The organism is Streptomyces sp. NPDC015130, assembly GCF_043080005.1.
In the GTDB taxonomy this organism is placed as follows: Bacteria; Actinomycetota; Actinomycetes; order Streptomycetales; family Streptomycetaceae; genus Streptomyces.
Genome location: NZ_JBIBVC010000015.1, coordinates 113,682 through 171,352, shown reverse-complemented (window position 1 = coordinate 171,352; position 57,671 = coordinate 113,682). Strand labels below are relative to the sequence as shown.

The 57,671-nt window shown below is 72.0% G+C and carries 42 protein-coding genes (2 of these 42 cut by a window edge); 27 read left to right on the top strand and 15 right to left on the bottom strand.

The window, feature by feature from the left end; translation table 11 throughout:
• The 4 genes from ACF08F_RS28010 to argF all read left to right on the top strand — a co-directional run.
• On the top strand, window positions 1-2,225 hold the 3' portion of the coding sequence (locus tag ACF08F_RS28010) for a hypothetical protein (RefSeq protein WP_392301284.1). Its footprint begins 133 nt before the window's first position; 2,225 of the gene's 2,358 nt are visible here — the last part of the coding sequence; its start codon lies beyond the left edge, outside the window; the stop codon is at window positions 2,223-2,225.
• A complete protein-coding gene (locus ACF08F_RS28005; protein ID WP_392301283.1) occupies window positions 2,222-5,203 on the top strand; it encodes a hypothetical protein in 2,982 nt (993 codons plus the stop codon). The genes ACF08F_RS28010 and ACF08F_RS28005 overlap by 4 nt, the downstream gene beginning before the upstream one ends.
• 129 nt (window positions 5,204-5,332) lie before the next feature.
• Window positions 5,333-6,565 (top strand): arginine deiminase, encoded by a 1,233-nt coding sequence (locus ACF08F_RS28000; RefSeq protein ID WP_392301282.1) that lies wholly within the window; start codon window positions 5,333-5,335, stop codon window positions 6,563-6,565.
• A gap of 107 nt (window positions 6,566-6,672) precedes the next feature.
• Complete coding sequence (argF, locus tag ACF08F_RS27995) at window positions 6,673-7,680, top strand: ornithine carbamoyltransferase (RefSeq protein WP_392301281.1); 1,008 nt, start codon at window positions 6,673-6,675, stop codon at window positions 7,678-7,680.
• A gap of 7 nt (window positions 7,681-7,687) precedes the next feature.
• Here the strand turns inward: argF and ACF08F_RS27990 are convergent, their stop codons facing one another.
• The gene (locus tag ACF08F_RS27990) at window positions 7,688-8,209 is read right to left on the bottom strand and encodes an ATP-binding protein (protein WP_392301280.1); all 522 of its coding nucleotides are present in this window, start codon (window positions 8,207-8,209) and stop codon (window positions 7,688-7,690) included.
• Window positions 8,210-8,462: 253 nt separating this feature from the next.
• Here ACF08F_RS27990 and ACF08F_RS27985 point away from each other — a divergent pair, with 253 nt between their 5' ends.
• The 3 genes from ACF08F_RS27985 (at window position 8,463) to ACF08F_RS27975 (ending at window position 12,228) form a co-directional block, all read left to right on the top strand.
• Window positions 8,463-9,290: an enoyl-CoA hydratase family protein gene (locus ACF08F_RS27985; protein WP_392301279.1), complete on the top strand. Its 828-nt coding sequence runs from the start codon at window positions 8,463-8,465 to the stop codon at window positions 9,288-9,290.
• On the top strand, window positions 9,275-11,635 hold the full coding sequence (locus ACF08F_RS27980) for a bifunctional salicylyl-CoA 5-hydroxylase/oxidoreductase (RefSeq protein WP_392301278.1): 2,361 nt from the start codon (window positions 9,275-9,277) through the stop codon (window positions 11,633-11,635). Before ACF08F_RS27985 ends, ACF08F_RS27980 begins: the two co-directional genes overlap by 16 nt.
• Before the next feature lie 92 nt (window positions 11,636-11,727).
• Window positions 11,728-12,228 (top strand): DUF1772 domain-containing protein, encoded by a 501-nt coding sequence (locus tag ACF08F_RS27975; protein WP_392301277.1) that lies wholly within the window; start codon window positions 11,728-11,730, stop codon window positions 12,226-12,228.
• On the opposite strand, the gene ACF08F_RS27970 is transcribed toward ACF08F_RS27975, so the two are convergent.
• Both ACF08F_RS27970 and ACF08F_RS27965 read right to left on the bottom strand, forming a co-directional pair.
• Window positions 12,209-13,048 (bottom strand): PaaX family transcriptional regulator C-terminal domain-containing protein, encoded by an 840-nt coding sequence (locus ACF08F_RS27970; RefSeq protein WP_392301276.1) that lies wholly within the window; start codon window positions 13,046-13,048, stop codon window positions 12,209-12,211. The two genes, ACF08F_RS27975 and ACF08F_RS27970, sit on opposite strands and share 20 nt — an antisense overlap.
• Window positions 13,049-13,090: 42 nt before the next feature.
• Window positions 13,091-14,713 (bottom strand): AMP-binding protein, encoded by a 1,623-nt coding sequence (locus tag ACF08F_RS27965; protein WP_392301275.1) that lies wholly within the window; start codon window positions 14,711-14,713, stop codon window positions 13,091-13,093.
• Window positions 14,714-14,902: 189 nt separating this feature from the next.
• Here ACF08F_RS27965 and ACF08F_RS27960 point away from each other — a divergent pair, with 189 nt between their 5' ends.
• The 3 genes from ACF08F_RS27960 (at window position 14,903) to ACF08F_RS27950 (ending at window position 18,268) form a co-directional block, all read left to right on the top strand.
• The gene (locus tag ACF08F_RS27960; RefSeq protein WP_392301274.1) at window positions 14,903-16,210 is read left to right on the top strand and encodes an acyl-CoA dehydrogenase family protein; all 1,308 of its coding nucleotides are present in this window, start codon (window positions 14,903-14,905) and stop codon (window positions 16,208-16,210) included.
• Window positions 16,207-16,620: a RidA family protein gene (locus tag ACF08F_RS27955; RefSeq protein ID WP_392301273.1), complete on the top strand. Its 414-nt coding sequence runs from the start codon at window positions 16,207-16,209 to the stop codon at window positions 16,618-16,620. The genes ACF08F_RS27960 and ACF08F_RS27955 overlap by 4 nt, the downstream gene beginning before the upstream one ends.
• Before the next feature lie 97 nt (window positions 16,621-16,717).
• The gene (locus ACF08F_RS27950) at window positions 16,718-18,268 is read left to right on the top strand and encodes an MFS transporter (protein WP_392301272.1); all 1,551 of its coding nucleotides are present in this window, start codon (window positions 16,718-16,720) and stop codon (window positions 18,266-18,268) included.
• A 187-nt stretch (window positions 18,269-18,455) separates the two neighbouring features.
• Here ACF08F_RS27950 and ACF08F_RS27945 read toward each other — a convergent pair whose 3' ends face one another.
• On the bottom strand, window positions 18,456-19,463 hold the full coding sequence (locus tag ACF08F_RS27945) for an Lrp/AsnC family transcriptional regulator (RefSeq protein ID WP_392301271.1): 1,008 nt from the start codon (window positions 19,461-19,463) through the stop codon (window positions 18,456-18,458).
• 411 nt (window positions 19,464-19,874) lie between these two features.
• Here ACF08F_RS27945 and ACF08F_RS27940 point away from each other — a divergent pair, with 411 nt between their 5' ends.
• Together ACF08F_RS27940 and ACF08F_RS27935 are read left to right on the top strand one after the other, a co-directional pair.
• Complete coding sequence (locus ACF08F_RS27940) at window positions 19,875-21,341, top strand: MFS transporter (RefSeq protein ID WP_392301270.1); 1,467 nt, start codon at window positions 19,875-19,877, stop codon at window positions 21,339-21,341.
• Window positions 21,341-22,561 (top strand): M20 family metallopeptidase, encoded by a 1,221-nt coding sequence (locus ACF08F_RS27935; RefSeq protein ID WP_392301269.1) that lies wholly within the window; start codon window positions 21,341-21,343, stop codon window positions 22,559-22,561. Before ACF08F_RS27940 ends, ACF08F_RS27935 begins: the two co-directional genes overlap by 1 nt.
• A gap of 129 nt (window positions 22,562-22,690) precedes the next feature.
• On the opposite strand, the gene ACF08F_RS27930 is transcribed toward ACF08F_RS27935, so the two are convergent.
• Window positions 22,691-24,220, bottom strand: coding sequence for a helix-turn-helix domain-containing protein (locus tag ACF08F_RS27930; RefSeq protein WP_392301268.1), 1,530 nt, complete (start codon window positions 24,218-24,220; stop codon window positions 22,691-22,693).
• Between the two features lie 51 nt (window positions 24,221-24,271).
• Complete coding sequence (locus ACF08F_RS27925) at window positions 24,272-24,628, bottom strand: VOC family protein (RefSeq protein WP_392301267.1); 357 nt, start codon at window positions 24,626-24,628, stop codon at window positions 24,272-24,274.
• A 374-nt stretch (window positions 24,629-25,002) separates the two neighbouring features.
• Here ACF08F_RS27925 and acnA point away from each other — a divergent pair, with 374 nt between their 5' ends.
• Entirely contained in the window at window positions 25,003-27,717 is a 2,715-nt protein-coding gene (acnA, locus tag ACF08F_RS27920; protein ID WP_392301266.1) for an aconitate hydratase AcnA, read from the top strand.
• A 91-nt stretch (window positions 27,718-27,808) separates the two neighbouring features.
• Here acnA and ACF08F_RS27915 read toward each other — a convergent pair whose 3' ends face one another.
• Complete coding sequence (locus ACF08F_RS27915) at window positions 27,809-28,726, bottom strand: FG-GAP repeat domain-containing protein (RefSeq protein ID WP_392301265.1); 918 nt, start codon at window positions 28,724-28,726, stop codon at window positions 27,809-27,811.
• 551 nt (window positions 28,727-29,277) lie between these two features.
• Here ACF08F_RS27915 and ngcE point away from each other — a divergent pair.
• The 10 genes from ngcE to ACF08F_RS27865 all read left to right on the top strand — a co-directional run bounded on the left by ngcE (window position 29,278) and on the right by ACF08F_RS27865 (window position 42,757).
• Entirely contained in the window at window positions 29,278-30,723 is a 1,446-nt protein-coding gene (gene ngcE, locus ACF08F_RS27910; RefSeq protein WP_392301264.1) for an N-acetylglucosamine/diacetylchitobiose ABC transporter substrate-binding protein, read from the top strand.
• Between the two features lie 100 nt (window positions 30,724-30,823).
• Complete coding sequence (locus tag ACF08F_RS27905) at window positions 30,824-31,753, top strand: carbohydrate ABC transporter permease (protein ID WP_392301263.1); 930 nt, start codon at window positions 30,824-30,826, stop codon at window positions 31,751-31,753.
• Entirely contained in the window at window positions 31,753-32,691 is a 939-nt protein-coding gene (locus tag ACF08F_RS27900; RefSeq protein ID WP_392301262.1) for a carbohydrate ABC transporter permease, read from the top strand. The genes ACF08F_RS27905 and ACF08F_RS27900 overlap by 1 nt, the downstream gene beginning before the upstream one ends.
• Before the next feature lie 193 nt (window positions 32,692-32,884).
• Window positions 32,885-34,096 carry an ROK family protein gene (locus tag ACF08F_RS27895; protein WP_392301261.1) on the top strand — a complete coding sequence of 404 codons (1,212 nt, stop codon included), beginning with the start codon at window positions 32,885-32,887 and terminating at the stop codon, window positions 34,094-34,096.
• Window positions 34,097-34,218: 122 nt separating this feature from the next.
• Window positions 34,219-35,283, top strand: coding sequence for a sugar ABC transporter substrate-binding protein (locus ACF08F_RS27890; protein WP_392301260.1), 1,065 nt, complete (start codon window positions 34,219-34,221; stop codon window positions 35,281-35,283).
• A gap of 351 nt (window positions 35,284-35,634) precedes the next feature.
• Window positions 35,635-36,423, top strand: coding sequence for an ATP-binding cassette domain-containing protein (locus ACF08F_RS27885; RefSeq protein WP_392301328.1), 789 nt, complete (start codon window positions 35,635-35,637; stop codon window positions 36,421-36,423).
• Window positions 36,420-37,721: a sugar ABC transporter permease gene (locus ACF08F_RS27880; protein WP_392301259.1), complete on the top strand. Its 1,302-nt coding sequence runs from the start codon at window positions 36,420-36,422 to the stop codon at window positions 37,719-37,721. The genes ACF08F_RS27885 and ACF08F_RS27880 overlap by 4 nt, the downstream gene beginning before the upstream one ends.
• Before the next feature lie 310 nt (window positions 37,722-38,031).
• Window positions 38,032-39,951 carry a 1-deoxy-D-xylulose-5-phosphate synthase gene (gene dxs / locus ACF08F_RS27875; protein ID WP_392301258.1) on the top strand — a complete coding sequence of 640 codons (1,920 nt, stop codon included), beginning with the start codon at window positions 38,032-38,034 and terminating at the stop codon, window positions 39,949-39,951.
• A 120-nt stretch (window positions 39,952-40,071) separates the two neighbouring features.
• Window positions 40,072-41,586 (top strand): amino acid permease, encoded by a 1,515-nt coding sequence (locus tag ACF08F_RS27870; RefSeq protein ID WP_392301257.1) that lies wholly within the window; start codon window positions 40,072-40,074, stop codon window positions 41,584-41,586.
• Between the two features lie 88 nt (window positions 41,587-41,674).
• Window positions 41,675-42,757: a hypothetical protein gene (locus ACF08F_RS27865; protein ID WP_392301256.1), complete on the top strand. Its 1,083-nt coding sequence runs from the start codon at window positions 41,675-41,677 to the stop codon at window positions 42,755-42,757.
• A gap of 118 nt (window positions 42,758-42,875) precedes the next feature.
• Here ACF08F_RS27865 and ACF08F_RS27860 read toward each other — a convergent pair whose 3' ends face one another.
• Together ACF08F_RS27860 and ACF08F_RS27855 are read right to left on the bottom strand one after the other, a co-directional pair.
• Window positions 42,876-45,014, bottom strand: a complete 2,139-nt coding sequence (locus ACF08F_RS27860; RefSeq protein ID WP_392301255.1) for a 3-hydroxyacyl-CoA dehydrogenase NAD-binding domain-containing protein — start codon at window positions 45,012-45,014, stop codon at window positions 42,876-42,878.
• Window positions 45,011-46,225, bottom strand: coding sequence for a thiolase family protein (locus ACF08F_RS27855; protein ID WP_392301254.1), 1,215 nt, complete (start codon window positions 46,223-46,225; stop codon window positions 45,011-45,013). Before ACF08F_RS27855 ends, ACF08F_RS27860 begins: the two co-directional genes overlap by 4 nt.
• A gap of 323 nt (window positions 46,226-46,548) precedes the next feature.
• On the opposite strand from ACF08F_RS27855, the gene ACF08F_RS27850 reads away from it, so the two are divergent.
• The gene (locus ACF08F_RS27850) at window positions 46,549-47,754 is read left to right on the top strand and encodes an alpha/beta fold hydrolase (RefSeq protein ID WP_392301253.1); all 1,206 of its coding nucleotides are present in this window, start codon (window positions 46,549-46,551) and stop codon (window positions 47,752-47,754) included.
• Between the two features lie 60 nt (window positions 47,755-47,814).
• Here the strand turns inward: ACF08F_RS27850 and ACF08F_RS27845 are convergent, their stop codons facing one another.
• The 3 genes from ACF08F_RS27845 to ACF08F_RS27835 form a co-directional block, all read right to left on the bottom strand.
• Complete coding sequence (locus ACF08F_RS27845) at window positions 47,815-49,098, bottom strand: HRDC domain-containing protein (RefSeq protein ID WP_392301252.1); 1,284 nt, start codon at window positions 49,096-49,098, stop codon at window positions 47,815-47,817.
• A gap of 81 nt (window positions 49,099-49,179) precedes the next feature.
• Window positions 49,180-49,845 carry a response regulator transcription factor gene (locus ACF08F_RS27840; protein WP_017242457.1) on the bottom strand — a complete coding sequence of 222 codons (666 nt, stop codon included), beginning with the start codon at window positions 49,843-49,845 and terminating at the stop codon, window positions 49,180-49,182.
• A 229-nt stretch (window positions 49,846-50,074) separates the two neighbouring features.
• A complete protein-coding gene (locus ACF08F_RS27835; RefSeq protein ID WP_392301251.1) occupies window positions 50,075-50,776 on the bottom strand; it encodes a DUF3000 domain-containing protein in 702 nt (233 codons plus the stop codon).
• 91 nt (window positions 50,777-50,867) lie between these two features.
• Here ACF08F_RS27835 and hemE point away from each other — a divergent pair, with 91 nt between their 5' ends.
• A complete protein-coding gene (gene hemE / locus ACF08F_RS27830; RefSeq protein WP_392301250.1) occupies window positions 50,868-51,944 on the top strand; it encodes a uroporphyrinogen decarboxylase in 1,077 nt (358 codons plus the stop codon).
• A 288-nt stretch (window positions 51,945-52,232) separates the two neighbouring features.
• Here the strand turns inward: hemE and ACF08F_RS27825 are convergent, their stop codons facing one another.
• Both ACF08F_RS27825 and ACF08F_RS27820 read right to left on the bottom strand, forming a co-directional pair.
• On the bottom strand, window positions 52,233-53,606 hold the full coding sequence (locus ACF08F_RS27825; RefSeq protein WP_392301249.1) for an FAD-dependent oxidoreductase: 1,374 nt from the start codon (window positions 53,604-53,606) through the stop codon (window positions 52,233-52,235).
• A gap of 9 nt (window positions 53,607-53,615) precedes the next feature.
• Window positions 53,616-54,674 (bottom strand): DUF4349 domain-containing protein, encoded by a 1,059-nt coding sequence (locus ACF08F_RS27820; RefSeq protein ID WP_392301248.1) that lies wholly within the window; start codon window positions 54,672-54,674, stop codon window positions 53,616-53,618.
• A gap of 142 nt (window positions 54,675-54,816) precedes the next feature.
• On the opposite strand from ACF08F_RS27820, the gene hemG reads away from it, so the two are divergent.
• Together hemG and hemQ are read left to right on the top strand one after the other, a co-directional pair.
• A complete protein-coding gene (gene hemG, locus ACF08F_RS27815) occupies window positions 54,817-56,280 on the top strand; it encodes a protoporphyrinogen oxidase (RefSeq protein ID WP_392301247.1) in 1,464 nt (487 codons plus the stop codon).
• Window positions 56,281-56,297: 17 nt separating this feature from the next.
• On the top strand, window positions 56,298-57,011 hold the full coding sequence (hemQ, locus tag ACF08F_RS27810) for a hydrogen peroxide-dependent heme synthase (protein ID WP_392301246.1): 714 nt from the start codon (window positions 56,298-56,300) through the stop codon (window positions 57,009-57,011).
• Window positions 57,012-57,077: 66 nt separating this feature from the next.
• On the opposite strand, the gene ACF08F_RS27805 is transcribed toward hemQ, so the two are convergent.
• Window positions 57,078-57,671 carry the final stretch of an alpha/beta hydrolase gene (locus ACF08F_RS27805; RefSeq protein WP_392301245.1) on the bottom strand. It continues 1,050 nt past the right edge of the window, so 594 of the gene's 1,644 nt are visible here — the last part of the coding sequence; the start codon falls outside the window, past its right edge — the gene reads right to left on this strand; the stop codon is at window positions 57,078-57,080.

The window sequence follows — 57,671 nt, the reverse complement described above, 5'->3', positions numbered from 1 at the left end:
CCCAGGCACACCCGCTCGATCCCCACCACCCCGACCACCTGAGCGAGCCCATGACCCCTCCGCACCCGTACTACGAGGAGCTGGAGTTCTCCACCCACCGCGAGGAGCCGGTCCGCTTCACCGTCCGGTACGGCGACGACCGCAGACCGCCCGGCCGGCCCGGGATCCTCGCACGCCGGGCCACACTCGGCGCGGGATGGCCGGTCCTGCAGTTCCGGCTGGCGGCCTCCGCGCAGACCGACCCCCACGCCTACGCCCTCCTGGAGCGCGAGGTGGCGGCCGCCGTCTCGCTCGAACGCCGTTACGGGGAGGAGAAGTTCGGGGCCGTCTTCGCCAGGGTCGTCGGCTTCGACCTCACCGCGCCCGAACCCTTCGTGCTGTACCGGATGCCCGGCGGCCGGCCGCTCGCCGACTGGGCGGGCCGCCTCGGCCCCGAGGAGCAGGAGCGGATCATCGGGCAACTCGCCCTCGCCGTACGCCTCCTGGAACACGCCGAGCTCGTCCACCGGGCCGTCGCGCCCGACACCGTGCGGTGGGACGGCGCCCACGTACGCCTCTGCGAGCCGTTCGCCGCGCTGCGCGCCGGCGAGGCGCGCGAGCCGTTCGGCGGCACGCCCTGGGCTTCGCCCGAGCAGCGCGAGGGGCTCGGCGCGGCCGACCCGCGCGACGACCTGTGGTCCGTCGCCCGGCTCGGCTACTACCTCCTGTCCGGTCGCCCCGGGCGGGGCGAGGGCCCGCCCGGGGACCTCGCCGACTACCGTCGGCTCGCCGCGCTGGCCCAGAGCGGCCTCTTCTCCCCGAGGACGGCCGACCGGCCGCGCCCCGCCGAGCTCATGCGGCTCCTGAACGTCCCCGATCCGCTCGCCACCGTCGCCGGAGCGGCCGACCGGTTCGCCCGGGGGCGCGCCGAGTACGAGCGCAGACTCGCCCGGAAGAAAGCCGCGTTCGAAGGGGGCGCGCCGCCGGGATCGGAGCCGTACGCGCACTCCGACACCCCCACCGACGTGGACGCCGAGTTCGACGACGCGGCGGACCCCACACGGGATCCCCGCTCGTCGCGCACCACCCTGATCGACCGGATCTTCGGCGGCGGGGAGGGCCCCGGCCGCCCCCTCGCCCCGCCGTCGCCGCTCGATCCGCAGACGGCCCCGCTCCCGCGGAGCAGGATGTGCCCGCACTGCCTGCTGCCCGTCGAGTACGACGAACGCCGGCTCGTCACCATCGACACCAAGGGCAACCGGATCCCGCTCGACCTCAGCGGCGAACGGCGGCCCGCCCACATCACCGACGCCCTGCGCAAGGCCTACCACCTGTGCCCGCACACCAGGGAGGGCGACGAGGAGCACGAACTCCCCGTCCCCTACCTCACCAACGGCGAGCCGCTCTCCGTCGCCCTCGTCGGCAGCTCGTCCGTCGGCAAGACCCACCTCCTCGCCGCGATGCTCGGCGAGATCGAACTCGGCGGCCTCGCCCCGTACGGGCTGCGGAGCCGCCCGCTCAACCCCGAGACGCACCGCACCTATCTGCGCGAGCGCGTCCAGAACCTCCAGCAGGGGCGGCAGCTGGGCCGCACGGGCCAGCAGACCTTCGCCCGCTTCGCCGACGGTCTGCTCGTCTCCGCGGGCGGCGGGACGCCGCGGCCCGTCGTCTTCTTCGACCTCGCGGGCGAGGACCTCGCGCAGGACGGCGAGGTGGCCCGCTTCCTCATGGGGGTCGACGCCTTCGTCTTCGTCCTCGACCCGCTGCGCGCGCTCCGCCTCGGCTCCCTCGACCCCGTGCGGGAGCAGAGCGGGCTGCGCCGCCGCGACCTCGGCGACGAGGCGTTCACCACGGTGCTCGACCGCATCCCGAGGCAGCGCGGCGGGCTCGTCGGGGCGCCGGCGGCGCTCGCCGTCAACAAGAGCGACCTCGTGCGCTTCGAGCCGTCCGTCGACCGGTGGCTCGGCCGGTCCCTGCCCGGCCGCTACGACCCCGCCGAGGCGCGGGACGAGAGCCGGGACGCGTACGCCTTCCTCACCCAGCACGCCAGCGCCGCCTGGCTCAAGCCCTTCGACGACTGCGCGAACTGCTCCCTGCACTTCGTCGCCGCCACCGGCGGGCAGGCGCGCGGCGACCGCTTTCCGCACGGGGTCCGGCCGCGCCGGGTCCTGGCACCCCTGCTGTCCCTGTTCGCCATGTGCGGGCTGCTGCCCGGGGTGGAGCCCACGGAGGGAGTCGTCCGATGACACGGTCGGAGAACGAGGTCGACCAGATCGTCTTCCGCTGGGACAGCGAGAACGCCTCGGGCAGCACAGGCTTCGGCCCGGTGGCCTGGTCCGGGCCCCGGGACGAGACGGAGGCCCTCTTCCGGATCTCCGGTCCCGTGCTGCGCGCGAGCGGCGACGAGACCCGGCCCGCCCTGATCCGGCTCCACGGACGCCCCGGTGTGATGCTGGTCAGGCGCACCCCGTTCACGGACGCCGACGGCTCGTCGTCCGTGCTCTGCCACGCGCTCGTCGGCTCGCCCGCCCTCCTCGAGCCCGCCGTCTGCCTCGGCCTCCACGCCTGGAACTGGGACGGTGCCGACACCCCGTACCTCGCGAGGGTGCGCGGCCGGCTGCCGGTGGTCCCCGAGGAGGTCCTCATACCGTCGACCGGCCGCGGGCAGGGGGAGCTCGACGGGACCCTCCCGTACGTCGCGGAGGAACTCGGCGGGACGGTCGCGGAGTTGCTGCGCCACCCCGACGACCGCTTCACGGTCCTGGACGAACGGGGCGACACCGCCTTCTCCGTGCTGTGGGGGCTGAACAGCATGTTCGGCGGGCTCGTCGACCGCCGCTGGACCTTCGCCAGTCACGACACGGCCGAACTGCCCGCCCTGCGCTTCGTGTTCGTCGGCCGCTGGTCGGGCGCGGCGAGCCCCAACACGGGCCGCCGCCGCGTCGACCCGCGCGAGCGGTCCGGCGACCGGGCTGAGGAGATCGCGGACCGGCTCGTCCGGCACCACCTGCGGGGGGTCGAGGAGGGAGAGGGCCGCTTGTACGCGGTCGGCAGCGCCCTCCACGCGGCGGCCTCCCCCCGCCGGTCCCTCCTCGACACGGCGGTCCGAGCCCTGGACACCCTCGACACCCGGTCCCGCCGAGGCGCCCGCCCGTCCCGCGAACCGCGCTTCCCACCCGGAGGAAGAACGGGACACGGACCCGAGCCGTCCCCGAGGTACGGGGAAGGGCCGACGCCGGGATACGGACCCGAGTCGACCCCGAGGCACGGACCCGAGTCGACCCCGAGGCACGAGGAAGGGCCGATGCCGGGGTACGGGGAAGAGCCGACCCCGGGCTACGGGGACAAACCTTCGCCGAGGTACGGGGGCGAGCCGGAGCCCCGGCGTGGGGCCGAGCCCGAGCGGCGGTACGGGTCCGCTCCGGAGCCGGGGTACGGGGCGGATCCCGACCCGTGGGCGGAAGCGGCACCGGAGCCCCGGCGCGGACGTGAGCCGGAGCGGCGGAACCGGTGCGAGCAGGACCCCTGGTCGGAATCGGGGCCGGATCCGCGCCGCGGATCCGGGCCGCAGCGGCGTCACGAACCCGAGCCGGACCCGTGGTTCGAGGAGGCGCCGGAGCCCCGGCGCGGGCCGGGTCAGGACGAGCGGTACGGGCCGACGCCCGAGGTGCGGTCGGGACCGGCGCCGGACCCCCGGTACGAGCCGGGACCGGAGCCCGGGCGGGCGCCGACGCCGGATCCGCGGCGCGGGCCGGAGCCGGGCGAGTGGTCGGGGCCGGACCCCCGATCCGGGCCTGACCCCCGGTCCGGGGCGGCGGCCACGGACCCGCGGTCCCGGGCCGTACCGGAACAGGGGCCCCGCGCCGCACCCGAAGCGGGCCGCCCGGCCGCACCCGGGCCACGACGATCCGCCGAGCCGGAGGACGGCCACCCGGCCGTGCCGGACCCGCGGCGTTCCCCGGTCGCCGGCCGGGACTCCGGTGGCCGCGCGCAGGGTTCCGCCGAACGTGCCCGGCCCTCCGACGGCCCCGACACGGGGCACCCTCCGGCCCCTCCGGAGTCCTGGAGCGGCGGCGAGGTCCCGTCCCGCCAGGCCCGTCCCCGTCAGGACCCGCCCCGGCATCCGAAGGAGCCGTACACCGACACGTCCCCCGGGGAGACCCCCGGAGGGTCCGACCCCTGGGCCACGGACACGCCGAAGCGTCAGGGCGGGCCGGCCCCGGATCGCGTACGCGACCCCTATCCCGACGCCGGCCGGGGACCCGACTCCGGCCCCCGGCCGGAACCCGCACCGGAGACCGCACCCGCACCGGAGCCCGCCCCTGCTCCCGCACCCGCCCGGGCCCGTCCCGCCCCGGACCGGGCGGACGACCCGTACCCCCGCCCCGTCCTCCCGTTCGTCGGCGCCCAGTGGACGGGGCCGGGCAGCGGCGGCGGGCGGTGGGCGTGGGCCAGGAAACCGTGGGGGAGGGGGCGGGAGAAGGAGGCCGAGACCGGCCTCGTCCACCGGCTGCCGACCGCCCGTGACGTGGAGGAGGCCCGCGGCTTCGTCGAGCGGGCGGGCAGCCGTGAGCTGCTCGACGCCCTGCGGCGTCCGCAGTTGTACGTGGTCGTCACCCTGCTCCTCCGGGAGATCGCCCGGCGCCTGCCGTCCTGGGAGCATCCGGCGCGCCGCGAGCTCTGCGAGGTGGTTCTCGGCCGCGAGCTCTGGGCGGCCGCGCCGCCCGGCGCCGAGCAGGACCGCTCCGAGCCGCCCGAGGAGCAGCGCGCGGCCAACGCCGCCGAGCTGCACCGCTGGGCCGTCCGGCCCCTCCTCGGCGGCGGTGACGCCCCGGTCGGCACGGTCGCGGCCCTGCTCGTCCGGCTCCGGACGAGTCCCGTGCCGTCGGCCCGCGAGGCCTTCTGGCAGATCGTCGACGGGGACCGTCCCGGCCTGCCCGACGCGGTCTGGCTCACGCTCCTCAAGGACGCGTACGGCGGCAGGCGCGCCCCGCAGCCCGGGCATGCCCCGCAACCCGGCCACCCCCCGCCACCCGGCCCCCCGGCGCGGCCGGCGCCGGCCGCGCCGGGCGTGCCGGCCCACCCGAGCCCACCCCGGGCCACCCCGTACACGGCGCAGGACGACGAGTCGGTCAACGGCTACACCCGGCGGTTCCTGAGCCGTTCCGCCGTCGTGCTCGCGCTCCTCCTCGCCGCGATCCTCGTCGCCACCGTGATGAAGTAGGGCCCCCGACCGCCCCGAGGCCCGCGCCCCCCGACCCCCCGGCCCCCGCGCTGGGACACGTCCCCGCAACCCCAGGCCCGAAGGCCCGAAAGACGGGCCCGGGCCGCTCGGCTCCGTCAGGATGGGCCCATGGGATTCCACGTCGATTCCGAGACCGGGCGGCTGCGCCGCGTCATCCTCCACCGCCCCGACCTGGAGCTGAAGCGGCTCACGCCGTCGAACAAGGACGCCCTCCTCTTCGACGACGTGCTCTGGGTGCGCCGGGCCCGCCAGGAGCACGACGGCTTCGCCGACGTGCTGCGCGACCGCGGGGTCGAGGTGCATCTCTTCGGCGACCTGCTGCGGGAGTCCCTGGAGGTGCCGGCCGCCCGCGCGCTGGTCCTGGACCGGGTCTTCGACGAGAAGGAGTACGGTCCGCTGGCCGCCGACCACCTGCGCGCCGCGTTCGACTCGCTGGACGCGGGGGCGCTCGGCGAGGCGCTCGTCGGCGGCATGACGAAGCGTGAGTTCCTGGCGGCGCACCGGGAGCCGACGTCGGTGCGGTTCCACGCCCTGGACCTCGACGACTTCGTGCTCGGGCCGCTGCCGAACCACCTCTTCACCCGGGACACCTCGGCGTGGATCTACGACGGCGTCTCGATCAACGCGATGCGCTGGCCGGCCCGGCAGCGCGAGACCGTGCACTTCGAGGCGATCTACAAGCACCACCCGCTCTTCACGGGCCCCGAGGCGGGCGGCTTCCACCACTGGTCGGAGGGGCAGGCCGACTACCCGTCGACGATCGAGGGCGGGGACGTCCTGGTCATCGGGAACGGCGCGGTGCTCATCGGGATGAGCGAGCGCACCACCCCGCAGGCGGTGGAGATGCTGGCGCGCGGTCTCTTCGCGACCGGTTCCGCTCGGACGATCGTCGCGCTCGACATGCCGAAGCGGCGGGCGTTCATGCACCTGGACACGGTGATGACGATGGTCGACCAGGACACGTTCACGCAGTACGCGGGGCTCGGCATGCTCCGCTCGTACACGATCGAACCCGGTGACGCGGGACAGTCCCTGCGGGTGACCGACCGTGCGCCGGACCAGATGCACAGCGCCATCGCCGCGGCCCTGGGGCTCCAGGACATCCGGGTCCTGACGGCGACGCAGGACGTGCACGCGGCAGAGCGCGAGCAGTGGGACGACGGGTGCAACGTCCTCGCCGTGGAGCCGGGGGTGGTCGTGGCGTACGAGCGGAACGTCACGACCAACACCCATCTGCGGAAGCAGGGCATCGAGGTGATCGAGATCCCGGGGAGCGAGCTGGGCCGGGGGCGGGGCGGTCCGCGCTGCATGAGCTGTCCGGTGGAGCGGGACGCGACCTGAGTCGTTCCCCACAGGCGGGGAGGGCGCCGGGGCTGTATATAAATGCTGATGTACGTATAGACTTCCACGGTCCCCTCGTCCCGACCCGTACCCCAGGAGCGCGTCCCATGGCCACTGACCTCATCGGCCGCCACTTCCTCAAGGAGCTGGACTTCACCGCCGAGGAGTTCCGCGGCCTGATCGCGCTCTCCGCCGAGCTCAAGGCCGCCAAGAAGGCGGGCGCCGAGGTCCAGCGGCTGCGCGGCAGGAACATCGCGCTCATCTTCGAGAAGACCTCGACCCGCACCCGCTGCGCCTTCGAGGTCGCCGCCGCCGACCAGGGCGCCTCCACCACCTACCTGGACCCCTCGGGCTCCCAGATGGGCCACAAGGAGTCGGTCAAGGACACCGCCCGTGTCCTCGGCCGGATGTTCGACGGCATCGAGTACCGGGGTGACAGCCAGGCCGCCGTCGAGGAGCTCGCCGAGTTCTCCGGGGTCCCCGTCTTCAACGGTCTCACGGACGACTGGCACCCCACCCAGATGCTCGCCGACGTGCTCACCATGACCGAGCACACCGACAAGCCGCTCGACACGATCGCCTTCGCCTACCTCGGCGACGCCCGGTTCAACATGGGCAACTCCTACCTCGTCACCGGAGCCCTGCTCGGCATGGACGTGCGGATCGTCGCCCCGCGGGCGTACTGGCCGGCCGAGGAGATCGTCGCCTCCGCCCGCAAGCTCGCCGAGGCGAGCGGCGCCACGATCACGCTCACGGAGTCGGTGACGGAGGGCGTCCGGGGTGCCGACTTCGTCGCCACCGACGTCTGGGTGTCGATGGGCGAGCCCAAGGAGGTCTGGGACGAGCGGATCGCCGCCCTCGCCCCGTACTCCGTGACCATGGACGTGCTGCGGGCCACCGGGAACCCGGACGTCAAGTTCCTGCACTGCCTGCCGGCCTTCCATGACCTGGGCACGGCCGTCGGCCGCGACATCCACGCCCGGCACGGTCTCACCGAGCTGGAGGTCTCCGACGAGGTCTTCGAGTCGGCGCACTCCGTCGTCTTCGACGAGGCCGAGAACCGTATGCACACCATCAAGGCGGTCCTGGTGGCCACCCTGGCGAACCCCGCCTGAGCCGCGCTCAGGGCTCCCGGCGGCGGCGCTGGGCCGGAATCCCGGGGAGCGTGAACCACACCGCCTTGCCGTGCGCGGTGGGGCGATGGCCGCAGTCGCTGCTGAGCGCGCGGATCAGCAGGAGGCCCCGCCCGTGCTCCTGCCAGGGATCGACCACGGTGTCGGGGGCGGGGCAGGTGAGCGCGCCGGGGCCGGCCGGCTCGGAGTCGTGGACCTCTATCTGACAGCCGCCCGGCGCGGCGAGCAGCTCGACGACCAGCTCGATCGGGCCCCGGCCCGCGGTGTGCTCGACCGCGTTGGCGACGAGCTCGGCCGTGAGCAGCTCCGCGGTGTCCCCGTCCGGGAGGGCGGCCGGGCCGGGGTCGATGTCGTCGAGGGCGGCACGGATCAGGGCGCGGGCGATCGGCACGGCGGCGGTCGTGTGCGGCAGACGGACGCGCCAGGAGGCGGGGGCTCCGGCCTCCGCGGGTCCGGCGTCGTGGTCGGCGGCTCCGGCGGGGTGGTCGGCGGGTGCGGTGGCTTCGGGCATGGCCGGCAGGGCTCCCTTCTGCGAGGGGCGGCGGGTGGGCGAGTGGGGTGGGGGCATCCCGAGACGTCCTGGTTTCAACCTTACGAGGCACAAGATCCCGTCCCCAGGGCCCCCTTCCCTCGGCGCCGGGGACTTCGGTCATCTCCCTCCCGGGACCTTGTGGGGCCTGGGCACACGCCCCCTTTATCGCGTACTCGTGACGGTGGTCACAGTTCAGTGATACCCTCCGGGTGGAGGAAGGAGGCCGTTCCGGATGAGCCCCTTTACCGGATCCGCGACCCGCACCGAACGCTGGCGGCATCTGCGTCTGGACCTCGACGAGGGCGTCGCCACGGTGACCCTCGCACGCCCCGCGAAGCTCAACGCCCTCACCTTCGGCGCCTACGCCGACCTGCGCGACCTGCTCGCCGAACTGTCCCGTGAGAGGGCCGTGCGCGCCCTCGTGCTGGGCGGCGAGGGGCGGGGCTTCTGCTCGGGCGGCGACGTCGACGAGATCATCGGCGCCACGCTCTCCCTCGACACCGCCCGGCTCCTCGACTTCAACCGGATGACCGGACAGGTCGTCCGGGCGCTCCGCGAGTGCCCCTTCCCGGTCGTCGCCGCGCTGCACGGCGTCGCGGCGGGCGCGGGGGCGGTCCTCGCCCTCGCCGCCGACTTCCGGGTCGCCGACCCCACCACCCGCTTCGCCTTCCTCTTCACCCGGGTCGGCCTCTCCGGCGGGGACATGGGCGCGGCCTACCTGCTGCCCCGGGTCGTCGGGCTCGGCCACGCGACCCGGCTCCTCATGCTCGGCGAACCGGTCCTGGCGGCCGAGGCCGAGCGCATCGGGCTGCTGAGCGAGCTGACGGAGGAGGGCGCCGCCGGCGCCCGGGCCGCCGCGCTCGCCCGCCGGCTCGCGGACGGCCCGGCACTGGCGCTCGCCCAGACGAAGGCCCTGCTCTCGGCGGAGCTGGACATGCCGCTCGCCGCCTCGATCGAGATGGACGCGGCGACGCAGGCCCTCCTGATGCACGGCGAGGACTACGCGGAGTTCCACGCGGCCTTCACGGAGAAGCGCCCCCCGAAATGGCAGGGGCGCTGACCATGACGCCCACCCCCGAAGCGACCCCCGCGACGGCCCGCCCGCCGACGCCGGCCTCCACCCCCCGTCCCGACCCCGGGCCTGCCGGGTCGCCCGGCCCGTCGCTGCGGATCGCCGTCATCGGAGGCGGTCCCGGCGGGCTCTACGCCGCCGCACTCCTCAAACGGCTCGACCCCGCCCGCGAGGTGACCGTCTGGGAGCGGAACGCACCCTCCGACACCTTCGGCTTCGGCGTCGTCCTCTCCGACGAGACCCTCGGCGGCATCCGGGACGCCGACCCCGCCGTGTACGAGGCCCTCGGCCGCGAGATGGTCCGCTGGGACGACATCGACGTCGTCCACCGGGGCCACCGCACGACCTCCACCGGCCACGGCTTCGCCGCCCTCGGCCGCCGCCGGCTCCTGGAGCTCCTCCACGCCCGCTGCGCCGAGCTCGGCGTACGGCTCCGCTTCCGCGCCGAGGCCCCGCCCGCCGCCGAACTCGCCGCCGCCCACGACCTCGTCATCGCCGCCGACGGCGTGCACAGCCGCACCCGAGAGGCCCATGACGAGCACTTCCGCCCCACCGTCACCACCCACCGCTGCCGCTACATCTGGCTCGCCGCGGACTTCCCCTTCGAGGCCTTCCGCTTCGAGATCGCCGAGACCGAGCACGGCGTGATGCAGCTCCACGCCTACCCCTTCTCCGCCGACTCCTCCACGGTCATCGTGGAGATGCGCGAGGAGGTCTGGCGGGCCGCCGGCTTCGACGAACTCGACGAGGCCGAGTCCACCGCCCGCTGCGCCAAGATCTTCGCCGAGGCGCTCGGCGGCCGGGAGCTCCGCGCGAACAACTCCGCCTGGACCGCGTTCCGTACGGTCGTCAACGCACGCTGGTCGCACGGCAACACCGTCCTCATCGGCGACGCCGCCCACACCGCGCACTTCTCCATCGGATCCGGCACCAAGCTCGCCGTCGAGGACGCCCTCGCGCTCGCCCGGAGCATCGGCGAACACCCCACCCTCGCCGAGGCGTTGGCCGCCTACGAGACCGAGCGCCGTCCTGTCGTCGAGTCCACCCAGCGCGCCGCCGCGGCCAGCCTCCGCTGGTTCGAGGAGATCGCCGGCCGCGTCGACCGGCCGCCCCGCCGCTTCGCCTTCGACCTCCTCACCCGCAGCCGCCGCGTCACCCACGCGAACCTGCGGCTGCGCGACCCGGCCTTCACCGGCACCGTCGAGAAGGACTTCGGCTGCCCGCCCGGGACCCCGCCCATGTTCACCCCCTTCCGCCTGCGCGGCCTCACCCTCCGCAACCGGATCGTGGTCTCGCCCATGGACGTGTACGTCGCCGAGGACGGCGTCCCGGGCGACTTCCACCTCGTCCATCTGGGAGCCAGGGCCCTCGGCGGCCCCGGACTCGTCATGACCGAGATGGTGTGCGTCAGCCCCGAGGGCCGCATCACCCCCGGCTGCTCCGGCCTGTGGACCGACGAACAGGCCGACGCCTGGGCCCGGATCACCGCCTTCGTCCACACCCGGGCGCCCGGCACGGCACTCGGCGTCCAGCTCGGCCACTCCGGCCGCAAGGGCTCCACCAGGCGCATGTGGGAGGGCATCGACCAGCCGCTACCGGAGGGCAACTGGCCCCTCGTCGCCGCCTCCCCCCTCCCGTACAGGGCGGGCGTCAACCAGACCCCGCGCGCCCTCGACCGCGCCGGACTCGCCGCCGTACGCGAGGAGTTCACCGCCGCCGCCCGGCGGGCCGCCCGCTGCGACTTCGACCTCCTCGAACTCCACTGCGCCCACGGCTACCTGCTCTCCGGCTTCCTCTCCCCGCTCACCAACCACCGCACCGACGCCTACGGCGGCACCCTCGAAGGCCGGCTGCGCTTCCCGCTCGAAGTCTTCGACGCCGTCAGGGAGGTGTGGCCCGAGGACCGCCCAATGACGGTGCGCGTGTCGGCGACCGACTGGGCCGAGGGCGGCACGGACGCCGAGGACGCCGTCGCGATCGCCCGCGCCTTCGCCGCGCACGGAGCCGACGCCATCGACGTCTCCACCGGCCAGGTCGTCCCCGAGGAACGCCCCGAGTACGGCCGCTCGTACCAGACCCCGTACGCCGACCGGATCCGCGGCGCGGTCGGCGTCCCCGTCGTCGCCGTCGGGGCGATCTCCTCCTGGGACGACGTCAACTCCCTGCTCCTGGCCGGCCGCGCCGACCTCTGCGCCCTCGCCCGGCCCCACCTCTACGACCCGCACTGGACCCTCCACGCGGCGGCCGAACAGGGCTACGAGGGCCCGGCCGCGCCCTGGCCGGCCCCGTACCGCGCGGGCAGCCGCCCGCCTCCGACGGGCCGCCGCGAGTAGCAGGGGGCCGTCCGGCCGGCCGTGGACGCGCGCGCATGCGCGTGCGACGCGCGACCATGGTCCGCACGCCCCCGCTGTCCTTGAATGGGGACATGACACAAAACAGGGGTGGGAAGGGTGCCGGGGCGGTCCTCGGCGCGGCGACGGTGGCGACCGGACTGGTCGCGGGGCTCTTGTTCGCGTACGCGTGCTCGGTGATGCCGGCGCTCGCGCGCAGCGACGACCGGGTCTTCGTGGAGGTCATGCGGAACATCAACGAGGTGATCCAGAACCCGGTCTTCCTCACCGCGTTCCTCGGGGCGCCGGTCCTCACGGGAGCGGCCGCCTGGCTGCACCGCGCCACCCGGGCCCGGGCCTGGACGCTCGCCGGCTTCGTCCTGTGCGTGGCGGTCCTGCTGGTCACCACGGCGGGGAACGTCCCCCTCAACGAGGCCCTGGCGACCACGAGCGACCCGGCGGCGGCCCGGTCCGCCTTCGAGGACACCTGGGTGGCCTGGAACACGGTCCGCACGGTCCTGTCGGCGGCGGCACTCGTCTGCCTGCTCCGGGCGACGGCCGTCCGGAAGACGGGCCCTACGCCGGTTCCCCGCTGACCGAAGGCCGGACGAACGGGCGGACGAACTCCGCGCCCCGGTCCCACAGCAGTTCGTGCAGGGCCGCGAAGACCTCCGCCGAGCGGCGGCCCGGCCAGTCGTCGGGGAGCAGCTCCGCCGGCAGGACCGGGTCGGCGTACGGCAGGCGGCGCCAGGAGTCCAGGACGAGGAGGTACGCCCGGAAGGCTTCCTCCGGGCCGCCCGGCGCCGAGCGCCAGGACCGCAGGACCGGCTCGTGGACCGCGAGGAACTCCTCGTGCAGCCCCGCGATCGCCGGGAGGTCCCACCAGCGGGCCACGGACTCGGCCGTCGCGGCGTATCCCAGGTGCTCGGCCCGGAAGAGGTCCACGTACGTCGAGAGCTCCAGCCTCTCCAGGGCGTTCCGCGTCTCCTCGTACAGCCGGGCGGGCGCGACCCAGACGCCCGGCGCGGCCGTGCCGAAGCCCAGCCGGGCGAGCCGGGAGCGCAGCAGGTGCCGCTTGTGCCGCTCCGCCTCGGGCACCGAGAAGACCGCCAGGACCCAGCCGTCGGACAGCTTCGGCTCCGTACGGGCGTAGATCCGGCGGTCGCCGTCGTCGAGGAGCCGCCGGGCGTCCTCCGACAGGGCGTACCCGGCGGCGCCGTCCGCCGTGCGGCGCGGCAGCAGCAGTCCGCGCCGCTTCAGCCGGGAGACCGAGGAGCGCACCGAGGGCGCGTCCACGCCGAGCCCGCCGAGCAGCCGGATCAGCGCGGCCACCGGCATGGGGGACTCGTCGGTCCCACGGCCGTAGGCGCCGTAGAGGGAGACGATCAGGGATCGGGGAGTGTGCTGCTCGGCCACGTGATCACTTTAGGGGGTCGGTCGGAGGTGCCCGGCGCGGGATCAGACCGGATCGCGCAGCCGGAACCGCTGCAGTTTGCCGGTCGCGGTGCGGGGCAGCGCGTCGAGGAAGACGATCCGGCGGGGCGACTTGTACGGGGCGAGGCGGGCGCGGACGAAGGCCCGCAGCGCGGCGGCCGTGCCGGAGTCGCGCGGCACCCCGTCCCGTACCACCGTGTACGCGACGACGATCTGGCCGCGCAGCTCGTCGGGGCGGCCCACGACCGCCGTCTCGACCACGTCGGGATGGTCGAGGAGCACCTCCTCGACCTGCGGCCCGGCGATGTTGTACCCCGCCGATATGATCATGTCGTCGGCCCGTGACACGTACCGGAACCAGCCGTCGGGCCGGCGGACGTACGTGTCGCCCGTGACGTTCCAGCCGTCCCTCACGTACTCCGCCTGACGCGGGTCGGCCAGATAGCGGCAGCCCACCGGGCCGCGCACGGCGAGCAGTCCCTCCTCCCCGTCCGGGAGCTCCCTGCCCTCCCGGTCCACGATCCTGGCCTGCCAGCCGGGCACCGGGCGGCCCGTGGTGCCGGGGCGGATGTCGCCGTCGGCGGCCGAGATGAAGATGTGCAGGAGCTCGGTCGCGCCGATGCCGTTGATCAGCCGCAGGCCCGTACGGCCGTACCAGGCGCTCCAGGTCGCCTCGGGGAGGTTCTCGCCGGCGGAGACGCAGCGGCGCAGCGAGCCGATGTCGGGGGCGCCGTCGCCGGCCAGCTCGCCGAGCATGACGCGGTAGGCGGTCGGGGCGGTGAAGAGCACCGAGACCCGGTGCCGCTCGATCGCCCCGAGCAGTTGCCGGGGGCCCGCCTGTTCGAGCAGGACCGCGCTCGCCCCGGCCCGCAGGGGGAAGACGACGAGACCGCCGAGGCCGAAGGTGAAGGCGAGCGGCGGCGAACCGGCGAAGACGTCGTCGGGCCGCGGGCGCAGGACGTGCGCGGAGAACGTGTCGGCGACGGCGAGGACGTCCCGGTGGAAGTGGACGCAGCCCTTCGGCTGCCCGGTGGTGCCGGAGGTGAAGGCGATCAGCGCCACGTCGTCGGCCGCGGTCGCCACCGCCTCGTACGGGCCGTCGCGGCGGGCGGCGAGGGCCAGCAGGTCGTCCGGGCCGTCCCCGCCGAAGGGGGTGACGCGCAGGTCCGGGATCCGGGCCGCGAGGAGCTCGTCGAGGGAGTGGACGTCGCAGAGCGCGTGGGTGCAGCGGGCCGCCTCGGCCATCACGGCCAGCTCGGGTGCGCGCTGCTGGGCCAGGACGGTGACGGCGACGCCGCCGGCCTTCATCACGGCGAGCCAGCAGGCGGCGAGCCAGGGGGTGGTGGGGCCGCGCAGGAGCACGCGGTTGCCCGGGCGGACCTTCAGGTCGGAGGTGAGGACGTGCGCGAGGCGGTCGACCCGGTCGAGGAGGTCCCCGTAGCTCCATGTCCGGCCCTCGGCGTCGTGGAACGCGGGCCGGTCCGCGCCGAATCGTTCCACCGTGCGGTCGAGGAGCTCTGCCCCGCAGTTGAGCCGGTCGGGGTACGCGAGCTCCGGCAGCTCGAAGAGAAGGTGCGGCCAGCGCTCGGGCGGAGGCAGTCCGTCGCGGGCGAAGGTGTCGAGATGGGCCGAGGGTGTCAGCTCCATGAGTCCGTCCCCTTGTCGTGGTGGGGTCGCTCAACGCCACACGAGCGTATCGTGTTGGTGACGGCAGTCAACGGTTCGCGACAAGAGCGTCGGGCGGCACGGGTACGAACGCGCCGAGCGGCGGTGCACGGACAGGGGCGCCCCAGGGCGCAGCGACAAGGGCGCCGCAGGGCGTCGGAGAGGGCCCACATGCCCGCATTCTCGCTCGATCCGGGACAGATCACCTGGTGTGCGGAGCTCCGCACCCTCGCCGCCGAGCACCTCGCGCCGCTCGCCGCGAAGGGCGAGCCCGGCCGCGTCAACCGCCCGCTCGTCGCCGCCCTCGGCGAACTCGGCCTGATCGCCCGCCTCTTCGACGCCGGCGCCCTCGACCTGTGCCTCCTGCGCGAATCCCTCGCCCAGGCCTGCACGGAGGCCGAGACCGCCCTCGCCCTCCAGGGCCTCGGCACTCACCCGGTCGCCGCCTTCGGCACCACAGCGCAGCGGGCCCGCTGGCTGCCCGAGGCCGCCGCGGGGCGGGCCGTCGCGGCCTTCGCGCTCTCCGAGCCCGGCGCCGGCTCGGACGCCGCCGCCCTCGCCCTCGACGCCGTCCCCGACGGCCGCGGCGGCTGGCGCCTGCACGGCGAGAAACGCTGGATCTCGAACGCCCCCGAGGCCGACTTCGCCACCGTCTTCGCCCGCACCACCCGGGGCGCCGGCGCCCGCGGCGTCACCGCGTTCCTCGTCCCCGCCGACCGCCCGGGGCTCGGCGGCGAGCACCTCGACATGCTCTCCCCGCACGCCCTCGGCACCCTCACCTTCGACGCCGTGCCCGTCGGCCCCGAGGACCTCCTCGGCGAACCGGACCGGGGCTTCCGGGTCGCGATGCACACCCTCAACCTCTTCCGGCCCAGCGTCGGGGCCTTCGCCGTCGGCATGGCCCAGGCGGCCCTCGACGCCGCCGTCGCGCACACCGCCGCCCGCCCCGCCTTCGGCGGCGTCCTCGCGGACCTCCAGGCGGTCTCGCACCGCATCGCCGAGATGGCCACCCGCACGGAGGCCGCCCGCCTCCTCGTGTACGCGGCGGCCACGGCGTACGACAGCGGCGACCCGGACGTGCCGAGGCGCTCCGCCATGGCGAAGCTGCTCGCCACCGAGACCGCGCAGTTCGTCGTCGACGCCGCCGTCCAGGTGCACGGAGCCGCCGCCCTGCAACGCGGCCACCTGCTGGAGCACCTCTACCGCGAGGTGCGGGCACCCAGGATCTACGAGGGGGCCACGGAGGTCCAACGTGCGATCATCGCCAAGGAGCTGTACGCGGCCCACGCGAGCCGCGCGCCCCGGGCAGCCGATGCGGTCGATGCGAGCCGTCCGGCCGATGCGAGCCAAGCGACCGATGCGGGCCGTCCGGCCGATGCGAGCCACGCGGCCGATGCGGACCAAGCGACCGATGTGACCCGTGCGAGCCGCCGCGCCGACGGCACGGACCCCCGTCCCGAGAGCAAGGTGTCCGCATGAGCCTCCACCGCCACAACCCGGCCGAACTCTCCCCGCCCACCGGCTTCTCCCACGCCGTCACCGCCACCGGAACCCGCTTCGTCTTCCTCGCCGGACAGACCGCGCTCGACAGCGAGGGCAAGGTCGTGGGGGAGACCCTCCGCGAGCAGTTCACCACCGCGCTCGCCAACCTCCTCACCGCACTCCGCCACGCCGGCGGCACCCCGGCCGACCTCGCGCGCGTCACCGTCTACACCACGGACGTCGAGGAGTACCGCGCCCACGCCGCCGAACTCGGCGGCGTCTGGCGCAGATTGGCGGGCCGTGACTATCCGGCGATGGCCGTCATCGGAGTCGTACGGCTCTGGGACGAACAGGCGCGGGTGGAACTGGACGGCTTCGCCGTCCTGGAGGAACCCGGTCCCGCTTGATCAACTGGTCACCCGAACAGCCCTGGCTTAGTGTCGAAAGGTGGACTGACCGGCCCACGGCTCCCCACGGTGAGGGCGCGATGCGCCATGAGAAGCCATGACGAGTGACCCGAAGCCGACGACCCCGACGGCGACCACCCCGCACAAGAGCGACGGCGACGGCAAGGGCATCGCCCTCTTCGTGATCGCCTCCTGTCAGCTGATGGTGGTCCTCGACATCACCATCGTGAACATCGCCCTGCCGGACATCCAGCAGGCCCTGGACTTCTCGACCACCAGCCTCTCCTGGGTCGTGAACGCCTACACGCTGACCTTCGGCGGACTGCTGCTCCTCGGCGGACGCGCGGGCGACATCCTCGGGCGCCGCAGGGTTTTCATCTTCGGCGTCCTGCTCTTCGGACTCGCCTCCCTGCTCGCCGGCTTCGCCCAGACCGAATGGCAACTCCTCGCGGCCCGGGCCCTCCAGGGCGTCGGCGGCGCGATCGCCTCGCCGACCTCCCTCTCCCTGATCACCACGACCTTCGACGAAGGCCCCGAACGCAACCGTGCCTTCGGCGTGTTCGCGGGCGTCTCGGCGGGCGGCGGCGCCATCGGCCTCCTCGCCGGCGGCATCCTCGTCGAGTGGCTCGACTGGCGCTGGATCTTCTTCGTGAACGTGCCGATCGCCCTGATGATCGCCTTCCTGACCCCCCGTCACGTCAAGGAGTCCGCGCGCCAGCCAGGACACTTCGACGTGACCGGGGCACTGACCTCGACGCTCGGCATGGTCGCGCTGGTCTACGGATTCATCCGCGCCGCCCAGGAAGGCTGGCGGGACCCGCTGACGCTCGGCTCCTTCGCCGCCGCGGTCGTCCTGCTCGTCACCTTCATCCTGGTGGAACGGCGCTCGCGGCAGCCGATCACCCCGCTGCACATGTTCGCCGACCGCAACCGCGCGGGCACCTACGGCATCATGCTCTGCCTCGCCGCGGCGATCTTCGGCATGTTCTTCTTCCTCACGCTCTTCGTGCAGCAGGTCCTGGACTTCAGCCCGCTCGAAGCCGGCCTCGCCTTCCTCCCGGTGAGCGCGGTCATCGCGGTCGCCGCCGGCATCACCTCCCAACTCCTGCCCAAGTTCGGCCCGAAGCCCTTCATGGTGGTGGGCTCGCTCTGCCTCGCGGTCGGCCTCTCCTGGCTCACCCTGACCGACGTCGACTCGACCTACCTGGGTTCGATCCTCGGTCCGATGCTGGTCTTCAGCTTCGGCATGGGGTTCATGTTCGTCTCGCTGACCCTGATGGCCCTCTCCAACGTCGCCCTCAAGGACACCGGCGCCGCCTCCGGCCTGCTCAACGCGACCCAGCAGGTGGGCGGTTCGCTCGGCCTCTCGATCCTGGTCACGGTCTTCGGCACGGTCAGCCGCAACGAGGCCGACACCCAGGTCCCGGCCTTCCTCGCCCAGGCGACCCCGCTGGAGAAGGCCCGCTTCGCCGAGACCGGCCAACTCCCGCCGCCCTGGGGCGACGAGGTCCTCACCGCCGGTGTCTCGGCCGGCTTCATCGTGGCGGCGGCCTTCGCGATCCTCTCCCTGGTGATCGCCATCTTCGCCATCCAGGTCCGCCCCTCGGACCTCGAACGCCTCAAGGGCGGCATGGTCCCGGGCGCCTAGGACCTGTCCGGTCGATCATGGCCGGGGCCGCGGCGGTCGGCACGGCACCTCGCCGCGTTGCCGAAACGGCCCGATAGCTCCGCTATCGCGCCGCTCCGGCGCCTTGCGATGCACCGCGCCGACCGCCGCGGCCTTGCCGACCCTGATCGACCCAACACGCCCTAGGGGGTGTTGTCCTGGATCCTGCTCACCTCTGCGCCTCACGCCGCTCGGGGCCCGGACCCGACTCGAATCCTGCGCGCTTGTAGGTGCGCATCAGCACGGCGACCTCCGTCGACGCGACACCGTCCAGCGCGCCGAAGACCCGCGCGGTGAAGTCGCGCAGATCCCGCGTGGAGCGGTGGCTGGAGTAGCCGAGAAGGGCCGTCGTGCCGGTCGTGACCACCAGGTGTCGGACGGCCGGCTCCTCGGCCAGGCGACGGATCGCGGCGTCGAGACGGGCATGGGCGACGGCCAGCCGGAACCGCGCCTCGACGGGGTAGCCGAGGACCTCGGGCTCCGCGTGCAGCCGCAGGTGGAGGACGTGGGAGTCCATCAGGCGGCTCAGCCGGCGGCGCGCGGTGGTCTCGCCGACCCGGAGCTCGCGGGCCAGCCGGGTGGTGGACATCCGGGCGTCACGGCGGAGGAGGGCGACCAGGCGCCGGTCGAGCTCGTCCACCACCGGCGGCTCGGGCAGCGGCCGGCCCTCGACGGCGTGCCGCCGTACGTCCGTCGGCTCGTCGTCGTACGGGGCCCAGTCGCTGGCGGTGAGGAGCAGCCGCAGGACCACCGAGGTGTGGATGTCGACGACGCCGTCGAGCCTGCCGATCCCCGCGTCGACGAGGGTGAGCAGCGCGTCGTGGTCGGCCACGTTCAGCTCGGCGAACACGTCGAGCGCGCCGGTGGCGACCTCCACGGACCGGGCCTCGGGCCGCCGGGCGAGGGCCAGCGCGGTGTCGTGCACGCGGCCGGGGGCGCAGCGCACGGCCACCTCGGCGGTGACCCCCTCGCCGAGGTACTCGGGGACGAGGGCCGCGGTGAAGCCCACCGCCCCGGTCGCGGTCATGCGGTCGAGGCGCCGCGCGGCGGTCCGCTCGTGCACCCCGGCCGTGGCGGCCACCTCGGAGAACGGCGCGCGGGGATCGCGGTGCAGCGCCCGCAGCACCGCGTGGTCCAGGGCGTCGAGCGCACCGTGCGGTGAGGGCTCGGTCGTCATCGAGGGACCTCCTGGGGGAGTGGCGGGGTGCGGGCAGGAGAGGACCGTACGGTGCGGCCCCGGCGTCCCGCGGGGGCGTGTCGGAGGAGCGCCATCGGAGGGCGGGCCGTGCCCGAATCCGCCGATCGGACCCGGGCGCATGACGCCTTCACCCGATTGTGAGGCGCACTATTGCCCGAATGCCCGTCGGCTGGCGACATTGTGGTGCGGATTCCGCCACGCAGGTCGGCGGACGACGGCGGCCGGTGACCGGTCGGCGGCGGGTACGACCGCCCGGTGCCCCTCCAGGGCTCCCGGCACCGCCGCGTACCCGTGCCTCCCTCGCGCCTGCGCACGCCCCGCACCCCCCAGCACCGCCCTGGCCCGGCCTCCCGGCCGGCCGCGGCCCTTCCCTCCGAACAGGTGGTACGTATGACGGCTACGGACACGGATACGGACACCCTGCGGGCGCCCTCGGCTGCGCGGGCTGTCCGCGCGACCCCCGGCGTCGCGGTGATCGCCTCCGTCGCGCTCGTCGAGCTGTCCAGCGGCATCACGCAGGGCTTCCTCTCCCCGCTGCTGAAGGGCCTCACGGAGACCCTCCGGGTCACCGCCGCGGAGCTGAACTGGATCAGCATCGCCAACCTGCTCGCGTCCGTGGCGTTCACCCCGGTCCTCTCCCGCATGGGCGACCTCTACGGTCACCGGCGCGTCCTGCGCTGGAACCTCGCGATCGTCCTGCTCGGCTCCGTCCTGGTGGGCTTCAGCCGCTCCTTCGGCGTGCTGCTCGCCGGGCAGATCCTCCAGGGCGCGTTCGCGGGCTTCTTCCCGCTGCTCGTCGGCATCCTCCGCAACCGCGGCGGCAAGGACGGTGGCGACGGGGAGTCCCGCCGCGGCATCAGCTACATGGTCGCCGCGCTCGTCGCCGGCATCGCGGTCGGTCTGGTCGCCAGCGGCTTCGTGGCCCGTACCGTCGACAGCCCCACCGCCGCCCTCTGGGTCCCCACGGCGGCGGTCGGCCTGGCTCTCGCCGTGACGTGGCCGCTGCTCCCGGAGTCCCCGGCGCGCCCGGGCGGCCGGATCGACTGGGCGGGTGGAATCCTCCTGTCCGTCGGCCTCGTCGCGATCATGCTGGGCCTGGGCATGGGCGGAATGCCCGACTGGGAGTGGACCTCGGCGCGTACCCTCGGCTGCCTCGTCGGCGGCGCGCTCGTCACCGCTTTGTGGGTCCTCGTGGAGCTGCGTACCGCCGAACCGATGATCGACGTCCGGATGTTCCGGCACCGGAACGTCGTCGCCGTCTCCCTCGTGACCGTGACCTTCACGATCCCGATGATCGGCCTCCAGGTCGCCAACCCGGTCTTCATGGGCACCGGCCCGGCCGAGCACGGCTACGGCCTGGGGCTCGACCCCTTCGCCATCGGTCTCGCCATGCTGCCGAACCTCCTCGCCATGGCGGCGGGAGCCCTGGCCGCGCCGGCCGTCGCCGCCGCGATCTCCGACCGGCTGACGCTCTGCGTCGGGTCCCTGCTCATGGCCGCCGGCTACTTCGCCTCGCTGACCTGGCACGACTCGATGCCGCTGTTCCTCGCGGCCACCGCCTTGGCAGGCCTGGGCATCGGCTTCCTCCAGCACTCCACCCGCACTCTCGCCGTCGAATCCGTCCCCCACGACCGGACCTCGGTCGGCTCGGGGATCAACGAACTCCTCATCAACGTCGGCGGCTCCGTCGGCGCCGCGATCGTCCTCACCGTCTTCGCCGCCCGCACCCCGGCCGGCGAGACCCTGCCCGAGATCGGCGCGTACACCACCTCCTGGACGATCTGCGCGGTCGTCTCCCTGGCCGGCGCCGCGATCGCCCTGCTATACCGCACGTCGAAGGACCGCGAGGCCCACTGATGACCACGACCGCACCCCTCGAACTCCTCCGCACCCGCACCCGCGACCTCGTGGCCCGGCGCCAGGACGACGTCCTCGCCCTCAGCCACCAGCTGCACGCCGACCCCGAACTCGCCTACGAGGAACACCGGGCCGCCCGCCGCATCACCGACCTGGTCGAATCGGCCGGTTTCGACGTCACCCGCGGGGTCTGCGACCTGCCGACGGCGTTCACCGCCACCGCCGGAAGCGGCGACCTCGTCATCGGGATCTGCGCCGAGTACGACGCCCTGCCGGGCATCGGCCACGCCTGCGGCCACAACGTGAACGGCGCCGCCTCCGTCACCGCGGCCCTCGCGCTCGCGCCGCTGGCCGACGAACTCGGCATCACCGTCAAACTCCTGGGCACCCCGGCCGAGGAGTCCGGCGGCGGCAAGGTCGACATGCTGCGCGCGGGCGCCTTCGACGACCTCGCCGCCGCCATGATGGTGCACGCCGCGCCCTCCGACTCCGTCGGCATGAGCTCGCTCGCCATCAGCAGCTGGAAGGTCGGCTACACGGGCCGCTCCGCGCACGCCGCGGCGATGCCCGAGCGCGGCGTCAACGCCGCCGACGCGATGATGATCGCGCAGGTCGCCATCGCCGCGTACCGCCAGCAGATGCGGCCAGGAGCGGTCGTCTCCGGCTTTGTCACCCAGGGCGGCGAAGCGGCCAACGTCATCCCGGCCCGCACCACCGCCGACTACGACTGCCGCGCCGGCACCAGCGAGGAGCTCCGCGAGCTCCAGGCCCGCGTCCGCGCCTGCTTCGAGGCCGGCGCGCTCGCCACCGGAGCCGAACTGGCTCTGGAGGCCGTCGGCAACGACTACGCCGACCTCCGCCAGGACCTCGCGATGAGCCGGAGCTACCTCGCCGCGGCCCGCGCACTCGGCCGCGACGCCAAGGCCGAGGACCCCTCGATCCGCGGCGGCTCCACCGACATGGGCAACGTCTCGCACCACGTCCCGACCATCCACCCCATGATCGGCTACGACTGCGGCGACACGATCATGCACAACCCCGATTTCACCCGCTACGGCACGACCCCGCAGGCCGACCGCGCGGTCCTCGACGGCGGCCTCGCGATGGCCTGGACGGCCCTCGACCTCGCCACGGACCCCACCCACCGCCAGACCCTCCTCACCCACCTCGCGACCCGATCCCCCTACCGGGACCCGACGACCACACCATCGGCCCGCTGACACCTGACACCCGGCACGCGAAGAAGGCCCCCTCACCCGCGCAGGGTGAGGGGGCCTCAGCAATTCGGAGAAGGACGCCCGAGAAGGACGCCCGAGAAGGACGACCCGAGAAGGGCTGTCCGAGAAGAGCTAGATGTCCCGGAAGATCTCGATCTGTGCGCCGACCGAGTTGAGGCGTTCCGCGAGTTCCTCGTAGCCGCGGTTGATGACGTACACGTTCCGGAGGACCGACGTGCCCTCGGCGGCCATCATCGCCAGGAGGACGACCACCGCGGGTCGCAGGGCCGGCGGGCACATCATCTCGGCGGCGCGCCAGCGGGTGGGGCCCTCGACCAGGACGCGGTGGGGGTCGAGGAGCTGGAGGCGGCCGCCGAGGCGGTTGAGGTCGGTGAGGTAGATGGCGCGGTTGTCGTAGACCCAGTCGTGGATGAGGGTCTTGCCCTGGGCCGTCGCCGCGATCGCCGCGAAGAACGGGACGTTGTCGATGTTGAGGCCCGGGAAGGGCATCGGGTGGATCTTGTCGATCGGCGCCTCCAGCTTGGAGGGGCGGACCGTCAGGTCGACCAGGCGCGTGCGGCCGTTGTCGGCGGCGTACTCGGCCGAGCGGTCGTGGTCGAGGCCCATCTCCTCCAGGACCGCGAGCTCGATCTCCATGAACTCGATGGGGACCCGGCGGATGGTCAGCTCGGACTCCGTCACGACCGCCGCGGCGAGCAGGCTCATCGCCTCGACCGGGTCCTCGGAGGGGGAGTAGTCGACGTCGACGTCGATCTGGGCGATGCCGTGCACCGTGAGGGTGGTGGTGCCGATGCCGTCGACCCGGACGCCCAGCGCCTCCAGGAAGAAGCAGAGGTCCTGGACCATGTAGTTGGAGGAGGCGTTGCGGATGACCGTCACGCCGTCGTGGCGGGCCGCGGCCAACAGCGCGTTCTCGGTGACCGTGTCGCCGCGCTCGGTCAGGACGATCGGGCGGTCGGGGGAGACCGAGCGCTCGACCTGGGCGTGGTAGATCCCCTCGGTGGCCGTGATGTCCAGGCCGAAGCGGCGCAGCGCGATCATGTGCGGCTCGATCGTGCGCGTACCGAGGTCGCAGCCGCCGGCGTACGGCAGCTTGAAGCGGTCCATACGGTGCAGCAGCGGGCCGAGGAACATGATGATCGAGCGGGTGCGGATCGCGGCCTCGGCGTCGATGGACTCCATGTCCAGTTCGGCGGGCGGCACGATCTCCAGGTCGACCCCGTCGTTGATCCAGCGGGTGCGCACGCCGATGGAGTTGAGGACCTCCAGGAGCCGGAAGACCTCCTCGATGCGGGCGACGCGGCGCAGGACCGTGCGGCCCTTGTTGAGGAGCGAGGCGCAGAGCAGCGCGACACAGGCGTTCTTGCTGGTCTTGACGTCGATGGCGCCGGAGAGCCGGCGGCGTCCGACGACGCGGAGGTGCATCGGTCCCGCGTAACCCAGGGACACGATCTCGCTGTCGAGAGCCTCGCCGATCCTGGCGATCATCTCAAGGCTGATGTTCTGGTTGCCGCGCTCGATCCGGTTGACGGCGCTCTGGCTTGTGGCCAGCGCCTCGGCGAGCTGCGTCTGTGTCCAGCCACGGTGCTGACGGGCGTCACGGATGAGCTTGCCGATGCGTACGAGGTAGTCGTCTGCCATGGCGTCACGTTATCTCAGATATGAGATGGAGATCGCCATTGGGGTAGGCCGTCAGGATGACAGGGTGTGCGCGGTCGGGTGACGCGGTTCGTAGAGGGGGAGTTCGGCGCCGCTCGGCAGCCGGACGGCCGCGAGCAGGCCCCAGCCCTGGTCGGTGATGGGGCGTGAGATCTCGGCGCCCCGGTCCTCCAGGGTCGTCAGGGTCTCCGTGATGTCCTCGCACATCAGGTAGACCTCGTGCCTCGGCTCGCCCTCGGTGGGGTGCACGGCGATCTCTGCGGGCGGCAGCCCGAAGATGAGCCAGCCCCGGCCGGCGTCCACGTGGTCGAAGCCGACGACGTCCTTGAGGAAGTCACGGTCGGCCTCCGCGTCCCGGGTGTAGAGAATCACGTGCGCGCCGCTGAACATGACTCGATCCTCGGCCCGCCGACCGCCCCCGGCCATCCCTGCGCCGCCATCCGGGTGCGGGCCGGGTGTGGGGTGGAAGCGGGCCGGATCCGGGCAGGGTGCCGCTTGTCCCGGCTCGCCGCGCGGCGCGGCGACCCCGCCCCCGGCCGCCGGGCGGGCGGAGGGGGCGCCGCCACGGAACTGGCGGGGCGGCCGGGCATGACCGAGCGGCGGGGATGCACTAGAGTTATCTCGACATCGAGATAACTGCTTACGGCGCACCGCAGCCGCCCACCTGGTAAGGGTTGCCTAACTAAGTCTTACCTTAGCGGATCGGCGTGGAGCCGTGGCGGCAGCATGGCGGTAGTACGCGCACATTGATGAAGGAGACTGTCGTGTCGGCGAACAGCTTCGACGCCCGCAGCACGCTGCGCGTGGGCGACGAGTCGTACGAGATCTTCAAGCTGGACAAGGTCGAGGGCTCCGCGCGCCTCCCTTACAGCCTGAAGGTGCTCCTGGAGAACCTGCTCCGCACCGAGGACGGCGCGAACATCACCGCCGACCACATCCGGGCGCTCGGCAACTGGGACTCGCAGGCCCAGCCGAGCCAGGAGATCCAGTTCACGCCGGCGCGCGTGATCATGCAGGACTTCACCGGTGTCCCCTGCGTCGTCGACCTCGCCACCATGCGTGAGGCCGTCGCCGCGCTCGGCGGCGACCCGGCGAAGATCAACCCGCTCTCCCCGGCCGAGATGGTCATCGACCACTCCGTCATCGCCGACAAGTTCGGCACCAACGACGCGTTCGCGCAGAACGTCGAGCTGGAGTACGGCCGCAACAAGGAGCGCTACCAGTTCCTGCGCTGGGGCCAGACCGCCTTCGACGACTTCAAGGTCGTCCCGCCGGGCACCGGCATCGTCCACCAGGTGAACATCGAGCACCTGGCGCGCACGGTCATGGTCCGCAACGGCCAGGCGTACCCCGACACCCTCGTCGGCACCGACTCGCACACCACCATGGTCAACGGCCTGGGCGTGCTGGGCTGGGGCGTCGGCGGCATCGAGGCCGAGGCCGCGATGCTCGGCCAGCCGGTCTCCATGCTCATCCCGCGCGTCGTCGGCTTCAAGCTGACCGGCGAGCTCCCGGCCGGCACCACCGCCACCGACCTGGTCCTCACGATCACCGAGATGCTGCGCAAGCACGGCGTCGTCGGCAAGTTCGTCGAGTTCTACGGTGAGGGCGTCGCCGCCACCTCCCTCGCTAACCGCGCCACCATCGGCAACATGTCGCCGGAGTTCGGCTCCACCGCCGCGGTCTTCCCGATCGACGGCGAGACCCTGAACTACCTCAAGCTCACCGGCCGCTCCGCGCAGCAGGTCGCGCTCGTCGAGGCGTACGCCAAGGAGCAGGGCCTCTGGCTGGACCCGGCCGCCGAGCCCGACTTCTCCGAGAAGCTGGAGCTCGACCTCTCCACGGTCGTCCCCTCCATCGCCGGCCCGAAGCGCCCGCAGGACCGCATCGTCCTGGCGAACGCCGCCGAGCAGTTCGCCCTGGACGTCCGCAACTACGTCGACAGCGTCGACGAGGCGGGCCAGGAGTCCTTCCCGGCCTCCGACGCCCCGGCCGTCAGCAGCACGGTCCCGTCGAACCCGGTCCAGGTGACCGCCCCCGACGGCTCCACCTACACGATCGACCACGGCGCCGTCACCGTCGCCGCGATCACCTCCTGCACCAACACGTCGAACCCGTACGTGATGGTCGCGGCCGCGCTCGTCGCGAAGAAGGCCACCGAGAAGGGCCTGACCCGCAAGCCGTGGGTCAAGACCACCCTCGCCCCGGGCTCGAAGGTCGTCACCGACTACTTCGACAAGGCGGGCCTCACCCCGTACCTCGACAAGGTCGGCTTCAACCTCGTCGGCTACGGCTGCACCACCTGCATCGGCAACTCCGGCCCGCTGCCGGAGGAGGTCTCCAAGGCCGTCAACGAGCACGACCTGGCCGTTACCTCGGTGCTCTCGGGCAACCGCAACTTCGAGGGTCGCATCAACCCCGACGTCAAGATGAACTACCTGGCCTCCCCGCCGCTGGTCGTCGCGTACGCCATCGCGGGCTCCATGAAGGTGGACATCACCAAGGACGCCCTCGGCGTCGACCAGGACGGCAAGCCCGTCTACCTGGCCGACATCTGGCCGACGGAGGCCGAGGTCAACGACGTCGTCGCCAACGCCATCGGCGAGGACATGTTCAACAAGTCCTACCAGGACGTTTTCGCGGGCGACGCCCAGTGGCAGGCCCTGTCGATCCCGACCGGCAACACCTTCGAGTGGGACAACGAGTCCACCTACGTGCGGAAGCCCCCGTACTTCGAGGGCATGACGATGGAGACCACCCCGGTCACCGACATCGTCGGCGCCCGCGTCCTGGCGAAGCTGGGCGACTCGGTCACCACCGACCACATCTCCCCGGCCGGCGCCATCAAGGCCGACACCCCGGCCGGCAAGTACCTCACCGAGCACGGTGTGGAGCGTCGTGACTTCAACTCCTACGGCTCGCGCCGTGGCAACCACGAGGTCATGATCCGCGGTACCTTCGCCAACATCCGCCTGCGCAACCAGATCGCGCCGGGCACCGAGGGCGGCTTCACCCGCGACTTCACGCAGGCGGACGCGCCGGTGTCGTTCATCTACGACGCCTCGCAGAACTACCAGGCCGCCGGCGTCCCGCTGGTCATCCTGGGCGGCAAGGAGTACGGCTCCGGCTCGTCCCGCGACTGGGCCGCCAAGGGCACCGCGCTCCTCGGCGTCAAGGCCGTCATCACCGAGTCGTACGAGCGCATCCACCGCTCGAACCTCATCGGCATGGGCGTCCTGCCGCTCCAGTTCCCGGCCGGCCAGTCGGCCGACTCGCTCGGCCTGACCGGCGAGGAGACCTTCTCCATCGCGGGCGTCACCGAGCTGAACGAGGGCACCACGCCGAGCACGGTCAAGGTCACGACCGACACCGGTGTCGAGTTCGACGCGGTCGTCCGCATCGACACCCCCGGCGAGGCGGACTACTACCGCAACGGCGGCATCATGCAGTACGTGCTCCGTAACCTGATCCGCGGCTGACACCAGCACCGGCTCCGGTAACGGAAAGGGCCCCGCTCCTCGGAAGAGGAGCGGGGCCCTTTCGCTCGTTCACCCGGAGGCGGACGAAGGATCAGAACATGAGGCGGAAGCCGTTCCAGCCGGCCGTGCCGATCTTCACCTTGGTGTGGAACGGGGAGGACGCGTTGCCCGTGCCCTTGTACAGCCACAGCGCACCGGCGCTGTCGCGGGCGGTGAGGTCCGCGATGCCGTCGTAGTTGATGTCACCGACGGAGAGCAGGTTGTTGAAGCCGCCCCAGCCGCCGCCGATGCGGCTGCGGGTGGTGAAGGGCGCCTTGTAGTTGCCGGTGCCCTTGTACAGCCACAGCACGCCCGAACCGTCACGCGCGACGATGTCGGCCTTGCCGTCGTTGGTCAGGTCGCCCTTGCCGGTGATCTGGTTGTAGGCGTTCCAGCCGGTGCCGACCTTGTAGCGCGGGGTCAGCTTGCCGGTGCCGTAGCCCAGGTAGTGCCAGAGCACGCCCGAGGTGTCCCGCGCGAACAGGTCGTCGGCGGTGCCGCCGCCGGTGTTGCTCGCCGAGAACACCTTGGTGTAGCTGCCCCAGCCGCCACCGATGTCGGTGGGGGCGGAGTCGAAGCGCATGTGGGCGAGACGGCCGTTCTCGACGAACCACAGGGCGTCCGAGCGACCGTCGGAGTTGTGGTCCGTCTGCGTGATGAACTTGCTGTACTGCCAGCCGCTGCCGCTGCTCACGGAGGCCTTCAGGCCACCGGTGCCGTTGAGGTCGTAGCGGTAGAGCGCGCCGCTGCTGACGGCGCCGTAGAGGGAGTTCCTCGGCGTCACCGTGGCCGCGGCGGCGAACGCGCCGGCACGCTGCGACGACTCCGCGACGTTGGTCACGGAACGGTCGGACTGCGGCGCGTCCGCAGCGACCGCGGCGGTCGTCGTACCCACGAGGGCCGCCGTTATCGCCGCGACCGTGACACGGGACAGGACGCCCGTGCGGTTCAGGCCAGAAGAGTTGGCCACGTAATACTCCAAATGCGTAGGGAATCAGACAGTCTCGCCGTGCCTCCGCCACGAGGACGGGCGTCGGCGAGACCTCTATGATCCCGGATCCTCCTTATGGAATCTTCACCTGGTGGGGGGTCTGTGACAGAACTGTTTCGGTCACGGCCGTATGCCCCCTTTGCCCTGACATCACCCTGGTCGACACGGTTCGGTCCCACCAAAGGCACAGACCGGCCTCCAATATGTGGAGGTCTGATGTGCTGTCAAGGGTGTTACAGGGCCAACGGTTGGACGAAACGCCGCAGATTCGGCGCGCTTATCGCGCAGGTCTCAACTCGGGAAAGATGGTTGCTGAAACCTGCTTTCGATCTTGCTCAGGTGAAGGGAAGTGGACTATACCTGTCGGCGTCCAGCCAGTCGGAGCACTCCTCGGAACGCTCCGGCGACGGCCCGACGCGTGCACGACCCGGCTGCAATTGACCGCGGTGGCGGGGCCCTTCGCCTGTGGCGAGTGAGTTACGGGCGACCGGTACACCGCCTGAGTCCTGAATGAAGGCGAGGACTTGAGCATGGGATCCACCTCCGCACACACCGATGAGGGCCTCGGCCGTCGCGACCTGATCAAGCGTTCCGCTGCGATCGGCCTGATCTCGGTGCCCACGATGGGCTTCCTCTCCGCCTGCGCGAGCAGCGGCGGCGAAGGGAACGGAAAGGTCGAGAAGGGCACGAAGTCCGAAAAGAACCCCCTCGCGGTGAACGAGTCGGCACCGCTCGACTTCGTCCTCTTCGACGGTGGATTCGGCCAGCAGTACGCCAAGGACGCGGTCAAGATCTACGAGACCAATTATCCCAAGGCGAAGGTCAAGTTCACCCCCACCCAGAAGATCACCACCACGCTGCAGCCGCGCTTCAACGGCGGCAACCCGCCGGACCTCATCGACAACTCGGGCGCCGAGCAGATGGACATGGGTGTCCTCGTCGGCCAGAAGCAGCTCGCGGACCTCACCCCGCTCCTCGACGCGCCGTCCATCGACGACCCGAGCAAGAAGGTCCGGGACACCCTGCGTCCCGGCATCATCGAGATGGGCCAGTTCGACGGCGAGCCCTGCTGGATCCTGAACTACGCCTACACGGTCTACGGCGTCTGGTACTCGCAGAAGCTCCTCGACTCGCTCGACGCGAAGTACCCCGAGACCTGGGACGAGATGATCGCCGTCTGCGAGAAGGCGAAGAAGAAGGGCATCGCCGCCTGGACGTACGCGGGCAAGCACCCGTACTACGTCCCCTTCTCGCTCTACCCGATGATCGCCAAGGTCGGCGGCCGCGAGGTCCTGGACGCCATCGACAACCTGGAGCCGAAGGCCTGGGAGCACCCCGCGGTCAAGGCCTGTTTCGAGGCGTACTACGAGCTCGTCAAGAAGGGCTACATCCTCAAGGGCACCCCCGGCCTCGACCACATCCAGTCGCAGACCGCCTGGACCGAGGGCAAGGCGCTGTTCATCCCGAACGGCTCCTGGGTCGAGAACGAGGCCGCGAAGACCATGCCGGCCGACTTCGGCCTCGCCGTCTCCGGTCCGACCGGCCTGGACGCCTCGGACAAGATGCCGTCCGGCACCATCTGGGCCGCGGGCGGCGAGCCCTTCATCGTCCCGGCGAAGGCAGCCAACCCCGCGGGCGGCATGGAGCAGCTGCGCATCATGCTCAGCGAGGCCTCCTCCAAGAACTTCACCCAGTCGGTGAAGTCCCTGACCGCCCTGAACGGCGGCACCGACGGCATCGAGCTCTCCCCGGGCCTGAAGTCCGGCGTCGCGGCCCTGGAGAAGGCCGGCCAGAACGTCGTCAACCCTCGCCTCCAGGACTGGTACGTCGCCCTCCAGAAGGAGAAGATCGGTGTCGCCGGCATCGGCGAGCTGATGGCGGGCCGCGCGACCCCGGCCGAGACGATCAAGAAGATCCAGAAGTACGCCGACGAGGCGGCCCAGGACTCGTCGATCAAGCACTACAAGCACCAGTGAGCAGCGCCGGGGCCCCTTCCCGCCGACCGGGAGCGGGCCCCGGGCCCTTCGCGCGTCACAGCAGGGGCGCGCCTCCGCGGGAAGATCGGGGTCGGTAGGAATGCAACACGGAAAGTACCGTTTCATCGTGGGGTTCCTGGCGGCCCCCCTCGCGCTCTACGCGCTCTTCGTCATCTGGCCGTTCATCCAGTCCATCTACTACTCGTTCACGGACTGGACCGGACTGAGTCCCGAATTCGGGATGGTCGGATTCGACAACTACAGCAGAATGCTGGACGACGAGGTCTTCTGGAAGTCGGTCCAGCACAGCCTCACGTTCGCGGTGGTGCTGCCGCTGGTGACCGTCGGACTCGCCCTGTTCTTCGCGTTCATGCTCAATGTCGGCGGTCGGCGCCGTAAAGGCGCGGCCATCGCGGGTGTGCGCGGATCGTCCTTCTACAAGATCGTCTATTTCTTCCCGCAGGTGCTCTCGATCGCGATCGTGGCGCTCCTCTTCCAGTTCGCGTACAACCCGAACAGCGGAGCGATCAATTCCGTACTGAAGGGGGTCGGTCTCGGCAGTTTCCAGCCCGACTGGCTCGGAGACCCGGATCTCGCCCTCATCTGCGTGATGGTCGTACTCGTCTGGTCCACCGTCGGATTCTTCGTCGTCCTCTTCTCGGCCGGCATGGCGTCCATTCCGAGGGACTTCTACGAGGCGGCACTGCTCGACGGCGCGAACCGCTTCACCACGTTCTTCAAGATCACCCTGCCGCTGCTCTGGGACACCGTGCAGTCGGGCTGGATCTACATGGGCATCCTCGCGCTCGGCGCGGAGTCCTTCGCCGTCGTCCAGATCATGACCGTCGGCCCCAACGGCGGCGGGCCCGACTACTCGACGATCGTCCTTCCGCTGTACGTGTACCAGAAGGCGTTCCGGGACGGTCAGGCCGCCTACGCCACGACCATCGGCGTCGCCCTCCTCCTCGTCACGCTGGCCTTCGCGGCCCTCGTGATGAAGGTGGGCCGGCGCGAGCGGCTGGAGTTCTGATGAAGACGACCGACACTGCGACCACCGGCGTCGAGACCCCCGGCTCCCCGGGCGGCTCCGGGCCCGTGATCACCAAGGCGGTGGCCCCCGCGCCCGGCAGGCCGGCCAAGAAGGAGGGCGCGACCCTCAACGTCTTCTCGCACGGCGTCCTGATCATCTGGGCGATCATGGTGGTCATGCCGCTGCTCTGGGCGGTCATGACCTCCTTCAAGACCGACAAGGCGATCTTCACCTCGCCGTGGTCGCTGCCGGACACGCTGCACTTCGAGAACTGGTCGCGCGCCTGGACCGAGGCGCACATGAGCGACTACTTCCTGAACACGATCCTGGTGGTCGGCGGCTCGCTCGTCGGCACCCTGCTGTTCGGTTCGATGGCGGCCTACGTCCTGGCCCGCTTCGACTTCCCGGGCAACCGGTTCATCTACTTCCTCTTCATCGGAGGGATGAGCTTCCCGATCATCCTGGCGCTCGTGCCGCTGTTCTACGTGATGCAGAACATGGCCCTGCTGAACACGCTGCACGGCCTGATCCTCGTGTACATCGCGTACTCCCTGCCGTTCACCGTCTTCTTCCTCACCGCCTTCTTCCGCACCCTGCCGACCTCGGTGGCGGAGGCGGCCTTCGTCGACGGCGCCTCGCACACCCGGACCTTCTTCCAGGTGATGCTGCCGATGGCGAAGCCGGGCCTGATCAGCGTCGGCATCTTCAACTTCCTCGGCCAGTGGAACCAGTACCTGCTGCCGACCGTGCTCAACACCGAGCCGGAGAAGAAGGTGCTCTCCCAGGGCCTCGTCCAGCTCGCCGTCAGCCAGGGCTACAAGGGCGACTGGTCCGGCCTCTTCGCCGGCCTCGTGATGGCGATGCTGCCGGTCCTGGCCGCGTACATCATCTTCCAGCGGCAGGTGGTGGCCGGTCTGACCGCCGGCGCCGTGAAGTAGCCGCCCTCCCGTCCCCGAAGGGTTCCGAACCCCCCGTTCCACCACTCAGAAGGGCCCCCGGCGCCGCCGCGCCGGGGGCCCTTCGTGTGCCGTGACACCCGTCGCCCACCGCTCAAGGTCTTGACGGGGAGCAAGCCGAAAGCGTCCCCTTAGAGTTCACATGTTGGAGAAAACGGTGGGAGTGAGTGAGTCGATGGAGACTCCGGGGTCGCAGACGTCGCTGCACAGGGCCAATCTCGAACGGGTCGTCCGGGCGGTACGCATGGCCGGTTCGCTCACCCAGGCGGAGATCGCCCGGACGACGGGCCTGTCCGCCGCCACGGTCTCCAACATCGTGCGGGAGCTGAAGGACGGCGGGACGGTCGAGGTCACCCCGACCTCCTCGGGGGGCCGCAGGGCCCGCAGCGTCTCGCTCTCCGGAGACGCGGGCATCGTCATCGGCGTCGACTTCGGCCACACCCACCTGCGGGTCGCCGTCGGCAACCTCGCCCACCAGGTGCTCGCCGAGGAGGCCGAGCCGCTCGACGTGGACGCCTCCGCCGCCGAGGGCTTCGACCGGGCGGAACAGCTGGTCACCCGCCTGATCGCGGCCACCGGGATCGGCCGCGACAAGGTCATCGGCGTCGGTCTCGGCGTACCCGGCCCCATCGACGTCTCCTCCGGCCTGCTCGGCTCGACCTCGATCCTCCCGGGCTGGAGCGGCATCAACCCCGCCGAGGAGCTCTCCCGCCGCCTCGGCGTCCCCGTGCACGTCGACAACGACGCCAACCTCGGAGCGCTCGGCGAGCTGGTCTGGGGGAGCGGGCGGGGCGTCAAGGACCTCGCGTACATCAAGGTGGCCAGCGGTGTCGGCGCCGGCCTCGTCATCGACGGACGGGTCTACCGGGGTCCCGGCGGCACCGCGGGCGAGATCGGGCACATCACCCTCGACGAGTCGGGCCCGGTCTGCCGCTGCGGCAACCGCGGCTGCCTGGAGACCTTCACCGCCGCCCGCTACGTCCTGCCGCTGCTCCAGCCCAGCCACGGCCCGGACCTGACCATGGAGCGGGTCGTCCAGCTGGCCAGGGCGGGCGACCCCGGCTGCCGCCGGGTCGTCGCCGACGTCGGACGGCACATCGGCAGCGGCATCGCCAACCTCTGCAACCTCCTCAACCCCAGCCGGGTCGTGCTCGGCGGCGACCTCGCCGAGGCCGGCGAGCTGGTCCTCGCGCCCATCAGGGACTCCGTCTCGCGGTACGCGATCCCCAGCGCCGCCCGCCAGCTCTCGCTGGCCCAGGGGGCGCTCGGCGGCCGCGCCGAGGTGCTCGGCGCCCTCGCTCTCGTCCTGAGCGAAATGGGCGATTCGACCCTGTTGGAGAGTCCCCTGCCGACAGCGGCCCCGGCCTCCACTCCTGCCTTCACTTAGATAACGAAAGCCACCGTTGTCATCTCGTTAAGAATTTACTTCTTGACGACGGTGTTGCGGCCGAGTTGACTTCGGGCATCCTCGGCCGCAACGTCGCGGCCTCGTCAGGGAGGCAACCCCAAATGAACGCAGTGACGCGTCGCGCCGTCATAGCCACGGCCGCGGTCTCGATGGCCCTCTCCCTCGCCGCCTGTGGTCAGGCCGGCGGCGGAGACGGTGAAGACAAGGGCAGCTCGACCAAGATCGGTCTGCTCCTTCCCGAGAACAAGACCGCGCGGTACGAGGCCCTGGACAAGCCGCAGTTCGAGAAGGCCGTCAAGGCGGCCTGCTCCGACTGCGAGGTCGTCTACAACAACGCCGTCTCCGACGTCGTCAAGCAGAAGCAGCAGTTCGACCAGCTGATCGCCGACGGCGTGAAGGTCATCGCGCTCGGCTCGGTCGACGCCGCGAAGGCCGCCGGCTGGGTCAAGGACGCGAAGGCGAAGGGCGTCAAGGTCGTCGCGTACGACCGCGCCGTCCCGGGTGCCGACGCCTACGTCAGCCACGACAACAACAAGGTCGGCGAGCTCCAGGGCCAGGCGCTCCTCGCCGCCCTCGGCTCCAAGGCGGCCACCGCCAACGTCGTGATGATCAACGGCGACGAGAAGGACCCGAACGCCGCCCTGTTCAAGAAGGGCGCCCACACCGCGCTCGACGGCAAGGTCGGCAAGATCGCCTACGAGGCCTCCGGCGAGTGGGACCCGAAGGTCGCCGGCGAGAAGATGTCCGCCGCGATCTCCTCGGTCGGCAAGGACAAGATCGGCGCCGTCTACTCGGCCAACGACGGCATGGCCGGTGGCATCGTCACCTCCCTGGAGAACGCCGGCGTGAAGAACGTCCCGGTCGGCGGCCAGGACGCCGAGGTCGCGGGCGTCCAGCGCATCGTCGCCGGCTCGCAGACCTTCACGATCTACAAGTCCCCGCTCCAGCTGGCCCCCGAGGCCGCCAAGTTCGCGGTGAACCTGCTCCAGGGCAAGGAGCTCGGCGCGCAGGGCGCGACCGACGGCGTGCCCTCCACGCTCTTCCCGCCGGTCGTGGTCGACAAGACCAACATCCAGACCACGGTGATCGCGGACGGCATCTACAAGGCCGCGGACATCTGCACCGCGGACCTCGCCGCCAAGTGCACCGAGCTGGGCATCAAGTAACCCCCCCCGGGCCCTCGCGGGCCCGGCCGGGCCCGCGAGGGCCCGGCACCCCGGCGACGGACCCCGTGACCCCCGTGGTTCCGTGACCCCCGTGGTCCCGTGATCCGCGTCCGACCGCCCCGTCCCGCCTCCCGCACGTACGACCGGCCCCCGCCGGGCGCCATGTGCAAGAGGTGAAGGATCGCGCGGCGGCGACGCACCACGAACGGGCTCCGTCCCCACCCACCCGTCCGGTTCCCGGCCGACCCAGACCCCGCTGTCGGTCCGGGAGCCGGACGCGCAAGCCCCCCTCAGATCACGGCGCCGCCCGGGCGGCGCGCCTTGCCCGCCGCCGCACCGGTGGCGAAGGAGTTGGTTCACGTGTCCCAGACGCCCGTGCTGGCGTTGCGAGGGATCTTCAAGCGGTTCGGAGCGGTTCAGGTCCTCTCCGGTGTCGATCTCGAAGTCCACGCAGGAGAGGTCGTCGCGCTCGTCGGCGACAACGGAGCGGGCAAGTCCACGCTCGTCAAGACGATCGCCGGTGTCCACCCCATCGACGAGGGCGTCATCGAGTGGGAGGGCGAGGCGGTCGAGATCAACCGCCCGCACGACTCCCAGAACCTCGGCGTCGCGACCGTCTACCAGGACCTCGCCCTCTGCGACAACCTCGACGTCGTCGCCAACCTGTTCCTCGGCCGGGAGATCAAGAAGGGTGGCGTCCTCGACGAGGTCGCCATGGAGAAGCGGGCGAAGGACCTCCTCTCGACCCTCTCCATCCGCATCCCCAGCGTCCGCATCCCCGTCGCCGCCCTCTCCGGCGGCCAGCGCCAGGTCGTCGCCATCGCGCGCGCCCTCGTCGGCAACCCCAAGATCGTGATCCTGGACGAGCCGACCGCCGCCCTCGGCGTCGAGCAGACCGCCCAGGTCCTCGACCTCGTCGAGCGCCTGCGCGAGCAGGGCCTCGGCGTCATCCTCATCAGCCACAACATGGCCGACGTCAAGGCCGTGGCCGACACCGTCGCCGTGCTGCGCCTGGGCCGCAACAACGGCACCTTCCCGGTCGCCTCCACCACGCACGAAGAGATCATCGCCGCGATCACGGGAGCCACGGACAACGCCGTGACCCGCCGTCAGGCCCGCAACGCGGAGGTAGCGAAGTGAGCAAGACCCCTCCCACCGCGAGCGACGAGACCGCCGTGCCCGAGCCCCGTACGGGCGAGGACGCCCCCGCCGCCGCGGCGATCCCCGCCGTCGACCCCCGCCTCCTCGTCCGCCAGCAGGGCCTCAAAGGCTACGTCGACGAGTTCAAGCGCAAGATCCGCTCCGGCGAGATCGGCTCGCTGCCCGTCGTCGTCGGTCTGATCGTCATCGGCATCGTCTTTCAGGCGCTCACCGGCAACTTCATCACCTCGTACAACCTCGACCAGATCACGCTGTACGCGGTCGGCCCCGGCATCATGGCCGTCGGCATCGTCTTCGTCCTGCTGCTCGGCGAGATCGACCTCGCCGTCGGCTCCGTGGCCGGTCTCGCCGGCGCGGTCTGGGGCGTCCTCGGCACCGACATGCCCGACGGTCTCGCGATCCTCCTCGGCATCCTCTCCGGCACCCTGATCGGCGCCTTCCACGGTCTGGTCTTCGCCAAGATCGGCGTGCCCGCGTTCGTCGTCACCCTCGCCGGCTTCCTCGGCTGGGCCGGCCTGCAGACCTGGGTGATGGGCGACCGGTCCACCATCCCCACCCCGATCGGCAGCTTCGTCGGCGACCTCACGAAGTACTACTTCTCCGACGTCGCCGCCGCCTACGGCCTCGCCGTGGTCGTCGTCGCCGCCTTCTACCTCGCCCAGCTGCGCGACTCCCGCCGCCGCAAGGCCGCAGAGCTGCCGCACCGCCCGCAGAGCGAGATCATCCTGCGCACCGCCGTCCTGGCGGTCCTGGTCCTCGTCGCCGCGTACGGCTTCAACCAGGAGCAGGGCCTCCCGCTCTCCCTGGTGATCTTCCTGCTGATCCTGCTCGTCACCGACTTCGTGCTGCGCCGCACCACCTACGGCCGCCAGGTCTTCGCGGTCGGCGGCGGCATCGAGGCGGCCCGCCGGGCCGGCATCAACGTCTCGTGGATCCGGATCTCGGTCTTCATGATCTCCGGCACCATGGGCGCGATCGGCGGCCTTTTCCTGGCCTCCGCGACCGGCGGAGCCGACCGCTCCCTCGGCGGCGGCAACCAGCTGATGATGTGCATCGCCGCCGCGGTCATCGGCGGTACGTCCCTCTTCGGCGGACGCGGCAAGGTCTGGTCGGCGCTCCTGGGCATCCTGGTCATCCAGTCGATCGTCCAGGGCCTCAACCAGATGAACCTGTCCTCGAACGCGATCCAGTACATGATCACCGGAGCGGTCCTGCTCATCGCCGTGATCATCGACTCGGTCTCCCGCAAGACGCAGAAGTCGGCAGGACGCGCCTAGGGCGTATAGGGACCCGTCCCGCGCGCGTAACGCTCGCCACACCGCCCGGCGCCGCGAAACCGGCGCCGGGCACTGCTGCGTCCGGAGCAGTGCACGAGGGCGTGGGCGCGCGGCGCACGAAGGCGTACGCGAGCAGCGCACAAAGGCGTACGGGAGCGGTGTGCGCGCGGCGCACAGAGCCGTACAGATCAGCGGCATGTCGGCCATGAGGGTGACGCCTCACCCCCCGGCCCGATGCCCACGATCCAAGACGGAACATTAGACTCGACAAATCGGCAAGCTCGACCAGCTCAAACGCAAGGAGGCACGGGTGGCTCTGCTGACCCGTATCAGGGGACCGCGAGATCTGGACCGGCTTTCCCCGGAACAGCTGGATCAGCTGGCCGACGAGATCAGGACGTTCCTCGTGGACGCCGTCTCCAAGACCGGCGGGCACCTCGGCCCCAACCTCGGCGTGGTCGAGCTGACCATCGCCCTGCACCGCGTGTTCGACTCCCCGAAGGACAAGGTCCTCTGGGACACCGGACACCAGAGCTACGTCCACAAGCTGCTCACGGGCCGCCAGGACTTCTCCAAGCTCAAGATGAAGGGCGGCCTCTCCGGCTACCCCTCGCAGGCGGAGTCCGAGCACGACGTGATCGAGAACTCGCACGCCTCGACGGTCCTCGGCTGGGCCGACGGCCTCGCCAAGGCCAACGAGGTCCTGCGCAAGGACGACCACGTCGTCGCCGTCATCGGCGACGGAGCCCTCACGGGCGGCATGGCCTGGGAGGCGCTGAACAACATCGCCGCCGCCAAGGACCGCCCGCTCGTCATCGTCGTCAACGACAACGAGCGCTCCTACGCGCCCACCATCGGCGGCCTCGCCAACCACCTGGCGACCCTGCGCACCACCGACGGCTACGAGCGCTTCCTCGCGCGCGGCAAGGACATCCTGGAGCGCACCCCCGTCGTCGGGAAGCCGCTCTACGAGACCCTGCACGGCGCCAAGAAGGGCCTCAAGGACTTCATCGCGCCCCAGGGCATGTTCGAGGACCTCGGCCTCAAGTACGTCGGCCCCATCGACGGCCACGACATCGAGGCCCTGGAGTCCGCGCTGACCCGCGCCAAGCGCTTCGGCGGCCCGGTCATCGTCCACTGCCTCACCGAGAAGGGCCGCGGCTACCAGCCGGCCCTCCAGGACGAGGCCGACCGCTTCCACGCCGTCGGCAAGATCCACCCCGACACCGGGCTGCCGATCTCCTCGTCCGGCGCGGACTGGACCGGCGTCTTCGCCGACGAGATGGTCGCGCTCGGCAAGGAGCGCGCGGACATCGTCGCCATCACGGCGGCCATGCTCCAGCCCGTCGGCCTCGACAAGTTCGCCAAGGCGTTCCCCGAGCGCGTCTTCGACGTCGGCATCGCCGAGCAGCACGCCGCCGTCTCCGCGGCCGGCCTCGCCACCGGCGGCCTCCACCCGGTCTTCGCGGTCTACGCGACCTTCCTCAACCGCGCCTTCGACCAGGTCCTGATGGACGTGGCCCTGCACAAGTGCGGCGTCACCTTCGTCCTCGACCGGGCCGGCGTCACCGGCACGGACGGCGCCTCCCACAACGGCATGTGGGACATGTCGATCCTCCAGGTCGTCCCCGGCCTCCGGCTCGCCGCCCCGCGCGACGCCGACCAGGTCCGCGCGCAGCTCCGCGAGGCCGTCGAGGTCACCGACGCCCCGACCGTGGTCCGCTTCTCCAAGGGCGCCGTCGGCCCCGCCGTCCCGGCCCTGCGCCGCGTCGGCGGCATGGACGTGCTGCGCGAGCCCGGCAGCGACCGGCCCGACGTCCTCCTGGTCTCCGTGGGCGCCCTCGCGCCCATGTGCCTGGAGATCGCCGACCTCCTCGACCGCCAGGGCATCTCCACGACCGTCGTCGACCCCCGCTGGGTCAAGCCCGTCGACGAGGCCCTCGCCCCGCTCGCCGAGCAGCACCGGGTCGTCGTCACGGTCGAGGACAACAGCCGCGTCGGCGGCGTCGGCTCGGCCGTCGCCCAGGCGCTGCGCGACGCCGGTGTGGACGTGCCGCTGCGTGACTTCGGCATTCCGCCGCGCTTCCTCGACCACGCCTCGCGCGGTGAGGTCCTGGCCGAGATCGGTCTGACCGCCCCGGACATCGCCCGCCAGGTCACCGGTCTGGTCTCACGCCTCGACGGCAGGTTCGAGTCCAGCACGCAGGCCGTGGAGCCCGCGCGCGACTGACGAAATCGCTCACCCCGCGTCACCATTGGGCCGGTCGGATCACTCTTCGGAGTGCCGACCGGCCCATTCGCGTGCATTCTGTCCTGAGGGCGGGCAGCCCCATGGCAGGGAGGTACGACCGTGAGTACGGACCAACAGCCACGCGCGAACTCCGGAGTGTTCCGGACCAAGTCGGTCGAGCAGTCGATCCGCGACACCGAGGAACCCGAGCACGCGCTCAAAAAGTCCCTGTCCGCCTGGGACCTGACCGTCTTCGGTGTCGGCGTCATCATCGGCACGGGCATCTTCGTCCTCACGGGCAAGGTCGCCAAGGAGAACGCGGGGCCGGCCACGGCCCTCGCCTTCGTCGCGGCCGGCATCGTCTGCGCCCTCGCGGCCCTGTGCTACGCGGAGTTCGCCTCGACGGTGCCGGTGGCGGGATCGGCGTACACCTTCGCGTACGCCTCGATCGGCGAGCTGCCCGCGTGGATCATCGGCTGGGACCTCGTCCTGGAGTTCGCCCTCGGTACGGCGGTGGTGGCCGTCGGCTGGTCCGGCTACGTCCGCTCGCTGATGGACAACGTCGACTGGCATCTACCGAGAGCCCTGGAAGGCCCGGACGCGGCGGGCGGCACCTTCGACATCCTGGCCTTCCTGCTGGTCCTGGTGCTGACCGTCGTCCTCGTCCTGGGCATGAAGCTCTCCGCCCGGATCACCGCGGTCGTCGTGGCCATCAAGGTGACCGTGGTGATGATCGTGATCATCGCCGGCCTTTTCTTCATCGTCGGTGACAACTACGACCCGTTCATCCCGCCGGCGGTCACCCCGGAGGGCGGCGGCTCCAACTGGGACTCCCCGCTCGTCCAGACGATCTTCGGCTACGAGCCCACCAACTTCGGCGTGATGGGCATCTTCACCGCCGCCTCGGTCGTCTTCTTCGCCTTCATCGGCTTCGACGTGGTCGCCACCGCGGCCGAGGAGACCAAGCTGCCGCAGCGGGACATGCCCCGGGGCATCCTCGGCTCGCTCTTCATCTGCACCGTGCTGTACGTGGCGGTGGCCCTGGTCGTCACCGGTATGCAGCACTACACGGAGCTGTCCGTGAGCGCGCCGCTCGCCGACGCCTTCAAGGCCGCCGGGCATCCGTTCTACGCGGGTGTGATCAGCTTCGGCGCCGCCGTCGGCCTCACCACGGTCTGCCTGATCCTGCTCCTCGGCCAGACCCGCGTGTTCTTCGCGATGAGCCGCGACGGCCTGCTGCCGCGCTTCTTCTCCGTCACGCACCCGAAGTTCAAGACCCCGTACCGCCCGACGATCCTGCTCGGCGTGGTCATCGCCATCGTCGCCGGCTTCACCAGCATCAACGAACTCGCGACCCTGGTGAACATCGGCACCCTCTTCGCCTTCGTCATGGTGGCCGTCGGTGTCATGGTGCTCCGCAGGACCCGCCCCGACCTGCACCGCGCCTTCCGCACCCCGTGGGTGCCCGTGCTGCCGTGCCTCTCCATCGCGGCCTCGCTGTGGCTGATGCTCAACCTGCCGGGAGAGACCTGGTTCCGCTTCGCCGTGTGGATGGTGCTCGGCATCCTCGTGTACTTCCTGTACGGGCGCGCACACAGCCGGTTGGGCCGGGAGGGCCGGGACGCGAAGTACTGAGTACCGGGCCGACGGAGGGGTTCGGGCGGGCGACTACAGTCGGTTCGTACCCGAACTCCTCCCGACGACCGGAGCGCTGGATCCCCCCATGGCGAATCGATCCGAGGCCCCCACAGCCTCTGCCCACGGCTCCCCTTCCGCCCCTCTCCTCCAGGGCAGCTGGCTGACCAGAGGGGAGGAGGGACGGTTCAGCGTCTATCTGCCCCGGGACGGCGAGGTGGTGCGCTGGACCGAGGAGCCCGGCGGCGGCTGGAGCGGCCCGGTCTCGCTCGGCGGCGACGGTCTGACGCCGTTCCTGGCGGTCGGCCAGGGCGCCGACCGCTACGTCCACCTGGTCGGCCTGCGGCCCACCGCCGGGGACGAGGGACACGTCGAGCTGGTGCACAGCGTCCAGTTCCAGACGGGCCGTCCGGCCGTGGCGTGGCGCTCCGTGGGGCACTCGAACGGCAAGGGGCCGTGGACCGGCAACCCGGCCGTCGCGGTGGACGCCCAGGGCCGTGCGTACGCCTTCGTGCGGAACGGCGGCGGCGGGCTGAGCGTCCGGGCGCAGAAGGACGCGGGCGGCTGGCACCCCTGGTGGGACCTGCACGGCTCGGGCACCGATCCGTCCCCGGTCGCGGCGGTCAACGGCGAGGGGCGCGTCGAGCTCCTCACGGCGACCGCGAAGGGCCTCCTCCGCTACGTCCAGGAGGAGTCGGGCGCCAAGCCCGTGCGCCAGGACGTCGTGCCCGCCGAGGTCACCTTCGGCACGCTCGCCGCGGTGACCGGCCCGTCCGGGCACGTGACGCTCTACTACTGCGACAAGGACGGCGGGGTCCGCGCCTGGTCCCCGGGCCGCGGTCTGGCGCCGACGCGCCTCGCCGACGCGGTCGGTTCGGGACGGCTCTCGGCGACCCGCTGCCTGATCGACGGCTTCGACTGCACGGTCCTCGCCCAGCAGACGGCGGACGGCCGGCTCGCCCTCGCCGCCTACCCGAGCGAGCAGGAGGAGGTGGGCGCCCGCTGGTCGGAGACCGGCGAGCCGCGCGGGCAGCTGACCACGGTCCTCACCCGGGGCCTCGACGGCCGTCTGGTCGCGATGGCCCTGGCCGGCGGGGGGACGCTGGTGACGACGCGCCAGAAGGCGGCGGCCGACGGCCTCCTGCTGGAGGGCTGGCGCCCCGTGCGCTGAGCCGGCGCCGAGCCCACCGGCGCCCCTCGCGGTACCTTTCGAGGCACACGGAACGGCCCCGGCACCTTCTTCAGGTGCCGGGGCCGTTCACCTACGCCCTGCGGGGGTGGCTCCGGTGTTACGCCGGGATGCTCGCCACGCCCTGCGCCAGGAAACGCTTGCCGTTGACGCGCTCGGAGACGCCCTCACGGTCCAGGTACGGCGTGATGCCGCCCAGGTGGAAGGGCCAGCCCGCGCCCGTGATGAGGCAGAGGTCGATGTCCTGCGCCTCGGCGACGACACCCTCCTCCAGCATCAGGCCGATCTCCTGCGCCACCGCGTCGAGGACGCGGTCGCGGACCTGCTGCTCGGTCAGGACGGAGTCGCCCTGGACGAGGAGCGCGGCGACCTCGGGGTCGAGCTCCGGCTTGAAGCCGTTCTCCGGCTTGTAGACGTAGAAGCCGCGCTTGCCGGCCTCGACGACCGCCTTCAGGTTGGGGGAGACGACGAAGCGCTCCGGGAAGGCGCGGTTCAGGGTCTCGGAGACGTGCAGACCGATCGCCGGGCCGACGAGCTCCAGGAGGACCAGCGGGGACATCGGCAGGCCGAGCGGCTCGATCGCCTTCTCGGCGGTCTCGACCGACGTGCCCTCGTCGATGACGTTCTGGATCTCGCCCATGAAGCGGGTCAGGATGCGGTTCACGACGAACGCCGGGGCGTCCTTCGTCAGGACCGCGGTCTTCTTCAGCTTCTTGGCGACACCGAACGCGGTGGCCAGCGAGGCGTCGTCCGTCTGCTCGCCGCGGACGATCTCCAGGAGCGGGAGGATCGCGACCGGGTTGAAGAAGTGGAAGCCGACCACGCGCTCCGGGTGCTGGAGCTTCGACGCCATCTCGGAGACCGACAGCGAGGAGGTGTTGGTGGCGAGGATCGCGTGCGCCGGGGCGACCGCCTCGACCTCCGCGAACACCTTCTGCTTGACGGACATCTCCTCGAACACGGCCTCGATGATGAAGTCCGCGTCGGCGAAGCCCTCGGCCTTGTCCAGGACACCGGAGACCAGGCCCTTGAGACGGTTGGCCTTGTCCTGGTTGATGCGGCCCTTGCCGAGCAGCTTCTCGATCTCGGCGTGGACGTAGCCCACACCCTTGTCGACGCGCTCCTGGTCGATGTCGGTCAGGACGACCGGCACCTCGAGGCGGCGCAGGAAGAGCAGGGCGAGCTGGGAGGCCATCAGACCGGCGCCGACGACACCGACCTTGGTGACCGGGCGGGCCAGCGACTTGTCCGGGGCACCGGCGGGGCGCTTGCCGCGCTTCTGCACCAGGTTGAAGGCGTAGATGCCGGAGCGGAGCTCGCCGCCCATGATCAGGTCCGCGAGGGCCTGGTCCTCGGCGTCGAAGCCCTTCTGCAGGTCCCCGTCCTTGGCGGCCTCGATGATGTCGAGGGCGCGGTAGGCGGCCGGGGCGGCGCCGTGCACCTTGGAGTCGGCGATGGCGCGGCCCTTGGCGACGGCCTGGTCCCAGCCCTCGCCGCGGTCGATCTCGGGGCGCTCTACGGTGACGGAGCCGTTCAGGACGGAGGCCGTCCAGATGAGCGACTGCTCCAGGAAGTCGGCACCCTCGAACAGCGCGTCGGCGATGCCGAGCTCGAAGACCTGCTTGCCCTTGAGCTGGCGGTTCTGGTTCAGCGAGTTCTCGATGATGACCGAGACGGCCTTCTCGGCGCCGATGAGGTTCGGCAGGATCGCGCAGCCGCCCCAGCCGGGCACCAGGCCGAGGAAGACCTCGGGCAGCGAGAAGGCCGGCAGGGCCTTCGACACGGTGCGGTAGGTGCAGTGCAGACCGACCTCGACGCCACCGCCCATGGCGGCGCCGTTGTAGTACGCGAAGGTCGGCACGGCGAGCGCGGACAGACGCTTGAAGACGTCGTGGCCGCCCTTGCCGATGGCCAGGGCCTCGTCGTGCTGCTTCAGCAGCTCGACGCCCTTGAGGTCGGCGCCGACGGCGAAGATGAACGGCTTGCCGGTGATGCCGGCGCCGACGATCTCACCGTTCGCGGCCTCGGCCTCGACCTGGTCGATCGCCGTGTTCAGGTTGGCGAGCGACTGCGGGCCGAAGGTGGTCGGCTTGGTGTGGTCGAAGCCGTTGTCCAGCGTGATCAGGGCGAACCGACCCGCACCGGCGGGCAGTTCGAAGTGCCGTACGTGGGCGCTCGTGACGACCTCGTCGGGGAAGAGCGCGGCGGCGCCCTTCAGAAGCTCGGCGGTGGTGCTCACTTGCCCTCCCAGTGGGGGTTTTCCCAGATGACCGTCGCGCCCATGCCGAAGCCGACGCACATGGTGTTGAGGCCGTAGCGGACCTGCGGGTTCTCCTCGAACTGGCGGGCCAGCTGCGTCATCAGACGGACGCCGGAGGAGGCGAGCGGGTGGCCGTACGCGATGGCGCCGCCGTACTGGTTGACGCGGGCGTCGTCGTCGGCGATGCCGTAGTGCTCGAGGAAGGCCAGCACCTGGACGGCGAAGGCCTCGTTGATCTCGAAGAGGCCGATGTCCTCGATGGACAGACCCGCCTGGGCGAGCGCCTTCTCGGTGGCCGGGATCGGGCCGTAGCCCATGACCTCGGGCTCGACGCCGGCGAAGGCGTACGAGACGAGGCGCATCTTCACCGGGAGGTCGTGCTCGCGGGCGAAGTCCTCGGAGGCGATGATCGAGGCGGTGGCGCCGTCGTTGAGACCGGCCGCGTTGCCCGCGGTGACGTTGCCGTGGACGCGGAACGGCGTCTTCAGGTTGGCCAGCGACTCCAGGGTGGTGCCCGGACGCATCGGCTCGTCGGCGGTGACCAGGCCCCAGCCGGTCTCGCCGGCCTCGGCGTTGGTGCGGCGGACGGAGATCGGCACCAGGTCGGGCTGGATCTTGTTGTCCGCGTAGGCCTTGGCGGCCTTCTCCTGCGAGCGCACGGCGTACTCGTCGGCGCGCTGCTTGGTGATGCTGGGGTAGCGGTCGTGCAGGTTCTCGGCGGTCATGCCCATGAACAGGGCGGACTCGTCGACCAGCTTCTCGCTGACGAAGCGCGGGTTGGGGTCGACGCCCTCGCCCATGGGGTGACGGCCCATGTGCTCGACACCACCGGCGATGACGGCGTCGTACGCGCCGAAGGCGATGGAACCGGCGACGCTCGTCACGGCGGTGAGGGCACCGGCGCACATGCGGTCGATCGAGTAGCCGGGCACGGACTGCGGCAGCCCGGCGAGGATGCCCGCCGTACGGCCGAGGGTCAGGCCCTGGTCGCCGATCTGCGTGGTCGCGGCGATGGCGACCTCGTCGATCTTCGCGGGGTCGAGGCCGGGGTTGCGGCGCAGCAGCTCCCGGATGGCCTTGACGACGAGGTCGTCGGCGCGGGTCTCGTGGTAGATGCCCTTCGGGCCCGCCTTGCCGAACGGGGTGCGGACGCCGTCGACGAAGACGACGTCCCTGACGCTACGAGGCACGATGGCTCTCCTCCAGGGTGCGGGATGGCACTGCTGCTGCGACGCACACCTAAGCGTGCGCTTGCTTCCCCCATGCTACTTGTGGGTAACCAAGCTGCCCAGTCCTTGGGGCCCAAGCGGCGAAGGTCACATCCCGCGCCCGCCGCCGAAATCCCCGCGCGCCCCCCGCGTACGCCCGACCGATCGGCGCGCTCGCGGTACCCGATCGGGTCGGCTGCCCGAGGGGCCCGGTCATGTCGGCCCGGTCCGGCGGCCGCCCGGGCGGAACCTGGCCGCGCCCGGGGCGCCCGCCCCGGGCCGGATCCGAGTGAAACGGAGCACCCATGGCGGCCACGGTCACCCAGGCGGTATCCACCGTCACCGATCTCTACGTGGATCACATCTCGACGATTCCGGCGAACGAAGGCGACAAGGTCAAGCTCTTCGTCCGGGAGCACAAGGCCACCTCCCACGGTGGCGGTCCGCGTCGGCCCGTCCTGATGCTGCACGGCCGCAGTGTCGCGGGCGTGGCGGTCTTCGACCTCCCGTACAAGGAGTACAGCTGGGCCGCGGCGCTGGCGAAGGCCGGCCACGACGTGTACGTGATGGAGCTGCAGGGCTCCGGCCTGTCCACGCGGCCGACGATGCACGACCACCGCAACGTCAGCCCGGCCCCGTCCCAGCGCGGACTCCTCGTCCCGAACCCGAACGCCTCGGTCTACACCGGCCCGGTGGATTACGCGAAGCAGCTGAACAACTCGCAGAGCGACTGGGACGAGGTCGGAGCCGTCGTCGACTTCGTCCTCGACCGCGCCGGCGTCACGAAGCTGGACCTCATCGGCTACTCCGCGGGGGCCCAGCAGCTCGGGCCCTACGCCATCAAGAACCCCGGCAAGGTGAAGAGCCTCTTCCTGGCGGCGCCGATCTTCCCGCCGAACGGCAGGGAGAGCAAGGACGGGACCGACTTCGACGCCCCGCAGCCCATGCCGGTGTCCCTTCCCGAGGGCGCCTTCGACTTTCCGATGACGGTGGGCACCAAGGGCGGCCTCGAAAACTCCTGGCAGAGGGACCTGAAGTGTCCCGACCAGCGCGAGCCCGCCATGCTCGGCGAGGCGTGGAAGGCGATGATGGCGGCCGACCCCATCGGCGCCACCTGGGGCGGCAAGGTGCCCGGCTCCCCGGAGGGGCTGAACCGGATCCGGAACTCCTTCTGGTGGGGCTGGAACTCCACCACCGTGAAGCTGCACAAGGTCCTCGGCGACAAAGTGCCCGTGTGCATCGTGTACGGGGAGCACGACTCGATCGTCAACACCTCGCCGGACCTGGGACTGACCTACTTCTCGACGCCCGAGCTCTACCGGAGGATTCCCGGGAAAAAGAAGCTGATGTTCCGGATCTCTTGCGCGGGCCACCAACTGCTCTGGGAGCACCAGGCCAAGCTGGTGCACGCCATGTCCGAGGCGTGGCTGAAGAACAGCAAGGTCGAGGGCGCGCACAGGGGAAGCTACGACCGGGACGCGGACGGGGCCCTCACCCTGCTGGAGGAGTGAGGACCCCGTCGTGAGGACCCGCTGGTGAGGCTCCGTCGTACGGACCTCCGGGCCGTCGGCTCAGGACTCCGCGGCCAGCGCCTCGACGAGCAGCGGCGTCACGAGCCCGACCTGCCAGGGTCGGGCTCCGTGGCCCGCCAGGGCGGCGGCGACGGAGTCCGCGTCGGCCGGGGCCGGGGGCTCCCAGCAGACGCGGCGGACCGTGTCCGGGGTGATCAGGTTCTCCTGGGGGAGGTTCAGCTCCTCCGCGAGCGCCGAGACCGCCGTGCGGGCCGCCGCGAGACGGGCCGCCGCGACCGGGTCCTTGTCCGCCCAGGCACGGGGCGGAGGCGGGCCGGCGACCTGCGCGCCCGGCTGGGGGAGCTCGCTCTCGGGCAGGGCCCTGGCCCGGTCCACGGCGGCCTGCCACTGCTCCAGCTGGCGACGGCCCATGCGGTTGCCGAAGCCGGGCAGCGTGGTGAGCGCGGCCACGTTCACCGGCACCGCGAGCGCCGCCTCGACGATGGCCGCGTCGCTCAGCACCTTGCCCGGGGAGACGTCCCGGCGCTGGGCGACCTTGTCACGGGCCGTCCACAGCTCCCGTACGACCGCCATCTGCCGGCGGCGGCGCACCTTGTGCATGCCGGAGGTGCGGCGCCACGGGTCCTTGCGCGGCGGGGCGGGCGGGGCGGAGGCGATCGCGTCGAACTCCTGGTGCGCCCACTCCAGCTTCCCCTGCCGGTCGAGCTCCTTCTCCAGCGCGTCGCGCAGGTCGACGAGCAGCTCGACGTCCAGGGCCGCGTACCGCAGCCAGGGCTCCGGCAGCGGGCGGGTGGACCAGTCGACGGCGGAGTGCCCCTTCTCCAGGGCGTAGCCGAGGACGGACTCGACCATCGCGCCGAGGCCGACGCGCGGGAAGCCCGCGAGCCGTCCGGCCAGCTCGGTGTCGAAGAGCGAGGTGGGGAGCATGCCTATGTCGCGCAGGCACGGAAGGTCCTGGGTCGCGGCGTGCAGGATCCACTCGGTCCCGGCGAGCGCCTCGCCGAGCCCCGACAGGTCGGGGCAGCCCACGGGGTCGATGAGCGCGGTGCCCGCGCCCTCGCGGCGGAGCTGGACGAGATAGGCGCGCTGCCCGTAGCGGTAGCCGGAGGCGCGCTCGGCGTCCACCGCCACGGGGCCGGTTCCGGCCGCGAAGGCGGCGATCACCTCGGCGAGGGCGTCCTCGGTCTCGACGACGGGCGGAATCCCCTCGCGGGGCTCCAGCAACGGGATCGGAAGCCCATTCGCAGGGACGTCGTCGTCCGGGGGGCCGCCCCCGGTGGTGCGCAGTGCTGTGTCTGCTGCGGTCTCTTGGGCGTCGGTCACCTGTCAAGGGTATCGGTGAACGGCAGGCGCCTGTCGACGGAACGTTCCGTCGACAGGCGCCTGCCGTCCCTCGGCCTCGTGTCAGTGGATGATGCCCGTCCGCAGGGCCACCGCGACCATGCCGGCGCGGTCGCCGGTGCCCAGCTTGCGGGCGATGCGGGCGAGGTGGCTCTTGACGGTGAGGGCGGACAGGCCCATGGAGACGCCGATCGCCTTGTTCGACTGGCCCTCCGCGACGAGCCGGAGCACCTCGACCTCGCGGCCGGAGAGCTCGCGGTAGCCGCCCGGGTGGCTCGGGGCACCCGGGGGGCGGCGGTGGCCGAGGCGCGCGGCGGCGGAACCGATGGGTGCGGCTCCGGGCCGGGTCGGGTGGCCGATGTTGGTGCGGGTACCGGTGACGACATAGCCCTTCACGCCGCCCGCCAGGGCGTTGCGCACGGCGCCGATGTCATCGGCGGCCGAGAGGGCGAGGCCGTTGGGCCAGCCCGCGGCGCGGGTCTCGGACAGCAGGGTCAGGCCGCTGCCGTCGGGCAGGTGGACGTCGGCAACGCAGATGTCGCGCGGGTTGCCGACGCGGGGACGTGCCTCCGCGATGGACGAAGCCTCGATCACGTCGCGTACTCCGAGGGCCCACAGGTGGCGGGTGACGGTGGAGCGGACGCGCGGGTCGGCCACGACGACCATGGCCGTCGGCTTGTTCGGGCGGTAGGCGACCAGGCTTGCGGGCTGCTCGAGGAGAACGGACACCAGGCCTCCTGGGGGGAAGGGTGCGGGACGGAGCCGGCTCGGGGATGAAGCCGGGGGCGAACCCGTGCTGCTGAAGGGGTCACTGGTTCCTTCGGCAGCTGGACCTCCCTCCTTTAGGGAAAGATCACGATTTGGTGAGTAACAATTAGGGCAATTCGGACGCGTGATCGATCATCCTACGAGCGGACCCCCTCCCGAAGGCCCTGGAAAAGGGGTCCCGCACCCGCTCCTACGGCTGCTGGGGCCCCCGCCGCTGGGGCAGCGAGACGACCCCCGCGCCCGTCACCGTCCCCGTCGCGCCCGCTCCTGCCTCGGTCGGCGCGGGAGGCAGCCCCGCGATCTGGCACAGCAGATCGCACCAGGCCGCCAGGTGCGCCCCGGTGTCCGGCACCCCGCCCAGGCCCTCGCGCGGCGTCCAGGAGGCCCGGATCTCGATCTGCGTCGCCGGCCTCCGGTCCGCAAGCCCGCCGAAGTAGTGCGAGCCGGCCATCGTGACGGTCCCGCTCGCCTCCCCGTACGCGAGCCCGCGCGCCTCCAGCGCCCCGGTCAGCCAGGACCAGCACACCTCGGGGAGCAGCGGGTCCGCCGCCATCTCGGGCTCCAGCTCCGCCCGGACGAGCGTCACCAGCCGGAACGTGCCCTTCCAGGCCTCGTGGCCGTCCGGATCGTGCAGCAGGACGAGCCGGCCGTCCGCGAGGTCCTCCTCACCGTCGACGACGGCCGCCTCGACCGCGTACGCGTACGGAGCCAGGCGCTGCGGGGGCCTGGTCGGGTCGATCTCGATCTCGGAACGCAGTCGCGCCGATCGCAGCGCCTCCACCGCACGCCTGAAGGCGGGGGGTACCGGGTCCGTCTCCGTACTGTCCGCTGTCTCGTCCGTCCCTCTTTTGCCGTCGGAATGATCGGAAAAATGTCCCTGAGCCGCAGCCATGCGGGGAAGAGTAGGCGGAACGGGGGCTCTGTGCGGGGAGGGACACCCGCCCCGCACGAGCGGCTTCCCGCCACATGCGAAGATTCTGGGCGTGAGTGCCAATGACCGCCCGCAGGGCCAGCAGACGAAGCAGCAGTCGCGGACGTACGACTCCGCGTTCCTCCGGGCATGCCGGCGCGAGCCCGTGCCGCACACCCCCGTCTGGTTCATGCGGCAGGCCGGGCGCTCCCTCCCCGAGTACCTGAAGGTCCGCGAGGGCATCCCGATGCTCGAGTCGTGCATGCGGCCCGAGCTGGTCACCGAGATCACGCTGCAGCCGGTGCGCCGCCACAAGGTCGACGCGGCGATCTACTTCAGCGACATCGTCGTCCCGCTCAAGGCCATCGGCCTCGACCTCGACATCAAGCCCGGCGTCGGCCCGGTCGTCGCCGAGCCGATCCGCACCCGCGCCGACCTGGACCGGCTCCGCGACCTGACCCCCGAGGACGTCCACTACGTCACCGAGGCCATCGGGATGCTCACCGCCGAGCTGGGCGAGACTCCGCTCATCGGCTTCGCGGGCGCGCCTTTCACCCTCGCGAGCTACCTCGTCGAGGGCGGTCCGTCGCGCAGCCACGAGCGCACCAAGGCGATGATGTACGGCGACCCGCAGCTCTGGGCCGACCTGCTCGACCGCCTCGCCGAGATCACCTCGGCCTTCCTCAAGGTGCAGATCGAGGCCGGCGCCTCCGCCGTACAGCTCTTCGACTCCTGGGTGGGCGCCCTCGCCCCGGCCGACTACCGACGCTCGGTGATGCCGGCCTCCGTGAAGGTCTTCGACGCGGTCGCCGGCTACGGCGTCCCGCGCATCCACTTCGGCGTGGGTACGGGCGAGCTGCTCGGCCTCATGGGCGAGGCGGGCGCGGACGTCGTCGGCGTCGACTGGCGCGTCCCGCTCGACGAGGCCGCCCGCCGCGTCGGCCCCGGCAAGGCGCTCCAGGGCAACCTGGACCCGGCCGTGCTCTTCGCCTCCACCGAGGTCGTCGAGGCCAAGACGGACGAGGTCCTCGCCGCCGCGAAGGGTCTTGAGGGTCACGTCTTCAACCTGGGCCACGGCGTCATGCCGTCGATGGACCCGGACGCGCTGACGCGCCTCGTCGACTACGTGCACACGCGCACGGCCGTCTGACACCGAGTACGCATGCGCGGACGGCCGCCCGAGGCCGACCACGCACACACGGACGCCGTCCGACCGGGAGTACACCCGTGCGGACGGCGTCCCACGTCGAGCACACCCGCGCGGACGGCGTCCCACATCGAGCACACCCGCGCGGACGGCGTCTCATGTCGAGCGCGTATACGCGGACGCCGTCCGACGGGAGTGGACCCGTGTGGACGGCGTCCCACGTCCAGCACGCCCGCGCGGGCGCGTCCGGAGGGCCGTCCGCGCGGTTGACGCGGCCGGGCCGGTCGCGGGTCAGCCCGCCGCGTGGACGGCCGCCGTCGCCTTGCGGGCCGCGATCAGCACCGGGTCCCACACCGGGGAGAACGGTGGCGCGTACCCCAGGTCCAGGGCCGTCATCGCCTCCACGGTCATCCCCGCGGTCAGCGCGACCGCCGCGATGTCCACCCGCTTCGCCGCCCCCTCCCGCCCCACGATCTGCACGCCGAGCAGCCGTCCCGTACGCCGCTCCGCCAGCATCTTCACGGTCATCGGCGCGGCCCCCGGGTAGTAGCCCGCCCGGCTCGTCGACTCCACCGACACCGTCACGAACCGCAGCCCCACCTCCCGGGCGTCCTTCTCCCGCAGGCCCGTCCGCGCGATCTCCAGGTCGCACACCTTCGACACCGCCGTGCCCACGACACCGGGGAAGGTGGCGTAGCCGCCGCCCACGTTCGCGCCGATGACCTGGCCGTGCTTGTTCGCGTGCGTCCCCAGCGGCACGTGCCGCTCCCGGCCCGAGACCAGGTCCAGGACCTCCACGCAGTCACCGCCCGCCCAGATGTCCTCGTGGCCGCGCACCCGCATCCCGAGATCGGTCAGCAGCCCGCCGTACTCGCCCAGCGGCAGCCCGGCCGCCCGCGCGAGCGAGGTCTCCGGCACCACACCCGTCCCCAGGACCACCACGTCCGCCGGGTACTCGGCGGCGGCCGTCGCCACCGCCCGCACCCGCCCGTCCGCGCCGGTGAGGATCTTCGTCACCTCCGCCGAGACGACCGTCGTGATCCCCAGGCCGTCCATCGCCCGGTGCACCAGCCGGCCCATGTCCGGATCGAGCGTCGCCATCGGCTGCTCGCCCCGGGTCAGGACCGTCACGTCGTACCCGCGGGCCAGGAGCGCCTCCGCCATCTCCACGCCGATGTAGCCGGCGCCGACCACGACGGCCCGCCGGCCCGGTGTCCGCTCCAGCGAGTCGAGCAGCGCCTGCCCGTCGTCGAGGGTCTGCACGCCGTGCACCCCGGGCGCGTCGATCCCCGGCAGCGGCGGACGCAGCGGCCGGGCCCCGGTCGCGATCACCAGCTTGTCGAAGTCCGTCCACTCCTCCGTACCCGCGTCGAGGTCCCGGGAGAGGACCCGCCGCCCGGACACGTCGATCGCGGTCACCTCGGTCCGCATCCGCAGATCGATGTCCCGCTCCCGGTGCTCCTCCGGGGAACGGGCGATCAGCTCGCCCCGCGCGGCGACGTCCCCGCCGACCCAGTACGGGATGCCGCAGGCCGAGTACGAGGAGAAGTGACCGCGCTCGAAGGCGACGATCTCCAGCTCCCCGGCGGACCTGAGCCTGCGCGCCTGCGACGCGGCGGACATGCCCGCCGCGTCGCCCCCGATGACCACCAGTCTTTCGCTCATGGGAAGAAACTACTTCTCGGAGGAGTCCGAGGTCCCGGGAAGAGCGCCGGGAGCCACGGGAGTCCCCGGGCTCTCGGGGATCTCGCGGGCCTGGGGCACGCCCGCGGCGTTCGTCCCCGGCAGGGGCCGGGGCTCCGGAGCCGCCGCCGGGCGCGCCGCGAGGCGCGGGCGGACCAGCCGGCGCCACACCGCGAAGGCGACCAGCGCCACCGCGAGCCAGGGAGCCAGCGCGGCCAGCACGACCACGACCCAGGCGGCCGCGCCCACCAGCGCGTTCCAACCGCCGCTCAGCGCGTCACCGAAGCCGGGACGGCCCTCGTCCTCCTGCCCGCCGGCGCCGGGCTTCTGCTTCTCGGTGAGTTCGAGGGTGATCGTCGCCAGCGACGTCCGGTCCTTCAGGGAGGACTGCTGGGCGAGCAGCGACTCCAGGTCCGCCTGGCGGCGGCTCAGCTCGCCCTCCAGGGTGACCACGTCGGCCAGCTTCTCCGCCCGCTGCATCAGCGCCCGTACGCGCGCCACGCTCGCCCGCTGGGTGGCGATCCGGCTCTCCACGTCGACGACCTGCTCGGTGACGTCCTTGGCGTCGGCCTTGCGGGCCAGGAGCTTGCCGGTGCCCGCCAGCTCGGTGAGCACCGCGTCGTACTGCTCCTGCGGCACCCGCAGCACCACGTGCGAGGTGACGTACGCGTCGTCGAGCCGCTCCGTCGACTCGTTCTCCACCCGTCCGCCCGCGCCCGCCGCCACCCTGCGGGCCGTGACCAGGGCCTTCGTCGCGTCCTCGACCTCCACGGAGAGCGAGGCGGTACGGATGACGTGCTGCTGCCGGACCGCCGGCGCGCCGGGCTTCGCGGAAGCCTGCGCCTCGCCCGGGGCCGCCGCGTCGACCGCGCCCCCGGCACCCGTTCCCTTCCCGGCCTGGACACCCCTGTCCGCCGCGCTCACGTCGCTCTTGGTGTCGCCGGCCCCGTCCATCGAGCCGGCGCCGCAGCCGGTCAGGACCAGCGAGGCCGTCAGCAGCGCGGCGGCCGCCGTCGTCCGCCCCCGTGCCGCCGTGCGTGTTCTGTTCATGAGATCCCCCCAGGGATGGATGGCGCGTCGAATGCCCCTTGGACGTGGGGGCCCTCCGTGTCGGTTTCCCTCCGGCGGTAGCGATGCGGTCACGGTCCGGCCTCGGAACGGGAGCGCGTGGGTGATTTGAGAGAGTGGTCCCATGAACGCGGACACCACGGGACCCCACGTCGTCGTCGCCGGAGGCGGAATCGCCGGACTCGCGGCCGCCCACCGGCTCGCCACCGCCGGCCACCGGGTGACCCTCCTGGAGGCGGGCGACCGCCTCGGCGGCAAACTCCTCGCCGGGGAGATCGCCGGCGCGCCCGTGGACCTCGGCGCCGAGTCGCTGCTCGCCCGCCGCCCCGAGGCCGTCGCCCTCGCCCGGGCCGTCGGCCTCGGCGACCGGCTCCAGGCACCGGCCACGACCACCGCCTCCGTCTGGTCCCGCGGCGAGCTCACCCCCATGCCCAAGGGCCATGTGATGGGCGTCCCCGGCGACGGCCACGCGGTCGAGGGGCTCCTCTCCGAGGAGGGCGTCCGCCGCATCGGCCTCGACCGCGAGCTGCCCCCCACCGAGATCGGCGAGGACGTCGCCATCGGCGCGTACGTCTCCGAACGCATGGGCCACGAGGTCGTCGACCGGCTCGTCGAACCCCTCCTCGGCGGCGTCTACGCCGGCGACGCCTACCGCATCTCCATGAAGGCCGCCGTCCCCGCCCTCTTCGAGGCCGCCCGCCGCCACCCCACGCTCACCGCCGCCGTCCGGGCCGTCCAGCAGGCCGGAGCGGCCGTCCCGGCCGACGCGGCGGGCGCCGCCACCGGCCTCGGCGGCTCCGTCTTCCTCGGCGTGGAGGGCGGGGTCGGCACCCTGCCCGGCGCCGTCGCCGAGGCGATCCTCGCCGCCGGCGGCGAGATCCTCACCCGCACCCCCGTCACCGCCCTGCGCCGCACCGGACCGGCCGGCTGGCAGGTCGTCGCGGGGGACCGGGTCCTGACCGCCGACGCCGTCGTCCTCGCCACCCCCGCCGGGCCCGCCGCCGCGCTCCTCGCCGACCACGCACCCGCCGCCGCGGGCGAGCTCGCCGGCATCGAGTACGCCTCCATGGCCCTCGTCACGCTCGCCTTCCGCCGCACCGACCTCCCCGCCCTGCCGGGCTCGGGCTTCCTCGTTCCCCCCGTCGACGGCCACACCGTCAAGGCCTCCACCTTCTCCAGCCAGAAGTGGAGCTGGGTCTCCGACGGCGCCCCCGGCCTCTTCGTGCTGCGCACCTCCGTCGGCCGCCACGGCGAGGAGGAGCAGCTCCACCGTGAGGACACCGACCTCGTCGCCGCCTCCCTCAAGGACCTCGCCGCCGCCACCGGGCTCGCCGCGCGCCCCGTCGCCACCACGGTCACCCGCTGGACCGGCGGCCTGCCCCAGTACCCCGTGGGCCATCTCACCCGGGTCGCCCGCCTCCGCGAGGCCGTAGCGGAGCTGCCCGGACTGCGGGTCGCGGGCGCCGCGTACGACGGCGTCGGCATCCCCGCGTGCATCGCCTCGGCCCACCGCGCGGCCGACGAGATCTCCGAGGAGATCATCGCCACGTCGAAAAGGACCCACCCCGGTGCGGGGCACTCCTCGTGACGGGCGAGAATAGGCGTATGAGTGCGCCCGAAAAGATGCCGAACGCCGGTAAGAAGGCGAAGGACCTCAACGAGGTCATCCGCTACACCCTGTGGTCTGTGTTCAAGCTGCGCGATGTTCTGCCCGAGGACCGCGCCGGCTACGCCGACGAGGTCCAGGAGCTGTTCGACCAGCTCGCCGCCAAGGACATCACCGTCCGCGGCACGTACGACCTGTCCGGTCTGCGCGCCGACGCCGACGTCATGATCTGGTGGCACGCCGAGACGAGCGACGAGCTCCAGGAGGCGTACAGCCTCTTCCGCCGCACCCGGCTGGGCCGCGCCCTGGAGCCGGTCTGGTCCAACATGGCGCTGCACCGCCCCGCCGAGTTCAACAAGTCGCACATCCCGGCCTTCCTGGCCGACGAGAACCCGCGCGACTACATCTCGGTCTACCCCTTCGTGCGCTCCTACGACTGGTACCTGCTGCCGGACGAGGACCGTCGCCGCATGCTCGCCGACCACGGCAAGATGGCCCGCGGCTACCCCGACGTCCGCGCCAACACGGTCGCCTCCTTCTCGCTCGGCGACTACGAGTGGATCCTCGCCTTCGAGGCCGACGAGCTGCACCGCATCGTCGACCTCATGCGCCACCTGCGCGCCTCCGAGGCCCGGATGCACGTCCGCGAGGAGGTCCCGTTCTACACCGGTCGTCGCAAGAGCGTCGCCGACCTGGTGGCGGGCCTGGCCTGACACGGCCGTACGAACCTGGTGGCGGCCCGGCTCCCGGCCGGGCGCGCCACCCCTTGACCCGGAAGATCAGACGGCGGGCGTCTTCGTTGCCCGCCGCTCCAGCGACACCGGGTCCGGCTCCGGGTGCGGCGCGCACGACGCGCGCCGCACCGGCGTCATTTCCGGGGCCTTCTCCTGGACGTTCTCGGGTCCCGTGACGTCCCCGGGCACCGCCCCCGTGAGCAGATAGCGCTCCAGATAACCGTTCACGCACGCGTTCGGCCCGCCCGCGACACCGTGCGTGCCCGCGTCCCGCTCGGTCACCAGGGCCGCGCCCGGCAGCCGGCGCTGGAACTCCAGGGCCCCCGCGTACGGGGCCGCCGCGTCCCGCTCCGCCGCCAGGATCAGCACCGGCGGCAGCACCCCGGGAGCCGTCCGCACGTCCAGCGGCCGCTGCCGCGGGGCCTTCCAGTACGCGCAGGGGAGGTTCAGCCACGCGTTGTCCCAGGTCTCGAACGGGGCCCGTTCCGCGAGGAGCGTGTTGTCCCGGTCCCAGACGGCGAAGTCCTCCGGCCAGGGCGCGTCGTTGCACTCCACCGCCGTGTACACCGCACGCCCGTTGCCCGCGTCCGGCCCCGGCTTCTCCTCGGGCGCCGCCTGGGCGATCAGCGGTGCCGGGTC

Excerpts from the sequence above, each read along its gene's own strand:
- ACF08F_RS28005 (WP_392301283.1), top strand. The coding sequence starts at position 2,222 with ATGACACGGTCGGAGAACGAGGTCGACCAGATCGTCTTCCGCTGGGAC.
- ACF08F_RS28000 (WP_392301282.1), top strand. The coding sequence starts at position 5,333 with ATGGGATTCCACGTCGATTCCGAGACCGGGCGGCTGCGCCGCGTCATC.
- argF (WP_392301281.1), top strand. The coding sequence starts at position 6,673 with ATGGCCACTGACCTCATCGGCCGCCACTTCCTCAAGGAGCTGGACTTC.
- ACF08F_RS27990 (WP_392301280.1), bottom strand. The coding sequence starts at position 8,209 with ATGCCCGAAGCCACCGCACCCGCCGACCACCCCGCCGGAGCCGCCGAC.
- ACF08F_RS27985 (WP_392301279.1), top strand. The coding sequence starts at position 8,463 with ATGAGCCCCTTTACCGGATCCGCGACCCGCACCGAACGCTGGCGGCAT.
- ACF08F_RS27980 (WP_392301278.1), top strand. The coding sequence starts at position 9,275 with ATGGCAGGGGCGCTGACCATGACGCCCACCCCCGAAGCGACCCCCGCG.
- ACF08F_RS27975 (WP_392301277.1), top strand. The coding sequence starts at position 11,728 with ATGACACAAAACAGGGGTGGGAAGGGTGCCGGGGCGGTCCTCGGCGCG.
- ACF08F_RS27965 (WP_392301275.1), bottom strand. The coding sequence starts at position 14,713 with ATGGAGCTGACACCCTCGGCCCATCTCGACACCTTCGCCCGCGACGGA.
- ACF08F_RS27960 (WP_392301274.1), top strand. The coding sequence starts at position 14,903 with ATGCCCGCATTCTCGCTCGATCCGGGACAGATCACCTGGTGTGCGGAG.
- ACF08F_RS27955 (WP_392301273.1), top strand. The coding sequence starts at position 16,207 with ATGAGCCTCCACCGCCACAACCCGGCCGAACTCTCCCCGCCCACCGGC.
- ACF08F_RS27950 (WP_392301272.1), top strand. The coding sequence starts at position 16,718 with ATGACGAGTGACCCGAAGCCGACGACCCCGACGGCGACCACCCCGCAC.
- ACF08F_RS27945 (WP_392301271.1), bottom strand. The coding sequence starts at position 19,463 with ATGACGACCGAGCCCTCACCGCACGGTGCGCTCGACGCCCTGGACCAC.
- ACF08F_RS27940 (WP_392301270.1), top strand. The coding sequence starts at position 19,875 with ATGACGGCTACGGACACGGATACGGACACCCTGCGGGCGCCCTCGGCT.
- ACF08F_RS27935 (WP_392301269.1), top strand. The coding sequence starts at position 21,341 with ATGACCACGACCGCACCCCTCGAACTCCTCCGCACCCGCACCCGCGAC.
- ACF08F_RS27930 (WP_392301268.1), bottom strand. The coding sequence starts at position 24,220 with ATGGCAGACGACTACCTCGTACGCATCGGCAAGCTCATCCGTGACGCC.
- ACF08F_RS27925 (WP_392301267.1), bottom strand. The coding sequence starts at position 24,628 with ATGTTCAGCGGCGCGCACGTGATTCTCTACACCCGGGACGCGGAGGCC.
- ngcE (WP_392301264.1), top strand. The coding sequence starts at position 29,278 with ATGGGATCCACCTCCGCACACACCGATGAGGGCCTCGGCCGTCGCGAC.
- ACF08F_RS27905 (WP_392301263.1), top strand. The coding sequence starts at position 30,824 with ATGCAACACGGAAAGTACCGTTTCATCGTGGGGTTCCTGGCGGCCCCC.
- ACF08F_RS27900 (WP_392301262.1), top strand. The coding sequence starts at position 31,753 with ATGAAGACGACCGACACTGCGACCACCGGCGTCGAGACCCCCGGCTCC.
- ACF08F_RS27895 (WP_392301261.1), top strand. The coding sequence starts at position 32,885 with ATGGAGACTCCGGGGTCGCAGACGTCGCTGCACAGGGCCAATCTCGAA.
- ACF08F_RS27890 (WP_392301260.1), top strand. The coding sequence starts at position 34,219 with ATGAACGCAGTGACGCGTCGCGCCGTCATAGCCACGGCCGCGGTCTCG.
- ACF08F_RS27865 (WP_392301256.1), top strand. The coding sequence starts at position 41,675 with ATGGCGAATCGATCCGAGGCCCCCACAGCCTCTGCCCACGGCTCCCCT.
- ACF08F_RS27850 (WP_392301253.1), top strand. The coding sequence starts at position 46,549 with ATGGCGGCCACGGTCACCCAGGCGGTATCCACCGTCACCGATCTCTAC.
- ACF08F_RS27835 (WP_392301251.1), bottom strand. The coding sequence starts at position 50,776 with ATGGCTGCGGCTCAGGGACATTTTTCCGATCATTCCGACGGCAAAAGA.
- ACF08F_RS27825 (WP_392301249.1), bottom strand. The coding sequence starts at position 53,606 with ATGAGCGAAAGACTGGTGGTCATCGGGGGCGACGCGGCGGGCATGTCC.
- ACF08F_RS27820 (WP_392301248.1), bottom strand. The coding sequence starts at position 54,674 with ATGAACAGAACACGCACGGCGGCACGGGGGCGGACGACGGCGGCCGCC.
- hemG (WP_392301247.1), top strand. The coding sequence starts at position 54,817 with ATGAACGCGGACACCACGGGACCCCACGTCGTCGTCGCCGGAGGCGGA.
- hemQ (WP_392301246.1), top strand. The coding sequence starts at position 56,298 with ATGAGTGCGCCCGAAAAGATGCCGAACGCCGGTAAGAAGGCGAAGGAC.